This window comes from uncultured Brachyspira sp., from assembly GCF_934747485.1.
GTDB lineage: Bacteria > Spirochaetota > Brachyspiria > Brachyspirales > Brachyspiraceae > Brachyspira.
In genome coordinates this window covers 1-46913 of record NZ_CAKVGN010000016.1, presented here as the reverse complement: position 1 = coordinate 46913, position 46913 = coordinate 1, and the positions used below count along the sequence as shown (strand labels likewise).

Below are 46913 nucleotides of genomic sequence, written 5' to 3'. Positions count from 1 at the left end.
TTATGATACACCTATGCTATACTTTAAGAAATTAAGGAATTCCTAACTGCAATATGTCTGGCTCCTGTGCATTTTTAAGTTTTTTATTTGTGGTTGCTTTGCCACTTGCGAAGCGTGCCTTTAGGGTACACACCCCCAGTTCTTTTGCGACCGTAGGAAGTACCTTCGGTATTGACACAAAGAACCAAAAAGACTGCATTTTTAAACTAAAATTGAGTTTTATTCTACATTATTTGATACATATTTTTTCGTATAAGGCTAAATAAATTGTACTTTTTGCAACTTTTTGCTACGGGAAAAAGTTGAAGAAAAAATCTATGACAAAATATAGTTGTTTAGGTATATACTGAAAATTTTTAAGTTTGTCAAAATTTATATTTTTTAATTTTAAATATTTGTGGGGCTTTGCCCCACACCCCACTTCTTTTGTTGCCACAAAGAAGCAAAAAGGCTGCATTTTTAAGCTAAAATTAGGATTTATACCACATTTAATAAATGTTCATAAAATATTAGCTATAGTATATTGCATTTTTTGCAACTTTGAGAAAGTCCGCACTGCGACCGAAGGAAGTACCTATGGTGCGAAGGCGGGAAAAAGTTGAATAAAAAATTATAAAAAATATAAATAAAATTATTTAAGTATAGCAGCATTTATTTTTTGACAAACTTTTTATTTTTTATATAATTATAAAACTTATAATTATGAATAGTCAAGTTAAAGAATATATTTCAGAAAAATTAAAACGCCTGCCTACAAAATCTGGCGTATACTTTATGAAAGATAAAGATACCAATATCATATATATAGGCAAAGCAAAATCATTAAAAAAAAGAGTATCTTCCTATTTTATAGGAAACAATAAAGATGCAAAAACAACTGCATTAGTAGAACATATTAGAGATATTGATTATATAGTTACAAAAAACGAAGTAGAGGCATTAATACTTGAGGCTGAGATGATAAGAAAGCATAAGCCTCATTATAATATACTTCTTAAAGACCAAAAATCTTTTCCTTTTATAGCAATTACAAATGAACATTTTCCAAGGGTGATAAAAGCAAGAAATGTAATAGACAAAGATAATGCTAAAAAATACAAAAAATATTATGGACCATATGTTGCGGCTGAGAGAGCTGAAAAAATAGTAAAGTTTATAATAGATAATTTTAAGCTTAGAAGGTGCAAATATGATTTTCCTCTAAAACGCAAAATAAGACCATGCCTTTATTATCATATAGGAAAATGCACTGCTCCTTGTGCTGATTTGATTGATGAGAAAGAATATGATAAAGATATTGATGATGCTATTATGCTTCTTGAAGGTAATGTTGATGAGCTTGTTGCTAAGATGAAGCAGGATATGTTTGTATTTGCAGAGAAGTTAGAGTTTGAGAGAGCAAAAGATTTAAGAGATAAAATTGACTTACTTAAATCTATTACAGTTGAACAGAGTATATATGTACCAGAAAGCGATGATATAGATATTATAGGAGCTTATGGACAAAATGGAGATTATACTATTGTAGTGCTTTCTGTAAAAGGCGGCAAGCTTGTAGATAGAAAAACTTTTGCTATGCAAGATAAAAACATTGATGAAGATTCTAATAAATCAAGATATAGTGAAGTTATTTCTGCATTCATTACTCAATATTATACTCATAATAATTTAATACCCGCTTCAATAGCTACAGATTTTGTAATTAAAGATTTTGATGTTGTAAAGGATTATTTAAAAGAGATATCTGGAAGAGATGTTGAAATAAAACTTGATAACACAAAGAAAGGTTTAATATCCATAGCCAATGAAAATGCAAGACATTTATTTAAAGAGAGGGCATTGATTAGAGAAGTGCCTATTGGAATCACAAGACTTCAAGAAATATTTAAACTTAAAAAAGCTCCTTCTATAATAGAATCTTTCGACATAGCACATATTCAGGGAAGCTACACTATGGCAGGAATGGTAAGATTTGTTAATGGTGTTTCTGATAATAAAAACTATAGAATATTTAATATGAAGACTGTTACAGGCATAGATGACTTTGCTTCCATAAAAGAGGCAGTATATAGAAGATATAAAAGACTTAAAGAAGAAAACTCTACATTTCCAGATTTAATACTTATAGACGGAGGTAGAGGTCAGCTTAATTCTGCAATAGAAGCTTTAAAAGAATTAGACATAAAAAATCAGCCTATAATGGCACTTGCCAAAAAATTTGAAGAGATATATTTACCCAACAGAGAAAACCCTGTTCAATTAAATGATAATGAACCTGCAAGGTTATTTTTACAAAAGGTAAGAGATGAAACGCATAGATGGGTTAATACTAGTCATGGAAGAAAGAGAAGCCGAGAGATGGTAAAAAGCGAACTTGAAAAAATAGAAGGTTTGGGCAAAAAAGGCATAGAAAAGCTTTATTCTCATTTTATAAATATAGACAATATAAAAAATGCTTCATTAGATAATATAGCTAATATACCCGGAATAAGTTATAAAGTGGCTAACAATATTTATAATTATTTTCATAAATAGTTTGATATGATATAATTTCATCATATATAAAAAATAATTTATGGAAGTTTTTATTCATGGAAATAATAGACAATTCTAATAAAAAAGTTTTTGATTTATTTATATCTGAAGAGGAAATCGAAGAGATATGTATACTTTCAGGATATTGTTCTTATAGTGCATTTTATGATATAGCTAATAATGATAAAGCAAAAAAAATGTTTTTAAATACAAAAGTAAAAATCATTATGGGTATGAATATAGACCCAAAAATACATCGTATATATATGAGTTACAGTGATGAAGAAAACAAGAAAAGTAATCAGGAAGAAATTAATAATTTTGAAGAATATAGTATTTTTCAATTAAATAAAAGCGAAGAAAATGCTAAGGTGTTGGAATTATTCAAAGAGAAATGTAAAAATTCCACACTTGAAATAAGAAGTGCTAATAACAAAACTCATGCAAAAATATATTTATTAAAACACAAATTAAAAAATTTTATATATGACATAACTGGTCAAGTAATAATAGGCTCAAGTAACTTCTCTTCGTATGGGTTAAAAAATCAAAGAGAAATCAATGTTTACGGTAGAGATATATTTAAAGATGCATATAAAATTTTTGAAAGGGAATGGGAAGATTCTAAATGTATATTGGATATAAATAATCATAAGGAATTTTTTAATAGGATTGGCATGCAAGATAATGATAATAATTCATTAAAAAAGCTTATTAGAACCCCTACTCCTTATGAGATATATTTAAAAGTTATATATGAATATTTTAGCTTTTTTACAAGTGAAGAATTATTATTTAATCCTAATGATTATCATTATTCTAATTATAAATACCAGATTGATGCTATTAAAACAGGCATAAAGAGTATAATGTTGTATGATGGAGTTTTAATATCGGATGTTGTTGGTCTTGGAAAAAGTATCATTGCTTCAACTATAGCAAAGAATTTATTAGAAAAAAAATATGTAGAAGAGATACTTATTATATCCCCTCCAAAAATTATTTATTCTTGGGAAAATTATAATGCAGAGTTTAAATTAAATGCCAAAGTATTTAGTATTGGTTTATTAGATAAAGTATATGATTATGTTAAGAGCCATGCAAAAAAAAGACTTATTATTATTGATGAGGCACATAGATTTGTTAATAATAAAACTACTTCCTATAGCATTATAAAAGATATATGTGCCATGAATAGAGTTATGCTTATCACTGCAACACCAATGCATAACACCACTTCTGATATATTTTCATTGGTAGATATTTTTGATAGAATTCTAACAACTAATAGAAATATAATAGATATTAAAAATAAAATATTAAAAGAAGAGAGAAAAATTAAATTAGATTATAAAGAAAATGATGATAAAAAAGAAACTAAAAAGAAAATGAAAGATATTTCTAAACAGATTCTAAGTTTAATTAATCCTATTATTATAAGAAGAACAAGGAGGGATTTGATTGAAGATATAGAATATAAAAAAGATTTAGAAAAACAGAAGATTGAATTTAATATTGTTGAAAGTCCAAAATTGCATGATTATAACTTGGGTGATATTTCTAAATTGTATTTCGACACATTTGAAAAGATTAGTCCTTATGAAGAAAATGAAGAAAATGATAAAAATAAAGAAAATCTTGCTAATAGCAAATTTAAAGCCGTTCGTTATGAGCCTTTGGTATATTTAAAATATAATAATGAAAAAGAAAAAGAAATCAGCAACAAAATTATAAAACAAATATACGGAGAAAATATTAATATCGATTTTGCTTCCACTTCTTCTAGAAACTTAACTAAGTTTATGAAACTTTTATTGGTAAGAAGATTTGAAAGTTCTGTTTATGCTTTTAAGAAAAGTATTGATAATATGATTGATAAATATGACAATATAAAATCTTGGATTAATAAGGGGTATTATCCTATTTATAAACGAGGGGACATGCTTTATACAGAAGATTTCTTTAGTTATGAGGATAATGTTGATGAAGATATTGATGATGATGTATTAGATTATGATAAGTTAAATAAAAAATATAAAGATGTAAAATTAATCGAAGATGTAAAAAATGTATTGGATAGTAATTTCTTCACAGAGTTTGAAAATGATTTAAAAGTGCTAAATGAAATAAAAAATGATTGGAAGGATATTGGATTTAATAAAGATAGGAAGTTTAAAAAGCTTATAGAATTATTAAAAGAGTTCCAAAAAGAAAATGATAAAAGAAAAATTATAATATTCACTGAGTTTAAAGATACGGCTGATTATTTGTATGATACCATATGTGAAGATGAAAAATTAAGTGAAATATTAAAACCTATAAAATCTACTTCTCAGTCAAAAAATAAAGATATTATTATAGCGAATTTTGATGCTTCTGTTGATATATCAAAACAAGAAGATGATTACTTTTTATTGATAGCTACAGACACTTTATCTGAAGGTATTAATTTACATAGGGCGGGCATAATAATAAATTATGACATACCTTATAACCCTACTAGAGTAATACAGAGAGTAGGACGAATAAACAGAATAGGAAAAAAATTATTCGATAAAATATATATTCATAACTTTATACCTAGACTCGAAGCCCAAAAAGATATTAAAAATTGGCAGATATCTAATTTTAAACTTAATTTGATAAATGCAATATTTGGAAATGATACTAAAATATTAAAAGATGATGATGAAATTAATTCTTTGCTGTCTTTGAAAAAAGAAAATCTAAATGAAGATGATGATGTTAGTTGGGATAATGAATATAGAGATGTGTTTAATAGATTGAAAAATGATGAGAAACTCTTAAAAAGAATAAAAGAGATAGATAATAATATTGTTGTGAAAAGAAAAGCAGATTTTGAGGGAATTATAGAGATAGTGCGTTCTTCTAATGGAATATTTGGAGCTTTACTAAAAGAATCAAAAATAGACTTTAATATAGAAAATATATTTAAAATATTAAAGGCTAATGAAAATGAAAAATATTTGCCTGCTAGTGAAAAAATTATTGAATTGGAAGAAGAGCTTAAAAGAAAAAAGAATATTAAAACTGCTAATAAAAAATCGGATACTTCTATTATACTTGATGAAATTGCTAAGAATATTGATGATGATGAAAAAAAAGAGTATATTAAAAAATTGTCTTATTTGATAGATAATAAACATCTTACAGAAAAAAATATTAGAGAGATAGATAAATTATTAAAGTCTGAAGTGAATATTGATGTTATTAAAAATATCATCTCTATACAAGAAGCAGAAGATAAATTTAACTACTATACAAATAATTTGGAGAGTGTGTATAAAAACTCTAATTTGATAGTAAAAGAAGAGTTTGATATAGAATGATAATGTTTTAATGAAGTTATTTTTTTAAGTTTATTTTTATGTAATTTTAATATATTATTAGTTTATATATATAATAGTGTTTAAGGATATCTCTATGGCTAAAAACAATAATTTAACAAACATTAGCAATTTTAGATTTGATGAGGCTTATAATAAAGAAAAGTGGGCTTTACATTTTGGGGAGAGTTTTCAAGAGGAGTATGGAGCTATAAGCAATGAAGATGAGATATTAGAGAAGCATAGCGATTTTTTGGAGAAAGTAATTTGGATTGGGGATTTGAATACAGATAATGGCGAAACTATAGGGGTGTATGAAGTTTATATAAAAAACACTAATCTTGCAAGCAGAGTAAAAATTTCAAGGCTATGCAGCAAGATAATTACAGGGGGAGAAAGAAATACTTACGGCAAGGGGATATTTTTTATACTTTATAATGACAAAAAAAATAATTATAGGGTTTCTTATGTAAAGCATGATAAGGTTGCTGTATTGCTTAATAAAGATGTAAGATTTAAGAAAGATTATAGTAATCCTAAGAGATATACTTTTTTGCTTGGGGAGGGCATAAAGGTTCATACTCCAGAAAGCAGACTTAAAAGCGATATTTTTAATAGTGTTGAGAGTATAGAAAATGCTTTTAGTGTAGAGCCTGTAAATAAAGAGTTTTATAATGGGGTTAAAGAGTATTTTGATAATATATATAAAGATGTAATAAAATATTTTAATAAAGATGAGAACAGGGCTAAGGAGTTTGCTTTAAGGTTTTTGGGCCGTATACTCTTCTGCTGGTTTTTGAGAGAGAAGGAACTTATACCGAGTGAGATATTAAACAGCAAAGTTTTTGAGAATCTAAAATATAAGAAAAATTATTACAGCGATGTACTTGAGGATTTATTTTTTAATGTACTTAATATTGATATGGAGAAGCGAAGCTTTTCAAAGGATAGAGTAATATCTAATTATGAGAAAGAAATACCATTTTTGAATGGGGGCTTATTTTCCAAGAAGGAAGATGATGAGGCAGTAAAAATCATAGATGATGATATAGTAAAGGGTTTGTTTGAGTTTTTTGAGATGTATAATTTTACTGTAGATGAGAGTGCCCCTTTTGATGTAGAGATAAGCATAGACCCAGAGATGTTAGGTAGGATTTTTGAGAACCTTCTTGCCGAGATAAACCCAGAAACCAAAGAGAGTGCCAGAAAGGAGACGGGTTCATTTTATACGCCGCGAGAGATTGTAGATTATATGGTAATGGAGGCTATAAAGCTTTATCTATATAAAAAACTTCCAGATATAAAAGATAAGATAGATAGGATTTTTGATATTGAAGATAGTATAGAGTATAGCGATAAAGAACGCGAGAGTATTTTAAAGAATATACATGACATGATAATCTTAGACCCAGCCTGCGGCAGCGGTGCTTTTCCTTTGGGGATACTTCAGAGGGTTTTTAATGTAATAGATAAATTAGACCCCAAGCATGAGTATTATAAAGATTATATAATTAATAAATTGCCGTCAGGCACTAAGGAGGAGTTTAAAAAATTATATGATGCCAAAAAATTTAGTTATGCGTATAAACTTGATATACTTCAGAGTATGATACATGGAGTAGATATACAGCCTATAGCGGTAGAGGTAAGTAAATTAAGGGCGTTTTTATCTTTGGTTGTAGATGAGAAGAAAACAGATGATAAAAATGATAATTTTGGTATTAAGACCTTGCCGAATTTAGAGTTTCAATTTATATGTGCCAATACTTTAGTACCTTTAGAAGTAAATTCCACAGAAGAACTATTTATTAAAGGACATATTGAGAATTTAAAGAAGTCTATCAAAAATTATTTTAATATACATGATAAAGAAGATAAAAAAGTAGCAGAGAATGATATAGAAGCCTTTTTTGAACAAATAGAAAGAGATGAGAATTTAGAAAGAGCCACAAAGACGCTAATCTGTTCTTGGCATCCCTTTAAAAATAAAGCAGCGTTATATTTTGACGCCGAATTACAATTTGGTTTAGATAGAAAATTTGATATAGTTATAGGCAATCCGCCTTATGGTGCTAAAATAAGCAAAGATGAAAAACAATATTTTGAGAATAATTATGTAACTGCCAAAACAATAAAAAATAAATATGGAAATTTCAAGGGTTCTACTGATACATTTTCATTATTTATAGAGAAAGGATTGTCGTTGATAAATAATGGAGCATTAATATATATAACTCCTATGTCAATTGTATCAAGTGAATCTATGGAGAATATGCACCAATTTTTTAATAAACAATGTGAATTAATAAAAATATCTAATTATGCTGTAAGACCAAAACCTATATTTTTAAATGCTGTAGTTAATGTTTCTATACTAGAATGTTTAAAAACTAATACTGTAAATAAAAAAGTATTATGCACTAAAATGTATAGAAAAAGTAATGAGGATACAATCAATAATATTTTGCATAATTTAGAATTTGTTGATGTAAAAGAATTTAAATTATTAGGCAGATATCCTAAAATAAGTAAAGAAATAGAAGTTAATATATTAAGAAAATTGTTTAAGATAAAAAATGATATAGGTTCATTGGTAAAAGATAAAGGAAATCCTATCTATTATAGAATGGCTGGCGGAAGATATTTTAAAGTAATTACTAATTATTCTAGTACTAAAGCTGGTTCAGAAAAAGTAATTTATTTTGATAAAAAAATTGCTAATACTATAGGTGCTATATTGAGTAGCAATTTATATTTTTGGTATTATCAAATATTCTCTGATAATTTAAATATGAAAAAATACGAAATAGAAAGTTTTAAAATTCCTATTGATGAGTTAGATAATGATAAAATAAAATATATTGAGAAATTATATTCAAAATATTTAGAGGATATAGAAAAAAATGTTATTATTCATGAAAAAACTAATTATAAAAATATAAATTCTTTTAAAGAGTATAAAATTAGAATGTCTAAAAATATAATTGATGAAATAGATGATTTTATATGTCCTTTATATAAACTAACTAAAGAAGAAACAGATTTTATTAAAAATTATGAAATAAAATATAGAATGTCTAGTAAAGAAGATTAAAATTTATAATTTGAATGATAATAATATTAGAGTTATTGAGGGGAGTAATTTTTTAGGTTTATGGCTTAGAGTGAGTTTATTTTGCTCGGCTGGCTATTTTTTGGGTGGTACATTCTTATAATAAAATAATAATAATTGATATTCTAAAATATTATTTATTCATTTCTTGGAATAGTAAATATTTCAAAAAATATGCTAGTGGCTCTTATAAAAAAATAAGATATGCTAAAAAACATTGCTGGGAAAAATACAGATTTTCTAATATTTATTGTTATATAATTATTGATGTATTTTGAATATGATATATTATCACTAACAAATATTGTAATAAATAAAAAGAATAAACTAAACATAATTGAATTTTTGTAATACGATGCTAGTCTATGTAATTTAGAAGAATAAACTTCATCAGGACTTTCATGTAAAAGATATAATATCTTTGAATTAAATAATACTGCTACAGATGTTACTTGATATCCTATTGTTATAGATAAAAAAGTCGAAAAATCTGAACTTTTTATAAAATTAAAATCACAAAATAATATACTAAAAGTAGTTGTTATTATAATTATTAATATTATTATAGGATAATCTAATAATAGCCATTCGTCAACAATTGATTTTTGTCTGTAATGCATCTAAAACATCCTCTTCTTTAAATATACCTTCATCTGTTTTATTTAAATTAAGAGTTATTCTTTCTCTTAAATTTTCCGTATTAAATAATAAGTCTATATTATTATTTTTTGAATATCCCTTGACTAATAAGGAACTAATTCTGTAATTTTCTCTTTCTCTATTTAAAGACTTTATAAATGTTATTGGTTTTAGTTTATCTTGATATTCAAATGTTAATGTAAATCTTGTTGGTGAACTATTTCCTGTTAGGTCTTTATATGCTTTCATCTGTGTAGAATTAGTTGAAAAGATATCATCTTTACATGTGAAAGATATTTTACTAACGTAACTTAATTCTTTTAAAAATTCATCTATATTTTTATAATATTCTTTAATTTCAATATTTTTATTAAAATATTCTTCAAATAAGTTTATGAAAAATGTTTTTTTATTATGATTGGATAAATATAAATCATATGTTTTTAAATCATAAAAGAAAAATATTTGATTTCCTAATTCTGCTTCATCATCATTTCTTATATTATCCCTTTCTGAATTATCATATATATTTACTAATTTTTTTCTATGTGGCATAGTAGAACCAAATTCAACATATATCCATATATAATTATGATTTTTAGTTATTTTTATTTTAAAACCTGTTTCATCTTTATTTGTATTTTCTTCTCTATCTTCTATATCAATAAAATCATCATAATTCATTTTTACAATTCTTTGTCCATTTCCCGGTTTTATCAGAAACATTTGATATTTATTAAAATGTAATTTATCCATAAATAATAGACCCAATTATATTATTTTTATAATTATATAAATAAAAAAAATTAAAACAAGTAATTATTATTTTTTTTATTGTTTAATAATTTGATAATCAGTCGCTCTTATTAAATAATCTTTCTTTGACTATAGACTTTATAAGACTATTAATTTATAATATTAAAAAAACAATAAAGGCTTGTATATGAAAATACTAATCACTGGCTCTGGCGGTAGGGAACATGCTATAGCTTTCTCTTTATCAAAAAATGAATACGTAGAAAAGATATATTGTGCACCCGGTAATGCTGGTACATATTATGAAAATAAATGTGAGAATGTAAAATTAAATGGAATTGATGAGTTTGTTAGTTTTGCAAAAGAGAAAAATATTGATTTAACTATAGTAGGAAGCGAAGACTTGCTTGTTGAAGGAATCGTAGATATTTTTCAAAAAAACAACTTAAAAATATTCGGACCAAACAAAAAAGGTGCTATGCTTGAAGGCTCTAAGGCATATGCTAAAGACTTTATGAAAAAATACGGCATTAAAACTGCTCTATACCAAACTTTCAATGACTGCAATAAGGCAAAAGAATATTTAAAAAATATAGATTATCCTATTGTTATAAAGGCGAGCGGGCTTGCTTTGGGTAAGGGCGTAGTTATATGTAATAACATAAACGAAGCTAATAAGGCATTAGAAGAGATGATGATTAAAAAAGTATTCGGCGAAGCTGGAAGCGAGATAGTAATAGAAGAGTTTTTGGAAGGTTATGAGGCTTCTATTTTGTCTATCACCGACGGAGAAACTATAATACCTTTTATATCGGCTAAAGACCATAAAAAAGCATTGGATAACGATGAAGGGCTAAATACTGGAGGAATGGGAACAATAGCTCCAAACCCTTATTATACAAAAGAGGCAGAAGACTTATTTATAAAAGACATATTAAATCCTACACTTCAAGGAATGAAAAAAGAAAATATAAGCTTTGCGGGTATAATATTTTTTGGGCTTATGATTACAAAGAAAGGCGTATATTTGCTTGAGTATAATGTGAGAATGGGAGACCCAGAAACTCAGTCGGTTCTTATGCTAATGGAGAGTGATTATTTATCTTTAATAGAAAGTGCTATGGATAAAAAACTAAAAGACATAAATATAAAATGGAAAGATAAACATGCTTGCTGTGTGGTAATGGCTTCAGGAGGTTATCCTTCAAGCTACAACAAGGGCTATAAGATTACTGGCATAAACGATATAAACGGCAAATGTTTTATTGCAGGTGCTAAACTCGATGAAAATAAAGATATTATTACAAGCGGCGGAAGAGTTTTGAATGTTGTTAATATTGCTGACAGTTTAGAAGAGGCAAGAAAACTTACATATAATGATATTGAAAAGATAGATTTCAAAGACAAATATTTTAGAAAAGATATTGGTTTAATTAAATAATTTTTATTAATATTATAAAATATTATTGACATATTTTTTATGTATTGTAGTATAAGGTGTATAATAATTACATAGGGTTCAATTACAATGAAAATTTTATTCCTATCAAAACAAATGTATTTTATCAACGAATACGACTTTCCTCAGAATAATTAATTTCCGTAAGCAGGTTGCTTATAAAAAAACAATTTTCTTAAATTAAATATTTTTAAATACTTTTTATTACAAATAATAATTACAAGGATTATTCTATGAAAAACAAAACATATTCTATAGTTTTTTGTGCTATAGGTGTAGCTTTAAATATTGTATTATCTTTTATATCATCACATTTAAAAATACCTTTTGTGTTTTTTGATGTAATTGGCACTGTGTTGAGTGCTGCTGTATTAGGACCATTGTATGGAGCAATAACAGGGTTTGTTACAAATTTAATAACATCAATGCTTAATAATCCGGCAGAGCTTCCTTATGCTCTTGTTAATATGATAATAGGCATAGTTGTTGGAATAGTATCTATTAATTTTGGTTTTAAGATACATATAGCTATAATAACAGGTGTAATTCTTGCTGTAGTAGCTCCTTTGGTTGGCACACCTATTACTGTTTTACTATATGGCGGATTAGCCGGCGGAACTATGGATATTATGACAGGTTTTTTAGTTCAAAGCGGTCAAAAGATTTTTACTGCTGCTTTCATACCTAGAATTATATCAAATATTATAGATAAACCGCTTTCTTGTATAATAGCAAGTATTATAATATTAAGAATACCAACTTCTTTATTAAACAAAATCACTTCAAACAAAAAAATATTATCTCAAAAAATGTCCAAAGTAGAAGAGGATATATAATGAACAGAAGCAAGAAATTAGCAATATTATCGCATTGTATATTGAATCAGAATTCTGTAGTAAAGGGTGAATATAAAGATATTAATACTTTTTTACCATTTGTAAAGAATCTATTTGAAAACAACATTGGAATATTGCAATTACCTTGTCCTGAAACAGAGTATTATGGACTAAAGAGATGGGGGCATGTTAAAGAGCAGTTTTGCAATGTTGGGTATAAAAAATATATAGAAAACAGAATCAATGATTTTGTTGATAATATAAAAGAATATATTAATAATGGATATGAGATAATTGGTGTATATGGTATAGCAGGAAGCCCAAGCTGCGGAGTTAATCTCACATGTTCTGGAGATATTGGAGGAGAGATTAGCAAGTATAAAAATTTGGAAGATATTAATTCTAAAATAAAAATGATAAATGAGAGCGGAGTATTTATGGAAACTTTTAAGATTATTTTAGAAGAGAATAATATCAATATTAATTTTTATGATGTTAATGATTATTTATAATTTATATAGGCAGATTGATTATGAATAAGGTTGTTGAATTTGAAGATGTTTGTTTTTCTTATTTTGCAGAAGATAAAAAAAACTTTATAAACAATCTTAGTTTTAGTATTAATGAAAACAGCTATTTAGCTTTGCTTGGTAAGAACGGCAGTGGCAAATCAACTTTAATAAAATTGATGTTTGGAATAGAGAAAGCAAATAGAGGTAAAATAAAAATACTAAATTTGGACATAAATAAAAAGTCTTATGAAATATATAAAATGGCTAGTTTAGTTTTTCAAAATCCAGATGAACAAATAGTTGCTGATATAGTTGAGTTTGATGTAGCATTTTCTATGGAAAATTATTCTATAGATAGTAAAGATATGCATAAAAGAATAGATGAAGTTTTAGAGATAGTAGGTTTATCTAATAGAAGAAAGGATAAAATATCTTCACTTTCCGGCGGGGAAAAGCAAAGACTTTGCATAGCTTCTTCTTTAGCATTAAAACCAAAAATATTGGTATTAGATGAGCCTACATCTATGCTTGATAGTGAAAACAGAAAAAAGATTATAGAAATATTAAATCAAGTGCATTCTATGGGAACTGCTATAATAATAGTAACTCATCATCTAAATGAAATAGAATATTGCAATGATGTTATATTTATGGATAATGGAGTTATTTCATTTAATGGAAGTGTTAATGAGTTTGTGAAGATGCTAATAAAAAGCGATGAGTTTCATAAACTTAATATGCCTATTAATTTTCAATTAGCTTATGAATTGTATAAAAAAAAGAATGTTTTAATAGATGAATATGTTTTTGATTATAAAATGGTTTGTGATAAATTATGGAAATATCTCTAAAAAATTTAACTGCAGGATATATCTTAAATAAAAGAAAAAGAAATATCATAATAGAAAATTTAAATATCATTTTTGAAAGCGGTAAATTTCATTTTATTACAGGAGTGTCTGGGAGCGGTAAATCTACACTTCTTGAAACTATGTCTTTAATTACAAAGAAAATATCTGGTGAAATATTATTTAATAATGTAAGCCTAAACAACAAAAAGAATTTAATAGAGTTTAGAAAATTATCTGGAATAATGTTTCAATATTCTGATAAACAATTTTTCAATGATACTATAAAAGAAGAAATAATATTTAATCTTAAAAGAAATAAATTAAGCAGCAAAGAAATTAATTTTAAATTGAAAGAAATAGTTGAGTTATTAAATATAGATAAAGCAATTTTAAAAGAATCCCCATTTGAAATTAGCGGCGGACAAAAGAGAACTGTAGCACTTGCATCAATTATAATAACTTCTCCAAAAATACTATTTTTAGATGAGCCTACTGCTGGATTAGATTTTGAAAGCAAAAATATATTTATGAATACAATTAAAGAATTAAATAAAAACTTAAATGTTACCATTATACAATCATCACATATATTAGATGATATAATAGAATATGGAGATGATGTGTTTATTCTAAATAAAAATAAAGAATATATATTAGGAAAACCTAAAGACTTATTATTTTCTGATGAAATATTAAATAAATATAATTTATCAGAGCCGGATATTTATAAATATATAAAAGAGCTAAAAAGATTAGGAATGAATAAGGTTGATGGCGTATATAATATAAATGAATTAATAGAAAAAATTTTTTAATAGTTTTTTAATATAATTTTTAATAAAAGAGAATAAATAAAATGAATAATAGATTTGACCCTAGAACAATTTTTTTATCTACAATATTTTTTACTGTTTCATTAATTATGATGAAAAATATTAATCAGATTATATTTTTTATTATAGTTATTATTATACATATATTATTTGTAGGTATAAATGTAGGAAACATATTAAAGATATTTTTAGCTTCTATTTGGTTATTATTATCTATAATATTTATTAATTATTTTCTTATAGGAAGAGATGTTTATTATATATTGAATACTGCTTTTAGGTTATTTTTTATAATAATATTAGCGGCTGTTATGTTATCATCTATGACTGTTATAGACATTGGTTTTGCAATAGAAAAAATATTTTACCCTTTAAAATATTTAAAAATACCTATAGAAAATATTAGTATAATAATAGCATTATCTTTAAAATTTATTCCTTTAATAAGAGATGAAGCTGTGAGGATATTTAAAGCACAAAAAGCAAGAGGTTTAGATTATGATATTATATCTATATATGACAAAATATTAAATATAACTAGTATTTTTATTCCTATAGTAGTTTTAGCGATACAATCATCTATCAAAACTGCCATTGCTATGGAAATTAGGGGGTATAGTGATAATGCTAAAAAAACAAGATTGTATGAATCTAATTTAAAATTAAAAGATTATGTATATATTTTATTTTCTATAATATGTTTCTTTTTAAATTTATTATTAAGAGAATTAGATATAAATATTTATAAATATTTTATTTCATAATATTTATAAAAATTACATATTTTAAATCTTGTAAATATTCCAATAATAAATTTTATAAGATATAGAAGTCATGCAGATAAACTAAAAAAATATAAATAAAAAAAGGCTTGCAAATTATTTATAAAAAATCTAACAAGCCTTTTAATATATATTATGAAATTGTATCAATTAGATTTATTCTTTTTTTCTTTTTTGAATCTCTTATAATCTTTTACGAGTGAGGATACAAGAGGGCTTAATGCTAATATACCAAGAAGGTTAGGTATTACCATAAGACCATTAAAACAGTCAGCTAAAGACCATACTAAATCAACTTTAAGAGTAGAGCCTATAAATATAAATACAACCACAACTAAAGCATATATTTTTGTAGCCTTTTGACCAAATAAATATTTAATATTCTGTTCGCCAAAGAAATACCAAGCAATAATTGTAGAGAAAGCAAAGAAAAGCAAACATAAAGCAATGAATATCACACCAATATGTCCAAATTTCATTTGAAAAGCAGTTTGGGCTAAACCAATACCTTTTAAAGATTCGGATATTAAACTATGAGATTCTAAATTATAAACTTGATTTTCTAATATTCCAGAAGTGAGTATTACTAAAGCAGTTAATGTAAGTACAATAAAAGTAAAAAATACCCCCATCATAGCAACTACTCCCTGCTCGCAAGGATGATCAACTTTAGCAATGGCGTGAGCATGCGGAGTAGAACCCATACCAGCTTCGTTAGAGAACAAACCGCGAGCTATACCAAAACGCATAGCCTGCTGTATTCCTATTCCTAAAGAACCGCCTATTATTGCCTCAGGATTAAATGCAGATACGAATATCATATAAAAAGCATGAGGCACTTTTGTAATATTTAGAAGTATTAATATAATAGCCCCAAGAAGATAAGATATAGCCATAATAGGAACAATCTTTTCTGTAAATGATGCTATTCTCTTAACGCCGCCTAAAAATATAAATCCAGAAATAATAGCCACTATCACTCCTACAACTTTAGTATTAACAGGAAAAGAATTAGAAAAAGCAGAAGATATAGAATTAGACTGAACCATATTCCCCATTATTCCCAAAGCGAGAATAATAAGAATAGCAAATAAACCAGATAAAAATTTACCAAATCTGCCTTTATAAGCAGCCTGTATATAATAAGCAGGTCCTCCTATCACTTGACCATCTTTATATGTTTTAAATTTCTGAGCCAATGTAGCTTCAGCAAATATTGTAGACATACCTAAAAAAGCAGATACCCACATCCAAAATATTGCTCCCGGTCCTCCAGAAACTAAAGCAGTAGCAGCACCAGCTAAATTACCCGTACCAACCTGAGCAGCAATTGATGTAGCAAGAGATTGAAAAGAACTCATACCATGCTCATCAGCCGCATTTCCCTTTAAAGAAACAGAACCAAAAGTAGACTTAAAACTATCTTTAAACTCTCTTATCTGTATAAATCTTAGCCGTATAGTAAAATAAAGCCCCGTACCGCATAAAAATATAAGTAATGTATAATCCCATAAAAATGAATTAATCCTTGAAACTAATTGTTCAATAATATACATTATATCTCCTAATAATAAATGTAAAATATTACATTTATAAATAAATTAAAATAGAAAAAATATTTTCAATAAATATTTTATTAAGAAAAATATATTAAATAAAAAATCATTTTATTATTTATTACTATAAATAATAAGAGTTCTTTAGATGAAAAATGCCCGGCAAGTAAAAACCTGCCAGACATTTTATTAATAAAAAATCAAAAATTATGTTTATTATTTTTTATTTATATTATTATATTCTTTAAATAAAGCAGAAGCAACGCCGCCCAAAGCCAAAAGACCTAAAAGGTTCGGAATAACCATCAAACCATTGAAAGTATCAGCTAAAGACCATACCAAGTCAACTTTTAAAGCTGAACCTAAAAGTACGAAACCTACAACAAATACAGCATAAACTTTAGCAGCTTTTACTCCAAATAAATATTTAATATTTTGCTCTCCAAAGAAATACCAACCTACTATAGTAGTGAAAGCAAAGAAGAACAAACATATAGCAACAAATACTACACCAAAGAAACCAAAACCCATTCTGAAAGCTTCTTGAGGCAAACCAACACCTTTTAACATTTCAGGTATAAGTGAAGCTGATTCTAAAGGATATATTTTAGTTTGTAATATGTCAGAAGTTAATATAACTAAAGCAGTTAAAGTAACGACAACAAATGTATCAAAGAATACACCTATCATAGCAACAACACCTTGTTCACAAGGGTGTTTAACTTTAGCTAAAGCGTGAGCATGAGGAGTAGAACCCATACCAGCTTCGTTAGAGAATAAACCACGAGCAACACCAAAACGCATAGCTTGTTGTATACCTATACCTAATCCACCACCTATAACAGCTTGAGGATTAAAAGCAGCAGTAAATATTAAAGCTATAGAACTAGGAAGGTTTTTAATATTCATTATTATAATGATTACAGAACCAATGATATAGAATAAAGCCATTATAGGTACTATTTTTTCTGTAAATGAAGCTATTCTTCTTAAACCGCCAATAAATATGAAAGCAGATATTATAGCACATACTATACCAACATATATAGGTTTAATAGTAGGGAAAGCATTAACAAAAGCACCAGATATAGAGTTTGATTGAACCATATTACCCATAAAACCCAAAGCCAATATGATAAATATAGCAAATAAAGCAGCTAAAAATTTACCAAAAACACCTTGATAAGCAGCAGTAATATAATAAGCAGGACCTCCTATAACATGACCATCTTCTGTTGTAGTTTTATATTTTTGACCTAAAGAAGCTTCAACGAAGATTGTTGCCATACCAAAGAAAGCAGATACCCACATCCAAAATATTGCTCCGGGACCTCCGGCAATTAAAGCAGTAGCAGCACCAGCCAAATTACCAGTACCAACCTGAGCAGCAATAGCAGTTGCAAGAGATTGGAAAGAACTCATACCTTCTTTGTCGGCAGCCTTACCTCTTAAAGAAAGGTTTCCAAAAGTTCTGTTCCAACCATCTTTAAATTTAGCTATCTGCACAAATTTAAGTCTCAAAGTGAAATAAATTCCACTTCCGCATAGCATGATTATCAACAGATAATCCCATAAAATACTGTTAACCTTTGCTACTATGTTTGAAACTACATCCATAATAAACTCCTATGATTTAATATATTAATAAAATAAAAAATGGAAACATTAGATATTATTTTTTATATCTAATGTTTCCATATTTTTAACTAGTAAAAAAGTTACTATAATTGTTCTTTACAGCAGATAATCTTAAACTAAGATATAAATCCGCCTTTTCTCAAAATACTCTCAGCATTCTCTTTATTTTTATCACTAACTAATATGATAGGTCCGGTACAGCCCATACCAGACTCAGCATATATACCATTTTCCATAACCAATTCTACAGCTGCATCCAAGTCCATAACTTCCACACCCGGAATCTGTGCAGTTACAACTTCTTTAGCAACAGCAGCCTTAGGTTTCTCACCTCCAGAAGAAGCTTTAGGCTTTAAGCTTTCTAATATAGCATCAAAACCATATTTTTTTACTTCCTCTTCTTCTTTGTTCATCACATCTATTATATTGCCGCTAATACACTGATAAGCATACTCAACAGCACCAGCAATAACATTAGAACCAGAAGCCCTTGAAATAATGAATATTGGAGTTTTAAATCCAAATCCTATACCAGGACCATATCCATAGCCAATAGCCTCGTAGCTTCCGCCGCTATTGAATGATGAGAACATTTTTATAAGAATGTTTCCTGTAAGCGAATCACAAACTACAACATCAACAGCACCAGTAATAAGGTCATTACCTCTCAATACCGCACCGCCGTCAGCACGATTAGAAGCACCGAATTTAATATTATATCCATTAGAAGCAAGCTCTTTTAAAGCTCTCTCAACTGTACGTGCAGAATCTATATTTAATATACCAACTGTAGGCTCTTTTATTCCGCAAGCTTTAGCTGTTATAATACCATAAATAGCATTTTTAAACATAGCCTGATCTCTAACAGTAGCAGAAGTACCTGTAGTAGTGGCAATATATGTTTCTTTACCATTAGCCTGAGAAATAACTCTTCCAACAGTAGAAACCCCTATAGGGAAAGGATAATGCATAGTAACGCAAGCATCTAATTCCCCTTTAGCAAGCATCTCTTCCATTATTTTATGAGCTTTTTCATCGCAATCTGTTTCTATTGTTTGTAAACCAGTAGAGTTCTTTTCACCAATCAAAACAACTTCAACATTCTTGTTTCTCTTCATAGCTATTAAACCGCCAAGAGATACAGCTTCTGCCCCATGCTCAGAACCTCTGTTTGTTATACCAACACGTACCTTTTTACCAAACTGACCAGTTTCTAAAGCATTAGCAAGAGAGAGAAAAGTCTCTCCTATCATAGATTTTATAGCTGAATTAGAAGCATCACTCATATATAATACCTCCTTATTCACCCAACATGCTTTTAGCAAAATCTCTCATAGCATTAGCAATAAGTTTATTAACTTCTTCTTTAGAAACACCTTCGCCAGTGCCTTTATCACCATTATTTTTTTCTATAATAACAGATATACCATCAAAAAGGTTAGTCATTCTTCCCAAGAAAAGTGAACCTTTACCTATAAGCATTATGCGGTTAATTTTACCAGCCATAATATCTTCAATAGCATAACCCAAATAAGGCACCCCAGATGGAATATGTCCTTGAGTAGGAGCCCAACCAGACATACCATGCTTTTCAACAAACTCTGCTAATTGACTTCTCTCAATATCACCTTTTTTAACACCAATAGCAGCTATCATCTTGTAATTAGCCTCAGGTACATCGCCTGCACCAGCAGGTTTAGTAACATCAGGGTTTTGCATCTCAACAGTGTATTTATCTATATCAGTAACTTTTAAGTTTGCTTTTTCTAAAGGATTAACTACTAAAGAGTTCATAACAGCCTGAGGAGCAGAACCTGTAGCAACAGTGTGTTTTCCAAGCATATCAGTTCTAATAACAGGGTGTACACCGTCATTTTCACTAATAAGTACAGCAAAAGCACCAAGTATATCTTCAATAATAGGAAGATTCTTAGTAACATGGCTTTTACCATTCATACCTAATTTAGCAGTAGCTCCTCCTGCCACTATTACAACATTTTTGTAAGAACCAGCTTTTACTAATGAAGCAGCTGTTACTAAAGCATGTGAAGGAGCAGCACAGAAACCTCTAATATCAAAACCAGTAGCATTAGGTATACCAGCAATTTCTGCAACACTCTTAGCAAAGTTTCCGCCTCCTCTTTGGTTCATATCACCGCAAGCCTCTTCAGAACATTCTATTACTAAATCAATACTCTTAGGATCAACATTTTTCTTTCTAATAAGTTCTTTTAAAGCTATTATACCGGAAGCTTTAACTGCAAGGTTTTCAAATATAACATGAGCACTCAAGTTAATATCAACATCATGAGCTCTTTTTACACAACCAACTAATTTTTCATTGAAGTATAAACCCTCAGCATGCTCTTCTTTCATTAATTTTTCTATATCTTCGATTTTTGTCTCACATTTTACTTGAGCTAAATCTTTTTTAATTTCTTCTTCTGTTTTGTATTTTGATTCTGCTGCCACATAAGCATCTCTCATTTTTTTCTCGAACTCAGCTTCTAAATATACAAGTTCAAAAGTGTCAGAAATTTTCATCATAAAAATGAATTCATCTTCAGCAAAAATCTCACCAAACTTTCCGCTTCTCTCACCCTTACAAGGAACACCAATCCAGCTTCCGCCAGCTTTTTTTACCTCTTCAGAAACTTGACTAGCTAATTTTTTTAATTCTTCAGGGTGAAGATTACCGATATAAGTTTGATTAGGTGCATAATTTACAACATCTTCAAAAGGTCTAAGATGTTTTTTAATGTTTTTTAAATAATCAGAATTAGGATTAACTTCCCTTTCAACTGTTTGCGTAGTACCGTTATTAATAACCATATCAGGTGCATGTACTAAGCTATAAGCAGCAGCTTTTAATACAGCAAAACTCATCTTTTATTCTCCCAAAATATTATTAATTACAAAATAAGGGGATATACAAGTATAATTAAATATTTGTACTCCCCTTTATTTTATTATTTATATATATAGTATATATAAATAATTTTAGTTTTCAATATCAAATTAATTTTCAAAAACTGTTTGAGAATCTACAGGAGTTGTCAAAGCTTTTAAAGCTCTTTCAACTAATGTACGTCTTAATTTTTTCTCATCCTCTTTAGATAAGTTTGGATTACCTAATGGGTGAGGTATAGCAACAGCAGGAACTATTCTGTTAGCACCAACTGTTAAAGATATAGGAACAATAGTACAAATATGAACTACAGGTATTCCAGTAGCTTCTATTGCTTTAACCATCGTTGCACCGCAACGAGTACAAGTTCCTCAGGTTGATGTTAAAATAACAGCTTGAACGCCGTCTTTAACTAAAGTTTGAGCAAATTCAGTAGCATAAGCTTTAGAGTTCTTAACAGAAGTACCATTACCAGTAGTAGTATAATAGTATGGATAAAGCTCTCCAATTTTGCCTTCTTTTTGTAAATCTTTTAATACGTCAACAGGCAATACTCTGTTAGGGTCTTGGTTAGCATAAGTAGGGTCATAACCGCCATGAGCTGTTTCACCCATATCATCAATAGAATATCTTCCATATTTTGAAGCAGAAGAAGATTCTATATGGTCAGGGTTTCCAGATGGCACTATACCGCCGCTTGTAACTAATGCTATTTTAGCTTTAGTAATATCTTTAATAGCTTCACCAGGAGTTACTCTGTCGAAGTCTGGCATTGGATATTCTGTAGTAAATGCTTCACCTTTGATTTTTTTGATAAGCATATCAACAGCTCTCTCAGCACCATTTTTCTCTCTAAATAATGGAACACGTATTCCTCTAGGTATATAACCTTCAGCATCTGGAGTACCAATTTCTTCTTTTTTAAGAAGTTTAGAAGCTAATTTAGCTACTTTTGGTAAAGCATCTCTCATGCCAGCAGCAGAATCTTTAGTAGAAATGATATAAACATCTTTCTTAAACATATCCGCACCTGGGTTTTCAACATACATACCAGTAACAGCAGGTACTTTTAATTCATCTTGTACCATTTTAGCAACAGCACCGCAAGCAGTACCATAACGACCAGCATTAAAAGCAGGACCAGCTACAACTAAATCTGGACTATAGCCTTTAATCATATCTAAAACTTCTTTTTTAGCTTTATCTAAGTTTTCGTTAAAGTAAGAGTCACCGCAAATAACAGTGCCAACTACTTCAGCATCAACACCTAGTTTTTTAAGCTCACCTTGAAGTCCTGCACCCGGACCAACCACTCCATCTCTTTTTTCTGGAGCTATATCAGCTTTTTCTTCACCACCAATGTTAGCGAAGAACTGATTAATATAATGAACAATTTTATATTGTGGCATTTAAGCCTCCTAATTTTTTAATTTAAGGCAACCAAATAAATAAATATTAGGCTGCCGTGTTTTCAAAAACCAAACTGGTTTTTATTTACAATGGATTTTTTTATTTTTTAGAGAATTTGTTTTTTATAAAAAATTATAAGTTAGCTGTATTATTTGTTTTCTTCACGCATTCTTTTCATTTCTGCGATTATTTCATCTACATTTAATGTCATTTCTGCCATACCAATCTGTTCATCATAAACAGAAGCATCTACTGCCTCTTTGAACTCTGGTTCTACGGCATGATAAGCATCTAAATGTAAAGCAACATTTGCTAAAGCACCAGCATATGTAGGGTCACCTATCATTACTGTCTCAGCAGCTAAACCTGTAGCTTCAGCTTCTGCTGCACCAAATAATACTACTAAACTCTCCTTACCAAATTTTTCTGCAAACTCTTTAATTCTCTTTTGATTCTCTAAATCCATCGCTCCTGCGGCTGTTCAAACAAAACACTCCGTAGCAGCAAACAAAACTTCTGCGTCGCTTACTGTTTCAACGCAAGCTTTGATAGCTTCTCCAGGAATGCCGTCTCTATCGCCAATGATAATTACTTTTTTACCATTTAAAATACTCATGGCTTTCCTCCTAAAAATTTTGTTTATATTCTAACAATTTAATACACAAAACTAATTATAGTCCTGTAGCACTAAATTTATTAAAACCTAATTCATTTGTAGCACCAGTGATAACCTGTATCTCTGCTTCAATAGAACCGTCTGGTTTTAATGAACCGTCAAATCCGCCTGCTATCTTATCTGTATAATCTAACATACCTATTACTTTGTCCATTTTTGGTAAGTTAATAACTATATTAGCATTACCAGCTGTTACTGTAGCATTAGCTGATACATCTGAATCTGCTAAAGACTGAGATGAACCGTCTCTGCCAGCATATTCATCTGTTATGATACAAGTTTTAATTCCGAATGCTTCTGCTTTTCTGCAGTTCATTATTAAGTCAGCATCAGGGTTACCAAATCCTTCTTCAGAGATGATTACTGCATCTAAACCGAAATATTTAGCTAATTTTGATGCCCAATCTGATGAACGCATCTTATCTGCTAAGAATACGTTTTCATTTGTTATGATAACGCCCATAAAGTTAATATCTTTACCATGTTTATCATATAAAGCTTTAATTACAGGGTTATTTAAATGGTGATAAGTAGTGTTTTTATCGCAAGCTGATACACAGTTACCGCTAACTATAGCACCGTCCATTACTTCTGTTGGATATATAAATGTTGGAACTATTTTCTTAGCATCAACACCATAAACATAAGTATCATGTAATAAGCCTTGTGTTTGAAGCATGTATACATAACCTACTTTTGGTAAATTAGGATACATTGCAGCTTGTTCAAATATAGGTTTAGTTTCATAAGTGAAAGTTTTTTCTGCTTTCAAATCTTTAGCTAATTGACCTAAATAAGAAGCAACTTTTAAACCTGCACCTCTTACAGCAGCTTCATAATCATGCTTTTCTATAGGCTCTACCGGCTCTATAACTAAACATAAATTATTAAGTTTAGAGAATGGTGTATAATCAGCTCCAGGACCAGACATATCAATAATACCTTCTTGGAAACCAACTATTTTACCGCAAGTAACAACAGCAGCTCCTTTCAACACATTAGTCTTTCCCTCACCTACTGTATCTACTTTTGATATCATTCCAGGAAATACTCCGCCTTTGCCTTCTACTTTTACTCTAGGCTCTATAACATCTTTTACAGGTGTTATACGAACAGATTCTCCCGGACGAGCTACATCAATTTTTACGCTTTTCAACTTGTCGTCTTCAAGTACCATCTTTGTAACTTCATCAACGTTTACATAGAGTACTCCATTCTCGACTTTTGAAATTTTGTCAAGTTTTATATCTTTAATATAAATCTCGCCTAACTCTAACTTCATATAGTCTCCTTTATATTTTTTTATTTTTATTTATAAATATAAGTTATAAGCAATAAAAAAGAGCAGGAGCATATAAAAATATGCCGCCACTCTTAAATTTCAATAAATACAATTTAATCCCTGACAAATTTATCCCTAACAAAATAAACAATGCAATAATACCGCTATAAATAGAATATTCTTTCATTGCAACGCAAGAGATATTTTTTACTCAGCCTTTAAATTTTATCATATATATTTTTTTCCTTCAATTAAGAATAATGTTCTTCTATGTATTTGTTAGCAGAAATACCAGCTATAGCACCATCAGCAGTAGCAGTAATAACTTGCTTTAACATTTTTGGTCTTAAATCTCCGCAAGCAAATACACCCTCAACATTTGTCTTCATCTCTTCATCTGTAATGATGAATCCGTCTTTCATCTCTACTTTACCTTCAAACAATTTTGTCAAAGGAACATAACCAACAAATATAAATACACCAAATGTACCATCTTCTTCATCTGCCTTATATTCATAAGTTTCGCCTGTTTCATTATTTAAGAATATTGCAGATTCAACTATTCCGTCACCTTTAAGCTCTAAAAGTTCTGTTCTAAATTTTATCTCAATCTTAGGATTTGCTTTAGCTTTTTCTTCTATAGAATTAGCACAGCGAACATAATCTTTTCTCACTATCAAAGTTACTTTTCTTGCAAACTTAGATAAATACATAGCTTCTTCTACAGCAGTGTCCCCTCCGCCTACGCAGAAAACTTCCATACCTTCAAAAAAGTTAGCATCGCAAGTAGCACAATAAGAAACACCCTTTCCAGTGTATTCTAATTCACCCTTACATCCTAATTTCCTAGGCTGAACACCTGTAGCAATTATCACAGTTTTTGATGTATAAACCTCTCCGTCAGCAGTTTTTACTTCTTTTACTTTACCGTCCAATTTAACATCAACAACTTCTTTATGCTCTATTTCAGCACCAAAAGACTTAGCCTGTTCTATCATTTTACCAATAAGATTCTTAGGATGTCTTGCCTCTTCATTTGGCTCATAAAAACCCGGATAATTAGCTATCTCATCAGTAATACTAATTTGTCCGCCAAAACTCGCTTTCTCAAAAAGAATTGTCTTTAATCTAGCTCTCGCAGAATAAACCCCAGCAGCTAAGCCTGATGGACCGCCGCCTATTATAATACAATCATATAAATTATTACTCATACAAAAATCTCCATAAAATTACTATAAAATACTTTCTATTGCTCCAATAACTAATTTATAATCTATTAATCTAAAATCATCATCTATCTCTTTAGTTAATTTCCTTTTAGGTTTATCTAAAAAGTTTTTTGTAAGTTCAATAGAATTCTCTATAAGCTCTAATGAATACAAATCCAATTCTGAACCTTTAGACAAAGCAACACTCTTATAAGGAGTTTCATAAGGCTTTATACTGCTCACTATAGGATGTGTTAATAGCTTATAACCTAAATGCACAAAGTCTCTAACTTTATAAAGAACTTCCATAAAATCCGAATTTGACATATAAATTATTTCTGCATTTTTGCTTTTTACTTCTTCAAATATTTTCGGATTATTAGTTACAACAACATAATTCATATTGAATATAATATATATTATTTTCTTCATTTGTCAATATATTATTACAACAGTACCCTATTTTTTAAATAAAAAAATCATAAAAAAACTAATTACTGTTTATAATATTACATTTTATAGTTATTTTTAATTTTAAATATACTATTGTTGTGAAAATAAAGAACAACAATGAAAAAATACCAACTATACATCGGTAAATAAAACCAAAGAATAGAAGGTATTTTTTATAAAATAATTATTTATTCTTTGATAATTTCATTAAAAAATAAACAATAGCTCCTACTACCAATCCTCCCAAACCAAATATAATTTTCTTTAAGTCTGATTGTGATAATAACCACAAACTAACAACTATAGCAATTATAGGAATAACAGGACCAAGAGGAAGTACAAAACCTCTCTCCATATCCGGAGCTTTTTTTCTCATTACAGGAACTGCCAAACAAGTAGGAATATACTGAGCAAAACGTGATACTACACTAATAGCTGCTAATGTAGTAAAACTTCCTGTGAGTGTTACTAAAGCTGTTAATACAACAGATATTATTACAGCAACATAAGGAACATCTTTAGAGTTTCTTTTTGAAATAAAGCTTGGAAGCTGATTTTCATCAGACATAGCAACACCCGCACGAGGAGTTAAGAATGAAGAAGCTACATTTATACCGCCTATAGATATCAAAGTACCAGCAGTAACCATAGCACCTGCCCATTTACCCAAAAACTTTTCTGCTGCAGTGGCAACCGGTGTGCTTGTTGTTGCCAATGAAGCTCCTAATATACCTATACTGTTTACCTGAATAAGTATATATATTATAGCTACCAATATCAAAACTATACATATAGCCAAAGGAACATTTTTCTTAGCATTATCCATATCACCTGCCGCAACACCTATAGACTCAAAACCTGTGAAAGCATAGAATATAAGCAAAGCAGCACTTCCAAATGTACCTTTCAATACAACCTCGCCGTTTTCAGCTACAGGATTCACAAAGTTTTCACCCTTTATAAAGAAAATACCCACCGTAACAAACAATATTAGAGGTATTAATTTACCTGTTGTTACTATATTGTTCATTATTTTGGATATTTTTACACCCATGATGTTCATTATACCAAGCAAAACAAGTATGCTTATAGCAATAATTTTTTGTACAACAGGGTTTTGAGCTGGAGTCCAAACTGCACCTAAAGCTGTAGGAAATCCCATAGCCATAGCAGCCCAAGCAATTATACTTATAGCCCATTTCATTATACCAACTTCAAAACCAACAAACTCCCCGAAAGCATCTTTTGCATAAAGGTAAGGACCGCCATTATTTTTATACATTCCGCCCATTTCAGCAAAACATAAAGCTATACTAATAACCAAAAAAGCATCAAATATAATTACCCCTATACTCATTACACCAACTTCAGCATAAGCCTGATTTGGAAGCAAAAATATACCTGTTCCAACTATAGCATTAATACCAAGTAATACTATACTAAAGAGCCCTAACTTATTACCCGACATAAAAAACTCCTTAAAAAATATTTTTTAAAAAATAATATAAGAGGTAAAGAATTATCTCTTACAAACAGATATCAATTTTTTGAAAATATTTAAAGCGAAATCATAATGAGAATGCATCATTTCTGGGTGAAACTGTACACCAAGTACAAAATTTCCATTTTCAGTATATTCTACACTTTCAACTATGCCATCTGTAGAATAACTTGTAGCAATTAAGCCTTTACCCAAATCTTTAATAGCCAAATGGTGAAAAGAATTAACCCTTAAACTATCCCCTACTATTTCTCTAATAATGCTTCCCTCTTTGGTTGTAATATTATGTGTAGGTTCATAGGGCTTAGCAGATTGAGAATGTTTTATATAACAATCTTTTATAAAAGATAAATCTTGATATAAACTTCCGCCGAAGGCAACATTGATAATTTGACAGCCTCTGCATATACCAAGCATAGGTTTTTTCATTTCTAAAGCATACTTTATTATTTTTAATTCATGATTATCTCTCCTCGGAAATATTCTTCCAAGTTTAGAGCTAATCTCTTCTCCCCAATATATAGGATCAACATCATATCCGCCGGAGAAAACAACCCCATCAACATGTGAAATCTGTTCTTTTATATCATCATCATTATCTATCATCGGAACAATAAATGGAATTCCTCCAGCCTTTGTAACAGAAAGCACATAATCATCATTCACATAAGCTCTCTCATAACCCGAAAAAACTCCGTCATTTTCAATAGCCAATATACTGCCGCTAATACCGATAATAGGTTTCATAAAACACTCCGTATAATAAATAAATTGTATTTTAAAGTATAGTAAAAATTGTATAGTTTGTCAAAAAAACTAATATGATTTATAATACGAAAATAATTCTAATCAAAATTAATTTTTAAATGGTATTTTATTTGTATGAAACAAGAATATGAAAATATTTTCAATAATATAAGAACAAAAATAGAAGAAATAGAAAATGAACTTATAAACATAAGAAGACATATACATTCATATCCAGAATTAAGCAATCAAGAATTTAACACTATGGAGTTTATATCCAATTATTTAAACTTGCATGAAATAAAACATAAAACAAAAATAGCAAATACGGGAATTATAGCAGATATTTTAGGAATAGATAAAAGTTTTACTATTGCATTTAGGGCAGATATAGATGCTTTGCCTATAGAAGATTTAAAACATTGCAGCTATGCTTCAAAAAACAAAGGAGTTTGCCATGCTTGCGGACACGATGTGCATACTGCAATAAATATGGGAATAGCAAGAATATTCTCAAATAAAGATAAAAATTTTACTCCTCCATGCAACATAAGATTAATATTTCAGCCTGCAGAAGAAACAACAGGCGGAGCTTCTAATATGATAAAAGAAAATGCCTTACATAATGTTCATGTTACTTACGGTCTTCATGTAGATGTTAACACCGATATAGGAAATATCAAAATAACTGACAGTATAGTTAATGCGAGCTGTTTAGACTTTAAAATAAAAATATATGGTAAAAAATCTCACGGTGCTAATCCTGCCGATGGAGTAGATGCTATAGTAGTATCTGCAAATATTATAAATGCAATACAAACTATCATAAGCAGAAATACATATGTAGGAGAAAATGCCGTTATCACTATTGGCACTATCAATGGAGGAAAAGCTACAAATGTTATATGTGATTATCTAGAAATGACTGGCACTATTAGGGCACTAAAAGATACAACTATTAATAATATAATGAATAAAATAAAAAAAATCATTAAAAATATAGCCATATCAATGGAAGCCGATGCTGAGTTTATAGAAACAACTTATTTCCCAAGTTTAATTAATTGGAAAGAAGCAGCAAGCATTATAAGAGAAAATGCTTTAAATCTATTGGGAGAAAAAAACGTATTAAATATAAAACCATCTTTAGGAGCTGAAGATTTTTCTTATTTTATATTAAACAAACCCGGAGCATTTTTTAATCTTGGAGCTAGAAATAATAAAAAATCAATAACAGCAAATGCACATAGCGGTTTATTTGATGTAGATGAATCTTGTATTGCAATAGGGCTTACATTACAAATAATGAATATATACAAAACCTATCTTCAAAAAGATAATTTTCCAATGGGAATGCATAGATAATATATAATAATATTCTTCAAATAACAAAAAAAATTATTGACAAGAATATATTATAAAATATAATTTTGCTAAAAAAATCCATACTAAGGGTGGGTAATATGAAAAAATATATTATTATTCTTACAGCTTTATTCTTATCTTGTTTATCTTGCACAAATAAAAAAATTATCGATGAAAACACTATATACATAAATCTCGGAGCAGAGCCGAAAACTATAGACCCTGCTTTAAATATTACATTACAAGGCTCTACTTATGTAACTCACTTGTTTGAATGCTTAACTACAAAATATAAAGACATAGCAATTCAGCCGGGTGCTGCAGAAAGCTGGGATATATCTGAAGACGGACTTACATACATATTTCATTTAAGAACCAATGGTAAATGGTCCGACGGAAAACCGCTAACAGCACAGGATTTTGAATATTCTTGGAAGAGGGTTGTTGATCCAAATACGGCAAGCGAACCGAGTTATTTATTTGAGCCTATACTTAATTTTTCTAATGTTAATGCTGGATATATGCCTATTGATGAGTTTGGTATAAATGCTTTAGATGATTACACATTAGAAGTAAAATTAGAATATCCTACTGCTTATTTTTTAGAGCTTGTAAATCTCCCTGTATTTTCACCTGTAAGAAAAGATATGGTTGAAAAAAATCCTGATAATTGGACTAGAGACACTAAAACTTGTATTGGTAATGGTGCTTTTATGTTGAAAGAGAGAAAACCAGATGAAAGCATTACTGTTGTAAAAAATACTAATTATTGGGGAGCCGATACAATAGTGGCTGAGAAAATTAAATTTGTTCTTATGGATAATCCTAATTCTGCTGTTGCCGGAGTTAAAGAAGGCTCTCTTCATTTCTCTGACCAATTTCCTCATCAAGATATAGACACTCTAAAAGAAGAAGGATTAATAGATATAGCGACAAGAATAGGGACTCAGTATTATGCCCTAAATACCACAAACGAAACTCTAAAATATAAAAGAGTAAGAAGAGCATTATCACTTGCTATAGATAGAAATTATATAGTAGATAATATTATAAAATCTGGTAAGCCTGCAGGTGCATTAGTACCTTGGGGAGTTACAGATGTAGAAGGATATTTTAGAGATAATGCAGGCGAATATATAAGCACTAATAAAGCAGACTATCAAAAAAATGTAGAAGAAGCTAAAAGATTAATGGCTGAAGCAGGATATCCAAACGGAGAAGGCTTTCCTGTATTAGAGTTTTATCTTACATTTAGTAATGATATACCTATGTTTGAAGCTGTGCAGAATATGTGGAAAGAAAATCTTGGTATAGATGTTAAGCTTACACAGATGGAGTTTGCACCGTTTATTCATGCATTTAGAACAGAGAGAAATTATACTATGGCAGCTGCAAGCTGGACTGGAAGCTATAATGACCCTACTACTTTTTTAGGCATGTTTGTTAGCTATTCATACAAAAATCACTCTCTATTTACAAACCAAGCTTTTGATGAAGCAATTAACATAGCATCAAAAACTACCGACCAAAACATTAGAATGAGAGAGTTACATAAAGCAGAAAAAATACTTATAGAAGATGAGGCTGTTATTATACCTATAGCATATTTTGAACCTGCTGTATTAAAAAGCCCTAAATTAAAAGATGTATTCTACATACCTTTTGCTCAGTACAAATTTTCTTATTCATATTTAGAAGAGTAGATAATTATTTGTAATGATGCTTATTTTGTACCGTACAAGTGTTTTTTAAAATTTTAACAATCCACCGCCGCACGTTAAGCAAAACAAAATATATCAATTAATTATAAATACAACTTTTATTATTTTTATAAATACATTTACCGTGCGGGAAAGTAGATTATTAGCTTGATTAAATCTTGGGCGGGTGTGCTTTTTTTAATCAGGCAATAAAGAAGATTAAAACAATATTTTTTATATAAACACAAAACCTAACAGGGCGGGATTTAAAAAAATTAATAAAAAAGAACCTAAACATTTTTATATTGATTTTTTTTATTATAACTATATTATGCTTTAGCATAAATAAGGTAGGGCTTATATTTATTTCTTATCAAATATAAGATTTCCGATAAACTTTGACAATACCATTTTTAAAAAACATAATACGAAGACTGGCAGCCTATCCAGTAATATAATTTTTTCAATAAAAGGAGATTCATATTATATGAAAGTTATGGGAATAGTTGCTGGAAGACATAATGGAAACAGCGAAATTTTAGTAAAACAAGCTTTAACAGCAGTAAAAGATGCAGGCGGAGAAGCAATACTTATTAATTTATTTGATTATGATATAAAGCCTTGCTCAGGGTGCGAGTCATGACAATAGGCATGGGGAAAGCATTTAAAGAAAAAAAAGAATACAAAGGCTGCATCTATAAAGAAAAAGATGATATGGACAAAATAGTTAATGTTATGAATGAATGTGAAGGTATAATAGTGGGCTGTCCTACTTATGATTTGCTTCCTTCTTCATTATATTTATCATTTGCTCAGAGATTTTTGGCTTATGAATTATCATTTAGAATAAAGATAGGACAGGTAAAAAAAGACCCTCACACAGTAGCAGGACTTATAGGAGTTGGAGGCTCTAAGCATGATTGGCAGACTATGAGCTTAGAGGGACTTGCTGCTACAATGTTTACTCAATCTATAACTGTTGTTGATATGTATTTGGCTACAAGTGTTGGCAGACCCGGAAATGTTCTCATACATAAAGACTACTTAGAGAGAGCTTACCAAATGGGAAAAAACATTGCCCAAGCAATTAATACTCCTGTTGAAGAGAGAAAATGGCTTGGAGACCATAATTTAGGTTTATGCCCAAGATGTCATTCTTCTTTGATATATCCGGGTGAGGAGCATTGGGACGGAGTTAAGTTTAATTTTGAATGTGCTGTTTGCGGTGCGGGCGGCGATTTAGTAAAAGGAGAAAATGGAAAGTATAAATTTGTGATTGCTGAAAACGGACTTATAAGAGACAGAAACATTAATGAAGCGAGAGCAGTACATTTACAGGAGATAATGGAGACAAGAGATAATTTCATGTCTAAAAAGAGTGAAATAGAAGAAGAGTATAAAAGATTTAGAGAGATGAAATTTGAAACTATAAAATAGCCGTTAATAAAACCTTTTATATAATTAAGAAAGCACTATTTAAAAACAATAAATAGTGCTTTTATTTTTTTAGTCTATATACAATAATTATATTTTATCTTGTATATTTTTATTCAACTTTTTCCCGTAGCAAAAAGTTTTTACCCTCCGGGCACGCTTCGCGAAAGTACAAATATTTAAGTCTTATATAGTAAATATGTATATAAAATAATACCATATGTTGTTAGCTATACTTAATAAAAATACATCCTTTTTGCTTCTTTGTGGCAGTAAAAGAAGTGTGGTTTTACCCTAACAGGCACGCTTCGTATAGGGCAAAGCCGCCACAAATAACAAACTTAAAAAGTTTTAGTATACATTTAAACAACTATGCTTTCTCTTGCATGTTTTTATTTTTTTACAAAGCCTATACGAAAAATAAAACTTTCTACAAAATATAGTTATATAATATTATTCTTCCTTTAACTTAAAATATTCTATAGCCTTTATCAAATCCTCTGCCTCATTAAGAAGCGACTGCGAAGCTGAAGTTGCCTCTTCTACTAATGCTGCATTTTGCTGAACAGAAGTATCCATTTGTGTAATCGCTATATTAACCTGACTTATTCCCTTTCCTTGCTCTTGAGCTGCTATATTAATTTTTTCCATTATAGCTGAAGCATCGTCCATCTTTTGAGATATATCATCAAACATCTCTTTAGACTCTTTTACACTTCTAGTAGCTAAATTAATTTTATTAGTGCTGTCTGTAATCAAATTCGTAATATTTTTTACAGACTCTTGAGCATTCTGTGCTAAGTTTCTCACTTCACTAGCAACAACAGCAAATCCCCTTCCCTGCTCTCCTGCCCTAGCTGCCTCTACAGAAGCATTCAAAGCAAGTATATTAGTTTGAAAAGCAATATCCTCTATTAGTTTAGTAATGTTTATAATCTTCTCGCTAGCCTCATAAACATCATTCATCTTCTCTACACTGTCTTCTACTATAACACCAGCTTTCATAAGAGAATCTTTAGCATCAGCAACCATTTGTGTGCTTCTTGCAACTCCCTCTGCAGATTCTTTTATAGCACTAGCCATCTCATTCATAGATGAAGCAGTCTCTTCCAAACTTGCAGCTTGAGATTCTGTTCTATGCGATAAATCTGTATTGCCTGATAATACCTGATTGGCTGCAGTTGATACCTGCTCTGCTGAGTTTCTTACGGTATGTACTACCTTATTAAAATTAAGCATAGCCTTGTCCCAGCCTCTTGCAATATCTCCCCATTCATCTTTTCTGTTTTCAAAGCCCTTAGGTATTTCTATAGTTAAATCTCCTGTAGACATTCCTACTATATCTTTTGCTAAAACACTAATTATACTAGAAACTGTTTTTCCTATAATATAAGGAACTATTAAAAATGCCAAAACAACTATAACTATAGAAATAATTATCATTATAGTTCTTATCTCATTTGAGTCTTTGAATATTACTCTATTTGGAGCTGTAATTTTTAACCCCCAATTTTTACCGGGAATAACATCAACAGGAGTAAATGAATAAGTATAATTTGCTTTTACTGTTTCGCTATAAGTTTGAAATATTACATTCTCACCTTTCATTACTCTATTAAACATATCAAATTTTTTATAATAAGGATATATTTCATCTAAAGTTTTGCCTATAAAATAATCTTTATCGCTGTCGTATAATATAAGTCCTGTATTATCAAAAAGAGTTGTAGTAGTGCCTTCAAAAAGTTTTATATTAGATAATAAATTATATAGAGATTCTACTGATACATCTATAGCAACAACGCCTATTACTCTATTGTCTGCCTTTATAGGTATAGACCAAATAAAATTCATAGATTTATTATTTGTAGAGGAAGTATAAATATCTGTTATATAATTTTCTTTGCTTGATACAGCAGATGTGTAATAATCACTTTGAAAAATAGTATTGTCTGAATGTCCTTCTATTAAGTTATCTCCATCTCTCGTTATATAATAATTAAATCTTCCATTAGCTTGCATATATTTTTCTGATGTTAAATAATTATTATCATCATTAAATATATTAGGCTCAAAAGCTATTAATAATTTATTTACTTCTTTTGGAAGAGTAGTGAAAAAATTATAAGCTGCTACCTCATAAAAATTTCTGTTTGATACGCCATCTTTATAAAAACCTGCTACAGTATTAGCAAACCCGACTGTAATATCTGCCTCATCATTAATAATAGATTTTAAACTCTCAACTTCCATAGCCGCACTTTGTTTTAATATTTGATATACAAACTCTTTACTCGCATTTCTCACATAAACAATATTTACTACATTGGCAAATACGAGCATTATAACCAATGGAATTAATATAGAAAAACTTATTTTTAATCGAAGACTTATTTTTTTCATAATATAAACCTCTTCTTAATAATAAATGGTATTAATAAATAATGTTAATAAATATTCTTTACAATTATTTTACTTTTTAAAAATATAAAATCAAGCATAAATTTTCAATTATTAAATTAAGATTTAAAAAAATATAAAAAATACACATTAAAATGAAAAATTATATAAAATTATGAAACAATAACTATCTTTTTATTTATAAATACATATACAACAAATGAAACAATAATTCCCACAAATGCCCCAAAAATAACATCACTCATATAATGAACCATCAAATAAACCCTTGAGAAACTTATAATCAAAGCAAGAACTACTGCTAAAAAACTATATAGTTTATTAAAGTAAAGAAATATAGGCAAGTAAACAGCAAAAGAAACTGTAGCATGCGAAGATGGGCAGGAGAATGATGTTTCAATATGACTTCCTACAGCGACCCAATAATCATAATACTCTGTAATAGGACGCTCTCTCGCTATTAAAGGTTTTAATATAACAGCAGTAATAATAAATGCTATAAAACAACTAACAGCCATATTTATTCCGCAAAGCCTTGTTTTTTTAAATATTAAAAAAGTTATTATAACAATAAATAAAAATAAAGCATCGCCCATATTTGTAACTAATGAAAAGAAATAATCCAAAAAATTAAAATTATTATGTAAACTGTGCACAAACTCTATTGCAGAACTGTCCAATCTATTTATTAAACTCATAAACTAAAACCCATAAATATTTATATCAAAAAAACATATAAAACATATTGTCAAATGATGTCTTTTAATATAACATAAAAAAATTAAAAAAGGAAAAAACAGTTTATGAATGAATATATAGTTTCTATAGGCGGCTCTAACATAGATATACAAAGCTTCTCTAAAGAAAATATTTTATTAAGAGAATCAAACCCTGCAAAAATAAATATATGTGCTGGAGGCGTTGAAAGAAATATTGTTCATAACCTATCAAACTTAGGGCTTCATAATATTAAGTTTATAACCTATATAGGAAATGATATATTCGGAGACATTCTTTTAAATAATATAAAATCTCTTAATGTAGATACTTCATACATTGTAAAAAAAGGCTCTTCCACAACATATATGGCTATAATGAATAATGATAAAGATATGTATTTAGCCGTTTCTGATATGGACGATTTAGACAAAAACATTACAATAGAATATTTAGAAACTATAAAAGACATAATAAAAAATGCAAAGTTCATTACAGTAGATGCCGTGATAAAAAGAGAGATTTTTGAATATTTAATAAAAAACTTTCCAGATAAAAAATTATTATGTGATGCTGTATCTGTAAAAAAAGCAGAGAATATAAAAGGATTAGAAAAAAATATATATGCTCTAAAGCTTAATTCAAATGAGGCTTCATTTCTTTTAGATAAAGATATTAGCACTATAGAAGAAGGCTTGGAGGCGGTGGAGAGATTTATAGATATAGGAGTATCAGAAATATACATTACGTTCGCAGAGAAAGGAATATGCTACGCCTCTACTAAAACAAAGCCCGCACATTTAAACGCACCTAAAGTAAACATTTTAAATGCTTCAGGGGCAGGGGATGCATTTATGGCTGGTATAATTTATTCTATATACAACAATTTTGATTTGGACTATAAAGTAAAATTTGCTGCAATCATGTCTATGCTCGCATTAGAAAGCGAAGAGACTGTGAGCAATAATATAAGTTTAGAAAATGTTAAGCAAAGATTAAATATAATCTATAATATTTAAATTTGATTAAATGAAAATTCAACATTAGGCTTAATTCAAAACTAAATTGTTATGATAAATTAAAAATATATATTTTTATTTAAAAACATTCCATTAATTAAAAATCTAAATTAAATCTGTCATTTATTAAAGGTATAATATTTATAACAGGCTCTTCATAAGGGTGTACTTCTTTTATTACTTTTACTGCATTTCCAATATTCTTTATATCTGCAGCAAACTCTATCTTGTCTTCATCAGCCTTTGACAATTTATTAATTTCTCCATCAAAAGGATTAGCATTTTTTAAAGGTCGCCAATAACCAGTTACTTTTGTTACAGACATTACATTATCATAATTGCCAACACCCAAAACTCCTATATTATTTAATGCCTCTCTTAATTTATCTCTATATTCTTCAGGTATATAAACTTCAATCTTTACTTTTTTAAAGTCCATTATATTCGCTCCTAATTTATATTAATTAAGTTAATTAAATCAATTATAAAATCACAAATCTATATAATAAAGAACTATATCCTCATACTCATTGTTTTTATTGAGATAGCCATTTTTAACTATGCCTATTTCATTAAACCCTATTTTTTTATATAGTCTATGAGCAGTTTCATTAGATAATACAACAGCATTAAACTGAAGTATCTTATAACCCAATTGAGCCCCTCGTATAATAGAATCTCTCACCAAAGCCTCCCCTACACCTTTACCTCTAATATTTTTATCTACCGCATAAGAAGCATTGCATATATGTCCGCATCTTCCTATATTATTAGGGTGAAGTATATAAACCCCATAAACTTTTTCATCTTCTATTGATAAGCCGGTATAATCCTGAGAAGAAAAATATTTATCTGCTTCTTCAATATCTTTTAAAACATCTATTTGCGGAAAATAAACTCCATCTTCTATAATATTATTCCATATCTCCATAGACTCTTTAACATATTTCTTATTATATTTTACTATTTCCATAATTAAATTCCTTTATACTATTATATATTATCAATTTATATTATGCTATTGACAAATAATTAAAAATACTTACAATTGGTCTGAAAACGTACTTATAATATTTTTATTTAAAACTAAATAGGCTACAAAATGGAACTTAATGATAAAACTTTAATAGAAAATAGCAGTATAAAACTATTTTTTAAATTTGCTATACCAAGCATTTTGGGTATGATTATGGGAAGTGCCGCAGTATTTGTTGACGGTTTTTTTGTGGCACATTTTATCTCTGCTAATGCATTCACTGCAATTAATATAGTTTGGCCAATTACTGCTTTATCATTTGGTATTTATGTAATGCTTACAATAGGCTCTATTGCACTCGCTGGCAAATGCATAGGAGAAAACAATATAAGAAGAGCCAATTTAATATTTACTCAAACTTTAATTGTAGTTCTCACAATAGCAACTTTACCACTTATAATAGCATATATATTTAGAACTAATTTACTTCCATTATTTGGTGCTCACGGAGAGATATATGAACTATCATTAGATTATATTGAAGGAGTATTATTTGCCACATTTTTTTGGGGCATTGCTTATGTGCTTAGTCAATTCGTAAGGCTTAATGGTTCTCCGAAATTTGCTTCTTTAATGTTTATAATATCTTCTATAGCAAATATGATATTAGACCCTATTTTTATTGTAGTTTTTAAGCTTGGAATATCTGGAGCTGCTTGGGCTACTGCTATATCTCAAATGATTGCATTTATTATGGGGCTATTATATTTCTTTAAGCCAAACTGCAAATTAAAAATCATAAAAGTCTATGGAGGCTGGATTTACATATTAAAAGCATCATTCAATGGATTTTCAGAGTTTTTAAGTAATTTATCATCAGGGCTTATACCTTGGCTATTTAATATTACAGCATATAAAATTTCTGGCAATAACGGCATACTTGTTTATTCCGTTGCTAATTATGCCATAATGTTTTTTATAATGCTTGCATATTCTATTGGTGAAGCATTAGAGCCATTAGTAAGTGTTTCATATGGGGCTAAAAATAAAAACAGAATGAAAGATTTTTTAAAAATATCAATATTCTTAATTTCTATTATATCAATATTAATATCAATTATATTATTAATAAACCCAAGTTCACTAGTAAAAATGCTTTTACAAGATGTTGATTTAAAAACATTTGAAGATGCTAATTTTTTTGTAAGAGCATCAATACCCACTTTTATAGGTGTAGGAATAAATATTATAATGAGTGCCTACTACACATCTGTACAAAAGGCAGGAGCTTCAGCAATAGTAGCCGCATTAAGAAGCACAATACTTCCAATAGCTTTAGTATTAACTTTACCTAACATAATAGGATTTTTTGGTTTAATTTTAGTTCTTCCTATAAGCGAAGTAGCAACCTTAATTGTTTCTGTGATGCTATACAAAAATAGAAAGCCAGATATTTTAATTAGTTAGATGAAATAATATTTAAAAACTCTTTTAAACTATAAAAAATATTATTTATTTAAAATAAACTGAGAATTTTTAAATTTATCAAAATTTAGTTTTTAATTTTAAATATTTGCAGGGCTTTGCCCCGCACCCCACTTCTTTTGCTGCCGCAAAGAAGCAAAAAGGCTGCATTAAAAAACTAGCTTTTAAGCATATCCAAAAGTACAAATATTATTTCATATTAGTACATATTCCAACATATAGAGTGCACTTTTTGCAACTTTGACGAAGTTCGCAAAGCGAAGGCGGGAAAAAGTTGAAGAAAAATAACTTTTATAAAAAATATAGTTTTATATCTATATGCTACAAAACAAATTCATACTGCTTCTAAAGCATTAAGTAAAACATTGCCAAACTCTTTTGCAGATTGCGGTCCATTAGCTGTTATTATATTTCCAGATACTACAACATTCTCTTCCAAAATATTAGCATTATTATGCCTTACAGGAGATTCATTTTCTTTTAAACAAGTAACATTAATATTTTCTAATATACCTGCATTAGCCATTATAACAACCCCGCTCCCAATACCAGCTACTATTTTTCCATTGTCAAGAAATAACTTAGCAAGCCCCTGTGTACGCCAATCGTCCCAAAGCTTTATAGAACCAACTCCTCCAACAAAAACTATAGCATCAAAATCATCTGTACTCACTTCACTAAATAAAAGCTCTGTATTAACAGTACTACCCAATTTTCCATGTGCTTCGCCTATTATACTAGAAGCTAATTTTATACTATATCCTTTAGATTCTAAAATCTTTTTACTTTCAAAAAACTCCTCATCTTGAAAATTTTCATTTGCAACCACATATACTACACTTTTAGACATTTTTTAAACATTCTCCTTTTGTTATTATAGTCCGCAATTTTTATCATAGTTTTTCTTGTTTTCTATAGCAATTTTATATGCTTTTATGTATTCCTTAGCACTTTTCTCCCAAGAATTATCTATCTTCATTACACGTTTTTGCATAGCTTCAAATTTATCTCTATGATCATAATAAACACTAATAGCCCAGCCAATAGTATTATATAAAGCAGAATTATTAGAATCATAAAACTTAAATCCGGAACCCTCACCTGTAGCTTCATTATAATTTTCAACAGTATCTTCAAGACCTCCTGTAGCATGCACTATAGGTATAGTTCCATATCTTAAAGAATACATCTGATTAAGTCCGCAAGGCTCAAACAAAGAAGGCATCACAAACATATCAGCTCCCGCCTCTATTAAATGTGATAATTCATTGCTATAACCAATATAAGAGCCTATCCTGCCGGGATATCTCTTAGGTAAATCACCAAAGAAGCTTTCAAAACCTTTATCACCCGTACCAAGTATACAAAATTGAAACTTCATATTAGCCATCAAAGGTTCAATAACAGAAGCAAGTAAATGATACCCCTTCTGATCAACAAACCTTCCTATAGCACCAATTAAAGCTACATCATCATTCTCTTCGAGTAAAAATCTCTTTTGCAATTCTCTCTTACATATTTTTTTGCCCTTCATATCTTTAGAAGAGAAATGTGCCGCTATCATAGTATCTTTTTCTGGTGACCAAACATCTTCATCTATTCCATTTAATATGCCAAAGAAACTTGTTGTTTTATTATTTAAATAAGGTGCTATACCATGACCGCCATAAGGAGAAGCTATTTCTCTTGCATAAGTTGGACTTACTGTTGTAACCAAATCAGAGAAAAATATTCCGCCCTTTAGTAAATTTATATTGCCATGGTCTTCAAAAGTATCTGGACTAAAATTATTCCAACCCAAACCCAAATAATTATAAGTGCTTGCTGCATTATAAATACCTTGATAGTTCGCATTATGTATAGTAAGAACACTCGCTGCTTTACCTACTTCATCATTCCAGTGCCAAGTTTTTATATATGCCGGTATTGCTGCAGTTTGCCAATCATTAGCATGAATTATATCTGGTTTTAAATTCAAATCTTTACATAATTGAAGCACTGCTCTTGAAAAAAATCCGAACCTCCAAGCATTATCCTGATAGTCATTAAAAGCATTGTCATGATAAAGACCTTCTCTGCTGAAGAAATGATGATGCTCTATAAAATAAAAATCTATGCCATTATATACAGTCTTAAAAACACTGCACCACTCTTCACCTGTACCCATCCATACCCCCATAGTAGGAAGCACATTTTCTAAATAACAGCCCTTAAAATCAATGTCTCTGTATTTTGGAATAACAACAGAAACCTCTACATCTAGTTTTTTTAAATATATTGGTAAAGATCCAGCAACATCTGCTAGTCCTCCTGTCTTTATAAAAGGAACAGCCTCTGATGAAGCCATAACTACTCTCATTTTTGACATATTAAAAACTCCTAAATATGTAAATATATTTTAAATATACTACTTTATAAAAAAACTTCAAGCAAAAATAATAATATATTTTTTTAGCTATTTAAATAATGTTTAAATAGTAATTGCTTTGTAGAATAAAGGCTCACTCCCTTAATAGGGCTAATTTTTAAAGTAATAGTTGCTATTTTTATTTTTTTGTCTTCTATAACAATATATCTCTCACGAACAGAATTAATTATTTCTTCTGATAAATCAAAAATATTTTTCTCTTCGCTTTCAATTAAACTATACTCTACATTATTATTCTTTAATATTTTAAAAAAATTATTCTCTGTAAATCTGCTTGTAAAAATTATGAGCTTTATATTTTTTATAATCTCAACAATTAAATTATTATATTCTACTATAATCAAATCAGTATCTTTAGAGCTATTTTTATCTTTTCTTTTGCATTTATGAAACACATCTGCTATAGCTATTCTTTTATCATAAAAAAGCTTTTTCTTTAATTCTTTAGAAACTAAAAAATCTTTATTATCAATATTAAAACTATAAGCAATTAATTTCCAAAACTCACTTTTTTTACTCGAATAATACCATGCATTATTTTTCTCTTCATCATCAAGCAAATTAAATTTTTCTTCTTGCGTATACAACGGCACAGGAAAACTTCCAAGTATAAGTGTATTGCCATCATCAAAAAAGAAATTTGTATCACTAAAAAGATGTGTTTCTATATTATTTTCCATAAATTATTCTAATATTTTAAGCATCTCAGATTCTATTGCTTTAATATCTCCTTTTTTATCTTGAATAGATTTTATCTCTGCCCTTCTTTGCTCCAATAATTCTTCCTGACCTTGTTTATCTAAAGCAGCCTTTTTAGCGAAATATGCATCGCTTATAAATCTGTCAGCCATTCTCAAAGTTCTGTCGGACACTATTGCTTTGTCTGATGCATTTTCTGCTTTAGACATGTCAAAGCTCGCATCAGTTTTTAAAGCTCCTTCAGGTACTCCATTAACTATACTTCCTTTCCATTCTAATTTAGGCTGATAACTATATGTAATATAATCAAAATAATCTGCATTCTTTATTTCATTATCATCAATGAATATATCAAGTGCTTTATTATAACTTGTATCTAATAAAAACATTTTATTTTTACCGTCTTCAGTATATATTTTTTGAATACATTCTAAATCTTGAAAATCTTTATTATTAATAAGCTCCCCTATTTCTGAATCAAAATCTATTTCCAAATTCTCTTTCAAAAGTAAAGTAAAATTCACTGTACCGCCTCTTCCTCCGCCATAATCATAATCCCCTGAAAGCATTAATTCTTCTTTGCCGTCATTATTGATGTCGCATAAAAAGAAAGATGGATATACACGCCAACCCATTGTTTCATCTATATACTCCAAATATTTTTCTTCATCAAATTTACCGAAACTTATAAATTTAGAACCTTTAGTATAATCTTTCAAATCATTTGTAGAAATTGAATTGATTTCAGCATATTCTACATTATTTATATCTCCAAGTCTAAAATTATAAGTTTTTGTCTCTTCAAATGAAGCATATATATGATTATTCATAAACTCAGGATTATAATAATGCATATTTACTCTTGATTCAATTAAAAATGTATTTTTCTTAAACTCAAGAAAACTAAGATTATTCCATCCATCATAATACTCCATCAAATCAATTCCGTAATAATTTTTAAAATACTCTGAATCCTCAAAATATAATTTATCATTGCTAAGTCTATTTGTAACATAGGTTTTTAAATATTTATTTATTATATTTGTATTAACTATTTCTGGTACTATCATTACTGAAGCTACATGAGCTGTACCTTCTTCTACAACTGAAGTTAAAGAATAATTATTTTCATTAAATAAATCTATATATCCAGTATTTTTTAAAATATATCTAGAGAAACCATTGTTATAAGCATCAGCAACTAATTTTTCTGCCCTTAAAGAATCTGGAGCCTCTATTATATAATCAATTAATTTCATTTTACCACTATAAGCATTATCATCATCATACTTTGATATCATCATAGATATATTAGTGCCGCCTGATTTTTTCCATTCTGTTAAATACTTTTTTTCTTCTTCAAAATAGTAAAGCGAATCACAAGCAAAATGAGATAAGAACAAAGCTAAATAAACATCAGAATCTTTTTTATTTAATTTTAATAACTCCTCTCTTGCTTTTTTTAATGCTAAATTCTGCTCTACATATAGATATTCATCAGCATAATAATCTGTCAAATCTTCATTATATCTATCCCAACTTGAGAATGTTTCACTAAATGAATCATAATTAACATTTGATATAAACTCTATAGAATATTTTTTTCTTTCATTATCATTTGCAAATTTCCTATTAAGAAAATCAAAATTCCTTTTTGCATACCCATTATTTTGTCTTGCATTTTTAAGCTCTTCATCAAATTTAGTTTTATCTACTCTAACACCTTTATAAACATATTTCATATCAAAGAATTCTTTTTGATTATCTGTTTGTTTACTTTGATTAACAGATGGAGCAGTTTTTTGTTCATTAGTATTTTGTGACGTTTGATTTGCTTCTTTGTTACCACCACAGGAAATTATTGTTAAAGCAAGTATTGTAATAATAATATTTTTCATATTTTAACCTCAGTATGTATTATAGTTTTTTATAATAAAAGAAAATTAACAAAATTTCAATTATAAAATATTTTAAGAATAAAAAAGTGCATACATATAAAAAATATGCATGCACTTTTATTGAAACTATTAAAAATTATTGTATACCCAAAATCTTAAACATTTCTGCTTCTATTGCTTTAATGTCACCTTTTGCTTCCTGAATAGCTTTTATTTCTGCTCTTCTTTGTTCTAACAATTCTTCCTGACCTTGTTTATCTAAAGTAGCCTTTTTAGCAAAATACGCATCGCTTATAAGTTTATCAGCTACTCTCAAAGTTCTGTCGGACACTATTGCTTTGTCTGATGCATTATCTGCTTTAGACATATCAAAGCTGGCATCAGTTTTTAAAGCTCCTTCAGGTACTCCATTAAGTATGCTTCCTTTCCATTCCAATTTAGGTTGATAAGTATATGTAATATAATCAAAATAATCTGCATTCTTTATTTCATTATTATCAACGAATATATCACATGCTTCATTATTAATAGTATCCAATAAAAGCATTTTATTTTTGCCATTTTCTATGTATATTTTTTGACTACATTCCAAAGATTGAAAATCCGGATTATTAATAAGCTGTCCTGTTTCTGAATCAAAATCTATTTCCAAATTATCTTTTAAAAGTAAAGTATAATGTGCTATAGCACCTCTTCCTGCAGAACTTGTATATTCGCCTGAAAGCATTAATTCTTCTTTGCCGTCATTATTGATATCACATAAGAAGAAAGATATGCTATGTAAAGGATAGTACATGTTTTCAGCTATATAAGATGAATATTGTTTTATATCAAAGTTGCCTGAATCTATAAATTTAGAGCCTTTAGTATAATCTTTCAAATCATTTGTAGAAATTGAATTAATTTCAGCATATTCTACTTTATCTATATCTCCAAGTCTGAAATTATAATTTTTTATTTCTTTAAATGAAGCATATAAATTATCTTTTATGAACTCAGGATTATAATAATGCATATTTACTAATCCGTCCATAGTGCTTTCAATTAAAAATGTATTCTTTTTAAACTCAAGTAAATTAAGGTTATTCCAACCGTCATAACAATAAACAGCATTAATATTGTAATAATTTTGATAATATTCTAAATAGTCTTGTGTATCATCATTAGATAATCTATTATTTATATAAGTTTTGGGGCTGTCCTAGATAACTTAAATTTGTTAAAATTTAAGTATGAAACGTAGTAAATTAAGTAAAGATAAACAATTAAAATTAATAGAGCATTTTGTAGCAGGAACTACAGCAAGGACTGCCTCTGCTCTTATTGGAATTAATCGTAAAACAGCAATATTATATTATCATCATTTACGAGAATTAATATTTGAATATGAGAAAGAAAAAGAAGAAGAAATTTTCAATGGAGAAATAGAAGTTGATGAGAGTTATTTTGGCGGTAAAAGAAAAGGAAAAAGAGGAAGAGGAGCTTGCATATAAAATACCAGTGTTTGGTTTGTTAAAAAGAGGCGGAAAAGTATATGTAAAAATGATAAATAATACTAAAATAAGCACTTTAATGCCTATTATTAGGCAAAAAGTACAGCCTGATAGTATAGTTTATTCAGATTATTATCATAGTTATGATGTATTAGATGTTTCTGAATTTAAGCACTTTAGAATTAATCATAGTGAAAAGTTCGCTGAAGAAAAGAACCATATTAATGGTATAGAGAA

The 46913-nt window shown here is 28.8% G+C and carries 34 protein-coding genes and 3 pseudogenes; 15 read left to right on the top strand and 22 right to left on the bottom strand.

The window, feature by feature from the left end; all coding sequences use genetic code 11:
- The first annotated feature begins 702 nt into the window (after positions 1-702).
- The 3 genes from uvrC to Q0H31_RS04630 all read left to right on the top strand — a co-directional run bounded on the left by uvrC (position 703) and on the right by Q0H31_RS04630 (position 8976).
- Entirely contained in the window at positions 703-2535 is a 1833-nt protein-coding gene (gene uvrC, locus Q0H31_RS04640) for an excinuclease ABC subunit UvrC (RefSeq protein WP_367117123.1), read from the top strand.
- A 56-nt stretch (positions 2536-2591) separates the two neighbouring features.
- The gene (locus tag Q0H31_RS04635; RefSeq protein ID WP_295296077.1) at positions 2592-5885 is read left to right on the top strand and encodes a helicase-related protein; all 3294 of its coding nucleotides are present in this window, start codon (positions 2592-2594) and stop codon (positions 5883-5885) included.
- A 94-nt stretch (positions 5886-5979) separates the two neighbouring features.
- Positions 5980-8976 (top strand): Eco57I restriction-modification methylase domain-containing protein, encoded by a 2997-nt coding sequence (locus tag Q0H31_RS04630; protein ID WP_295296076.1) that lies wholly within the window; start codon positions 5980-5982, stop codon positions 8974-8976.
- Between the two features lie 155 nt (positions 8977-9131).
- Here the strand turns inward: Q0H31_RS04630 and Q0H31_RS04625 are convergent, their stop codons facing one another.
- Positions 9132-9614 (bottom strand): hypothetical protein, encoded by a 483-nt coding sequence (locus tag Q0H31_RS04625; RefSeq protein ID WP_295296075.1) that lies wholly within the window; start codon positions 9612-9614, stop codon positions 9132-9134.
- Positions 9586-10389, bottom strand: coding sequence for a hypothetical protein (locus tag Q0H31_RS04620; protein ID WP_295296074.1), 804 nt, complete (start codon positions 10387-10389; stop codon positions 9586-9588). Before Q0H31_RS04620 ends, Q0H31_RS04625 begins: the two co-directional genes overlap by 29 nt.
- Before the next feature lie 187 nt (positions 10390-10576).
- Here Q0H31_RS04620 and purD point away from each other — a divergent pair, with 187 nt between their 5' ends.
- The 6 genes from purD (at position 10577) to Q0H31_RS04590 (ending at position 15644) form a co-directional block, all read left to right on the top strand.
- A complete protein-coding gene (gene purD / locus Q0H31_RS04615) occupies positions 10577-11830 on the top strand; it encodes a phosphoribosylamine--glycine ligase (RefSeq protein WP_295296073.1) in 1254 nt (417 codons plus the stop codon).
- Positions 11831-12081: 251 nt separating this feature from the next.
- A complete protein-coding gene (locus Q0H31_RS04610) occupies positions 12082-12684 on the top strand; it encodes a CD3073 family putative ECF transporter S component (protein ID WP_295296072.1) in 603 nt (200 codons plus the stop codon).
- Entirely contained in the window at positions 12684-13196 is a 513-nt protein-coding gene (locus Q0H31_RS04605) for a CD3072 family TudS-related putative desulfidase (RefSeq protein ID WP_295296071.1), read from the top strand. The genes Q0H31_RS04610 and Q0H31_RS04605 overlap by 1 nt, the downstream gene beginning before the upstream one ends.
- A gap of 20 nt (positions 13197-13216) precedes the next feature.
- Positions 13217-14047: an energy-coupling factor ABC transporter ATP-binding protein gene (locus tag Q0H31_RS04600; RefSeq protein WP_295296070.1), complete on the top strand. Its 831-nt coding sequence runs from the start codon at positions 13217-13219 to the stop codon at positions 14045-14047.
- On the top strand, positions 14032-14862 hold the full coding sequence (locus tag Q0H31_RS04595) for an ATP-binding cassette domain-containing protein (protein WP_295296069.1): 831 nt from the start codon (positions 14032-14034) through the stop codon (positions 14860-14862). Before Q0H31_RS04600 ends, Q0H31_RS04595 begins: the two co-directional genes overlap by 16 nt.
- 41 nt (positions 14863-14903) lie before the next feature.
- On the top strand, positions 14904-15644 hold the full coding sequence (locus Q0H31_RS04590; protein WP_295296068.1) for an energy-coupling factor transporter transmembrane protein EcfT: 741 nt from the start codon (positions 14904-14906) through the stop codon (positions 15642-15644).
- A 164-nt stretch (positions 15645-15808) separates the two neighbouring features.
- On the opposite strand, the gene Q0H31_RS04585 is transcribed toward Q0H31_RS04590, so the two are convergent.
- The 11 genes from Q0H31_RS04585 to Q0H31_RS04535 form a co-directional block, all read right to left on the bottom strand.
- Entirely contained in the window at positions 15809-17218 is a 1410-nt protein-coding gene (locus Q0H31_RS04585) for a sodium:alanine symporter family protein (protein ID WP_295296067.1), read from the bottom strand.
- Between the two features lie 216 nt (positions 17219-17434).
- On the bottom strand, positions 17435-18835 hold the full coding sequence (locus Q0H31_RS04580; protein WP_295296066.1) for a sodium:alanine symporter family protein: 1401 nt from the start codon (positions 18833-18835) through the stop codon (positions 17435-17437).
- Between the two features lie 137 nt (positions 18836-18972).
- The gene (gene grdD, locus Q0H31_RS04575) at positions 18973-20142 is read right to left on the bottom strand and encodes a glycine/sarcosine/betaine reductase complex component C subunit alpha (RefSeq protein WP_295296065.1); all 1170 of its coding nucleotides are present in this window, start codon (positions 20140-20142) and stop codon (positions 18973-18975) included.
- Between the two features lie 13 nt (positions 20143-20155).
- A complete protein-coding gene (grdC, locus tag Q0H31_RS04570; RefSeq protein WP_295296064.1) occupies positions 20156-21742 on the bottom strand; it encodes a glycine/sarcosine/betaine reductase complex component C subunit beta in 1587 nt (528 codons plus the stop codon).
- Positions 21743-21874: 132 nt separating this feature from the next.
- Complete coding sequence (gene grdB, locus Q0H31_RS04565; protein WP_295296063.1) at positions 21875-23173, bottom strand: glycine reductase complex selenoprotein B; 1299 nt, start codon at positions 23171-23173, stop codon at positions 21875-21877.
- Positions 23174-23322: 149 nt separating this feature from the next.
- The gene (gene grdA, locus Q0H31_RS04560; protein ID WP_295296062.1) at positions 23323-23790 is read right to left on the bottom strand and encodes a glycine/sarcosine/betaine reductase complex selenoprotein A; all 468 of its coding nucleotides are present in this window, start codon (positions 23788-23790) and stop codon (positions 23323-23325) included.
- A gap of 55 nt (positions 23791-23845) precedes the next feature.
- Positions 23846-25132 (bottom strand): glycine/sarcosine/betaine reductase component B subunit, encoded by a 1287-nt coding sequence (locus Q0H31_RS04555; RefSeq protein ID WP_295296061.1) that lies wholly within the window; start codon positions 25130-25132, stop codon positions 23846-23848.
- A gap of 251 nt (positions 25133-25383) precedes the next feature.
- Positions 25384-26343, bottom strand: coding sequence for an NAD(P)/FAD-dependent oxidoreductase (locus Q0H31_RS04550; RefSeq protein ID WP_295296060.1), 960 nt, complete (start codon positions 26341-26343; stop codon positions 25384-25386).
- 21 nt (positions 26344-26364) lie between these two features.
- Positions 26365-26772: a GrdX family protein gene (locus Q0H31_RS04545; protein ID WP_295296059.1), complete on the bottom strand. Its 408-nt coding sequence runs from the start codon at positions 26770-26772 to the stop codon at positions 26365-26367.
- A 205-nt stretch (positions 26773-26977) separates the two neighbouring features.
- Positions 26978-28261, bottom strand: a complete 1284-nt coding sequence (locus Q0H31_RS04540) for an APC family permease (RefSeq protein WP_295296058.1) — start codon at positions 28259-28261, stop codon at positions 26978-26980.
- 51 nt (positions 28262-28312) lie between these two features.
- Entirely contained in the window at positions 28313-29041 is a 729-nt protein-coding gene (locus Q0H31_RS04535; RefSeq protein ID WP_295296057.1) for a gamma-glutamyl-gamma-aminobutyrate hydrolase family protein, read from the bottom strand.
- A gap of 135 nt (positions 29042-29176) precedes the next feature.
- Here Q0H31_RS04535 and Q0H31_RS04530 point away from each other — a divergent pair, with 135 nt between their 5' ends.
- From Q0H31_RS04530 to Q0H31_RS04515, 3 genes and pseudogenes are all read left to right on the top strand, one after another.
- Positions 29177-30406 carry a M20 family metallopeptidase gene (locus Q0H31_RS04530; RefSeq protein ID WP_295296056.1) on the top strand — a complete coding sequence of 410 codons (1230 nt, stop codon included), beginning with the start codon at positions 29177-29179 and terminating at the stop codon, positions 30404-30406.
- 98 nt (positions 30407-30504) lie between these two features.
- Positions 30505-32109, top strand: a complete 1605-nt coding sequence (locus tag Q0H31_RS04525) for a peptide ABC transporter substrate-binding protein (RefSeq protein WP_295296055.1) — start codon at positions 30505-30507, stop codon at positions 32107-32109.
- 484 nt (positions 32110-32593) lie between these two features.
- Positions 32594-33543 (top strand): annotated as a pseudogene (locus Q0H31_RS04515) (flavodoxin family protein).
- A gap of 450 nt (positions 33544-33993) precedes the next feature.
- Here Q0H31_RS04515 and Q0H31_RS04510 read toward each other — a convergent pair.
- Both Q0H31_RS04510 and Q0H31_RS04505 read right to left on the bottom strand, forming a co-directional pair.
- Positions 33994-35943: a methyl-accepting chemotaxis protein gene (locus Q0H31_RS04510; RefSeq protein ID WP_295296052.1), complete on the bottom strand. Its 1950-nt coding sequence runs from the start codon at positions 35941-35943 to the stop codon at positions 33994-33996.
- A gap of 170 nt (positions 35944-36113) precedes the next feature.
- Positions 36114-36659 (bottom strand): phosphatase PAP2 family protein, encoded by a 546-nt coding sequence (locus Q0H31_RS04505; protein WP_295296051.1) that lies wholly within the window; start codon positions 36657-36659, stop codon positions 36114-36116.
- A 105-nt stretch (positions 36660-36764) separates the two neighbouring features.
- On the opposite strand from Q0H31_RS04505, the gene Q0H31_RS04500 reads away from it, so the two are divergent.
- Positions 36765-37697 carry a carbohydrate kinase family protein gene (locus Q0H31_RS04500; RefSeq protein WP_295296050.1) on the top strand — a complete coding sequence of 311 codons (933 nt, stop codon included), beginning with the start codon at positions 36765-36767 and terminating at the stop codon, positions 37695-37697.
- A 97-nt stretch (positions 37698-37794) separates the two neighbouring features.
- Here the strand turns inward: Q0H31_RS04500 and Q0H31_RS04495 are convergent, their stop codons facing one another.
- Both Q0H31_RS04495 and Q0H31_RS04490 read right to left on the bottom strand, forming a co-directional pair.
- The gene (locus tag Q0H31_RS04495) at positions 37795-38136 is read right to left on the bottom strand and encodes a cytochrome C biogenesis protein (RefSeq protein ID WP_295296049.1); all 342 of its coding nucleotides are present in this window, start codon (positions 38134-38136) and stop codon (positions 37795-37797) included.
- A 51-nt stretch (positions 38137-38187) separates the two neighbouring features.
- A complete protein-coding gene (locus tag Q0H31_RS04490; protein WP_295296048.1) occupies positions 38188-38670 on the bottom strand; it encodes a GNAT family N-acetyltransferase in 483 nt (160 codons plus the stop codon).
- 129 nt (positions 38671-38799) lie between these two features.
- Here Q0H31_RS04490 and Q0H31_RS04485 point away from each other — a divergent pair, with 129 nt between their 5' ends.
- Positions 38800-40140 carry an MATE family efflux transporter gene (locus Q0H31_RS04485; protein WP_295296047.1) on the top strand — a complete coding sequence of 447 codons (1341 nt, stop codon included), beginning with the start codon at positions 38800-38802 and terminating at the stop codon, positions 40138-40140.
- 352 nt (positions 40141-40492) lie between these two features.
- Here Q0H31_RS04485 and Q0H31_RS04480 read toward each other — a convergent pair whose 3' ends face one another.
- From Q0H31_RS04480 to Q0H31_RS04460, 5 genes and pseudogenes are all read right to left on the bottom strand, one after another.
- Complete coding sequence (locus Q0H31_RS04480) at positions 40493-41008, bottom strand: DJ-1/PfpI family protein (protein ID WP_295296046.1); 516 nt, start codon at positions 41006-41008, stop codon at positions 40493-40495.
- A 24-nt stretch (positions 41009-41032) separates the two neighbouring features.
- On the bottom strand, positions 41033-42526 hold the full coding sequence (gene glgA, locus Q0H31_RS04475) for a glycogen synthase GlgA (RefSeq protein ID WP_295296045.1): 1494 nt from the start codon (positions 42524-42526) through the stop codon (positions 41033-41035).
- Between the two features lie 83 nt (positions 42527-42609).
- Positions 42610-43266: a uracil-DNA glycosylase family protein gene (locus tag Q0H31_RS04470; protein ID WP_295296044.1), complete on the bottom strand. Its 657-nt coding sequence runs from the start codon at positions 43264-43266 to the stop codon at positions 42610-42612.
- A 3-nt stretch (positions 43267-43269) separates the two neighbouring features.
- Positions 43270-45183, bottom strand: a complete 1914-nt coding sequence (locus Q0H31_RS04465) for a hypothetical protein (protein WP_295296043.1) — start codon at positions 45181-45183, stop codon at positions 43270-43272.
- Positions 45184-45319: 136 nt separating this feature from the next.
- Positions 45320-46375, bottom strand: a pseudogene (locus Q0H31_RS04460) (hypothetical protein); the annotation flags it as partial.
- 40 nt (positions 46376-46415) lie between these two features.
- Here Q0H31_RS04460 and Q0H31_RS04455 point away from each other — a divergent pair.
- Positions 46416-46913 (top strand): annotated as a pseudogene (locus Q0H31_RS04455) (IS1595 family transposase); the annotation flags it as partial.

Bases quoted from the DNA above. Each gene is read 5' to 3' on its own strand.
- uvrC (WP_367117123.1), top strand. From the start codon at position 703: ATGAATAGTCAAGTTAAAGAATATATTTCAGAAAAATTAAAACGCCTG.
- Q0H31_RS04635 (WP_295296077.1), top strand. From the start codon at position 2,592: ATGGAAATAATAGACAATTCTAATAAAAAAGTTTTTGATTTATTTATA.
- Q0H31_RS04630 (WP_295296076.1), top strand. From the start codon at position 5,980: ATGGCTAAAAACAATAATTTAACAAACATTAGCAATTTTAGATTTGAT.
- Q0H31_RS04625 (WP_295296075.1), bottom strand. From the start codon at position 9,614: ATGCATTACAGACAAAAATCAATTGTTGACGAATGGCTATTATTAGAT.
- Q0H31_RS04620 (WP_295296074.1), bottom strand. From the start codon at position 10,389: ATGGATAAATTACATTTTAATAAATATCAAATGTTTCTGATAAAACCG.
- purD (WP_295296073.1), top strand. From the start codon at position 10,577: ATGAAAATACTAATCACTGGCTCTGGCGGTAGGGAACATGCTATAGCT.
- Q0H31_RS04610 (WP_295296072.1), top strand. From the start codon at position 12,082: ATGAAAAACAAAACATATTCTATAGTTTTTTGTGCTATAGGTGTAGCT.
- Q0H31_RS04605 (WP_295296071.1), top strand. From the start codon at position 12,684: ATGAACAGAAGCAAGAAATTAGCAATATTATCGCATTGTATATTGAAT.
- Q0H31_RS04600 (WP_295296070.1), top strand. From the start codon at position 13,217: ATGAATAAGGTTGTTGAATTTGAAGATGTTTGTTTTTCTTATTTTGCA.
- Q0H31_RS04595 (WP_295296069.1), top strand. From the start codon at position 14,032: ATGGAAATATCTCTAAAAAATTTAACTGCAGGATATATCTTAAATAAA.
- Q0H31_RS04590 (WP_295296068.1), top strand. From the start codon at position 14,904: ATGAATAATAGATTTGACCCTAGAACAATTTTTTTATCTACAATATTT.
- Q0H31_RS04585 (WP_295296067.1), bottom strand. From the start codon at position 17,218: ATGTATATTATTGAACAATTAGTTTCAAGGATTAATTCATTTTTATGG.
- Q0H31_RS04580 (WP_295296066.1), bottom strand. From the start codon at position 18,835: ATGGATGTAGTTTCAAACATAGTAGCAAAGGTTAACAGTATTTTATGG.
- grdD (WP_295296065.1), bottom strand. From the start codon at position 20,142: ATGAGTGATGCTTCTAATTCAGCTATAAAATCTATGATAGGAGAGACT.
- grdC (WP_295296064.1), bottom strand. From the start codon at position 21,742: ATGAGTTTTGCTGTATTAAAAGCTGCTGCTTATAGCTTAGTACATGCA.
- Q0H31_RS04555 (WP_295296061.1), bottom strand. From the start codon at position 25,132: ATGAAGTTAGAGTTAGGCGAGATTTATATTAAAGATATAAAACTTGAC.
- Q0H31_RS04550 (WP_295296060.1), bottom strand. From the start codon at position 26,343: ATGAGTAATAATTTATATGATTGTATTATAATAGGCGGCGGTCCATCA.
- Q0H31_RS04545 (WP_295296059.1), bottom strand. From the start codon at position 26,772: ATGAAGAAAATAATATATATTATATTCAATATGAATTATGTTGTTGTA.
- Q0H31_RS04540 (WP_295296058.1), bottom strand. From the start codon at position 28,261: ATGTCGGGTAATAAGTTAGGGCTCTTTAGTATAGTATTACTTGGTATT.
- Q0H31_RS04535 (WP_295296057.1), bottom strand. From the start codon at position 29,041: ATGAAACCTATTATCGGTATTAGCGGCAGTATATTGGCTATTGAAAAT.
- Q0H31_RS04530 (WP_295296056.1), top strand. From the start codon at position 29,177: ATGAAACAAGAATATGAAAATATTTTCAATAATATAAGAACAAAAATA.
- Q0H31_RS04525 (WP_295296055.1), top strand. From the start codon at position 30,505: ATGAAAAAATATATTATTATTCTTACAGCTTTATTCTTATCTTGTTTA.
- Q0H31_RS04510 (WP_295296052.1), bottom strand. From the start codon at position 35,943: ATGAAAAAAATAAGTCTTCGATTAAAAATAAGTTTTTCTATATTAATT.
- Q0H31_RS04505 (WP_295296051.1), bottom strand. From the start codon at position 36,659: ATGAGTTTAATAAATAGATTGGACAGTTCTGCAATAGAGTTTGTGCAC.
- Q0H31_RS04500 (WP_295296050.1), top strand. From the start codon at position 36,765: ATGAATGAATATATAGTTTCTATAGGCGGCTCTAACATAGATATACAA.
- Q0H31_RS04495 (WP_295296049.1), bottom strand. From the start codon at position 38,136: ATGGACTTTAAAAAAGTAAAGATTGAAGTTTATATACCTGAAGAATAT.
- Q0H31_RS04490 (WP_295296048.1), bottom strand. From the start codon at position 38,670: ATGGAAATAGTAAAATATAATAAGAAATATGTTAAAGAGTCTATGGAG.
- Q0H31_RS04485 (WP_295296047.1), top strand. From the start codon at position 38,800: ATGGAACTTAATGATAAAACTTTAATAGAAAATAGCAGTATAAAACTA.
- Q0H31_RS04480 (WP_295296046.1), bottom strand. From the start codon at position 41,008: ATGTCTAAAAGTGTAGTATATGTGGTTGCAAATGAAAATTTTCAAGAT.
- glgA (WP_295296045.1), bottom strand. From the start codon at position 42,526: ATGTCAAAAATGAGAGTAGTTATGGCTTCATCAGAGGCTGTTCCTTTT.
- Q0H31_RS04470 (WP_295296044.1), bottom strand. From the start codon at position 43,266: ATGGAAAATAATATAGAAACACATCTTTTTAGTGATACAAATTTCTTT.
- Q0H31_RS04465 (WP_295296043.1), bottom strand. From the start codon at position 45,183: ATGAAAAATATTATTATTACAATACTTGCTTTAACAATAATTTCCTGT.